Source organism: Coleofasciculus sp. FACHB-542, from assembly GCF_014695825.1.
GTDB lineage: Bacteria > Cyanobacteriota > Cyanobacteriia > Cyanobacteriales > FACHB-T130 > FACHB-T130.
This window is the reverse complement of record NZ_JACJPB010000044.1, coordinates 1-57,544: the sequence shown is the minus strand read 5'-3', so window position 1 is coordinate 57,544 and position 57,544 is coordinate 1. Positions and strand designations below refer to the sequence as shown.

51 protein-coding genes, 1 tRNA gene and 1 pseudogene (1 of these 53 cut by a window edge) are annotated in these 57,544 nt (G+C 46.7%); 26 read left to right on the top strand and 27 right to left on the bottom strand.

Annotated features, from left to right (window positions below):
* The 3 genes from H6F52_RS17105 to H6F52_RS17095 form a co-directional block, all read left to right on the top strand.
* Positions 1 to 967: the 3' portion of a cytochrome P450 gene (locus H6F52_RS17105; protein WP_190536196.1), read on the top strand. Its footprint begins 365 nt before the window's first position; 967 of the gene's 1,332 nt are visible here — the last part of the coding sequence; its start codon lies off the left edge, out of view; its stop codon occupies positions 965 to 967.
* Entirely contained in the window at positions 957 to 1,556 is a 600-nt protein-coding gene (locus tag H6F52_RS17100) for a hypothetical protein (RefSeq protein ID WP_190536195.1), read from the top strand. The genes H6F52_RS17105 and H6F52_RS17100 overlap by 11 nt, the downstream gene beginning before the upstream one ends.
* A 128-nt stretch (positions 1,557 to 1,684) precedes the next feature.
* The gene (locus H6F52_RS17095) at positions 1,685 to 2,257 is read left to right on the top strand and encodes a transposase (RefSeq protein ID WP_190536194.1); all 573 of its coding nucleotides are present in this window, start codon (positions 1,685 to 1,687) and stop codon (positions 2,255 to 2,257) included.
* Positions 2,258 to 2,364: 107 nt separating this feature from the next.
* Here H6F52_RS17095 and H6F52_RS17090 read toward each other — a convergent pair whose 3' ends face one another.
* The 3 genes from H6F52_RS17090 to groES form a co-directional block, all read right to left on the bottom strand.
* Positions 2,365 to 2,718 carry a DUF1877 family protein gene (locus tag H6F52_RS17090; RefSeq protein WP_190536193.1) on the bottom strand — a complete coding sequence of 118 codons (354 nt, stop codon included), beginning with the start codon at positions 2,716 to 2,718 and terminating at the stop codon, positions 2,365 to 2,367.
* Positions 2,719 to 3,165: 447 nt separating this feature from the next.
* Positions 3,166 to 4,803, bottom strand: a complete 1,638-nt coding sequence (gene groL, locus H6F52_RS17085) for a chaperonin GroEL (protein ID WP_190412812.1) — start codon at positions 4,801 to 4,803, stop codon at positions 3,166 to 3,168.
* A 121-nt stretch (positions 4,804 to 4,924) separates the two neighbouring features.
* Positions 4,925 to 5,236 (bottom strand): co-chaperone GroES, encoded by a 312-nt coding sequence (gene groES / locus H6F52_RS17080; protein WP_190412813.1) that lies wholly within the window; start codon positions 5,234 to 5,236, stop codon positions 4,925 to 4,927.
* Positions 5,237 to 5,540: 304 nt separating this feature from the next.
* Between groES and H6F52_RS17075 the strand changes: the two genes are divergently transcribed.
* Both H6F52_RS17075 and H6F52_RS17070 read left to right on the top strand, forming a co-directional pair.
* Entirely contained in the window at positions 5,541 to 5,993 is a 453-nt protein-coding gene (locus H6F52_RS17075) for a ferredoxin (protein WP_190536192.1), read from the top strand.
* Between the two features lie 202 nt (positions 5,994 to 6,195).
* Positions 6,196 to 6,843 carry a response regulator transcription factor gene (locus H6F52_RS17070; protein WP_190412815.1) on the top strand — a complete coding sequence of 216 codons (648 nt, stop codon included), beginning with the start codon at positions 6,196 to 6,198 and terminating at the stop codon, positions 6,841 to 6,843.
* Positions 6,844 to 6,901: 58 nt separating this feature from the next.
* On the opposite strand, the gene H6F52_RS17065 is transcribed toward H6F52_RS17070, so the two are convergent.
* The 4 genes from H6F52_RS17065 to H6F52_RS17050 all read right to left on the bottom strand — a co-directional run bounded on the left by H6F52_RS17065 (position 6,902) and on the right by H6F52_RS17050 (position 10,250).
* The gene (locus tag H6F52_RS17065) at positions 6,902 to 7,147 is read right to left on the bottom strand and encodes an NIL domain-containing protein (RefSeq protein ID WP_347275919.1); all 246 of its coding nucleotides are present in this window, start codon (positions 7,145 to 7,147) and stop codon (positions 6,902 to 6,904) included.
* Between the two features lie 99 nt (positions 7,148 to 7,246).
* On the bottom strand, positions 7,247 to 8,128 hold the full coding sequence (gene cysW, locus H6F52_RS17060) for a sulfate ABC transporter permease subunit CysW (RefSeq protein WP_190536191.1): 882 nt from the start codon (positions 8,126 to 8,128) through the stop codon (positions 7,247 to 7,249).
* A complete protein-coding gene (gene cysT / locus H6F52_RS17055; protein ID WP_190536190.1) occupies positions 8,118 to 8,975 on the bottom strand; it encodes a sulfate ABC transporter permease subunit CysT in 858 nt (285 codons plus the stop codon). The genes cysW and cysT overlap by 11 nt, the downstream gene beginning before the upstream one ends.
* 135 nt (positions 8,976 to 9,110) lie before the next feature.
* The gene (locus H6F52_RS17050) at positions 9,111 to 10,250 is read right to left on the bottom strand and encodes a sulfate ABC transporter substrate-binding protein (protein ID WP_190536189.1); all 1,140 of its coding nucleotides are present in this window, start codon (positions 10,248 to 10,250) and stop codon (positions 9,111 to 9,113) included.
* A gap of 270 nt (positions 10,251 to 10,520) precedes the next feature.
* On the opposite strand from H6F52_RS17050, the gene H6F52_RS17045 reads away from it, so the two are divergent.
* Positions 10,521 to 10,592 (top strand) — tRNA-Thr (locus tag H6F52_RS17045).
* A gap of 373 nt (positions 10,593 to 10,965) precedes the next feature.
* The gene (locus H6F52_RS17040) at positions 10,966 to 11,433 is read left to right on the top strand and encodes a GNAT family N-acetyltransferase (RefSeq protein ID WP_190439858.1); all 468 of its coding nucleotides are present in this window, start codon (positions 10,966 to 10,968) and stop codon (positions 11,431 to 11,433) included.
* A gap of 375 nt (positions 11,434 to 11,808) precedes the next feature.
* Here H6F52_RS17040 and H6F52_RS17035 read toward each other — a convergent pair whose 3' ends face one another.
* On the bottom strand, positions 11,809 to 12,015 hold the full coding sequence (locus H6F52_RS17035) for a hypothetical protein (RefSeq protein ID WP_190536310.1): 207 nt from the start codon (positions 12,013 to 12,015) through the stop codon (positions 11,809 to 11,811).
* Between the two features lie 107 nt (positions 12,016 to 12,122).
* Here H6F52_RS17035 and H6F52_RS17030 point away from each other — a divergent pair, with 107 nt between their 5' ends.
* On the top strand, positions 12,123 to 12,602 hold the full coding sequence (locus H6F52_RS17030; protein WP_242033976.1) for a MerR family transcriptional regulator: 480 nt from the start codon (positions 12,123 to 12,125) through the stop codon (positions 12,600 to 12,602).
* A 157-nt stretch (positions 12,603 to 12,759) separates the two neighbouring features.
* Here the strand turns inward: H6F52_RS17030 and H6F52_RS17025 are convergent, their stop codons facing one another.
* Positions 12,760 to 13,035, bottom strand: coding sequence for a hypothetical protein (locus tag H6F52_RS17025; RefSeq protein WP_199300602.1), 276 nt, complete (start codon positions 13,033 to 13,035; stop codon positions 12,760 to 12,762).
* Positions 13,036 to 13,408: 373 nt separating this feature from the next.
* On the opposite strand from H6F52_RS17025, the gene H6F52_RS17020 reads away from it, so the two are divergent.
* Positions 13,409 to 14,317 (top strand): DUF4394 domain-containing protein, encoded by a 909-nt coding sequence (locus H6F52_RS17020; RefSeq protein ID WP_242033975.1) that lies wholly within the window; start codon positions 13,409 to 13,411, stop codon positions 14,315 to 14,317.
* A 79-nt stretch (positions 14,318 to 14,396) separates the two neighbouring features.
* Here H6F52_RS17020 and asnS read toward each other — a convergent pair whose 3' ends face one another.
* Entirely contained in the window at positions 14,397 to 15,788 is a 1,392-nt protein-coding gene (gene asnS, locus H6F52_RS17015; RefSeq protein ID WP_190536187.1) for an asparagine--tRNA ligase, read from the bottom strand.
* Positions 15,789 to 15,897: 109 nt separating this feature from the next.
* Positions 15,898 to 16,272, bottom strand: a complete 375-nt coding sequence (locus tag H6F52_RS17010) for a DUF2203 domain-containing protein (protein ID WP_190536296.1) — start codon at positions 16,270 to 16,272, stop codon at positions 15,898 to 15,900.
* A gap of 38 nt (positions 16,273 to 16,310) precedes the next feature.
* Between H6F52_RS17010 and H6F52_RS17005 the strand changes: the two genes are divergently transcribed.
* Positions 16,311 to 16,592 carry a DUF6439 family protein gene (locus tag H6F52_RS17005; RefSeq protein ID WP_190536186.1) on the top strand — a complete coding sequence of 94 codons (282 nt, stop codon included), beginning with the start codon at positions 16,311 to 16,313 and terminating at the stop codon, positions 16,590 to 16,592.
* 12 nt (positions 16,593 to 16,604) lie between these two features.
* On the opposite strand, the gene H6F52_RS17000 is transcribed toward H6F52_RS17005, so the two are convergent.
* Positions 16,605 to 17,054, bottom strand: a complete 450-nt coding sequence (locus tag H6F52_RS17000) for an ATP-binding protein (RefSeq protein ID WP_190412826.1) — start codon at positions 17,052 to 17,054, stop codon at positions 16,605 to 16,607.
* Positions 17,055 to 17,502: 448 nt separating this feature from the next.
* Positions 17,503 to 18,930, bottom strand: a complete 1,428-nt coding sequence (rlmD, locus tag H6F52_RS16995) for a 23S rRNA (uracil(1939)-C(5))-methyltransferase RlmD (protein WP_190536185.1) — start codon at positions 18,928 to 18,930, stop codon at positions 17,503 to 17,505.
* Between the two features lie 75 nt (positions 18,931 to 19,005).
* Between rlmD and apcD the strand changes: the two genes are divergently transcribed.
* From apcD to H6F52_RS25285, 4 genes are all read left to right on the top strand, one after another.
* The gene (gene apcD, locus H6F52_RS16990) at positions 19,006 to 19,491 is read left to right on the top strand and encodes an allophycocyanin subunit alpha-B (RefSeq protein ID WP_190429046.1); all 486 of its coding nucleotides are present in this window, start codon (positions 19,006 to 19,008) and stop codon (positions 19,489 to 19,491) included.
* 428 nt (positions 19,492 to 19,919) lie between these two features.
* Positions 19,920 to 20,357, top strand: a complete 438-nt coding sequence (locus H6F52_RS16985; protein ID WP_190429045.1) for a hypothetical protein — start codon at positions 19,920 to 19,922, stop codon at positions 20,355 to 20,357.
* Between the two features lie 158 nt (positions 20,358 to 20,515).
* Positions 20,516 to 21,088, top strand: coding sequence for a hypothetical protein (locus H6F52_RS16980; RefSeq protein WP_190527792.1), 573 nt, complete (start codon positions 20,516 to 20,518; stop codon positions 21,086 to 21,088).
* Positions 21,039 to 21,689 (top strand): transposase, encoded by a 651-nt coding sequence (locus H6F52_RS25285; protein WP_199300601.1) that lies wholly within the window; start codon positions 21,039 to 21,041, stop codon positions 21,687 to 21,689. The genes H6F52_RS16980 and H6F52_RS25285 overlap by 50 nt, the downstream gene beginning before the upstream one ends.
* Before the next feature lie 243 nt (positions 21,690 to 21,932).
* Here H6F52_RS25285 and H6F52_RS16970 read toward each other — a convergent pair whose 3' ends face one another.
* Positions 21,933 to 22,736 carry a hypothetical protein gene (locus H6F52_RS16970; protein ID WP_190527790.1) on the bottom strand — a complete coding sequence of 268 codons (804 nt, stop codon included), beginning with the start codon at positions 22,734 to 22,736 and terminating at the stop codon, positions 21,933 to 21,935.
* A 204-nt stretch (positions 22,737 to 22,940) separates the two neighbouring features.
* Between H6F52_RS16970 and H6F52_RS16965 the strand changes: the two genes are divergently transcribed.
* Positions 22,941 to 24,533 carry an FkbM family methyltransferase gene (locus tag H6F52_RS16965; protein WP_190536184.1) on the top strand — a complete coding sequence of 531 codons (1,593 nt, stop codon included), beginning with the start codon at positions 22,941 to 22,943 and terminating at the stop codon, positions 24,531 to 24,533.
* Between the two features lie 49 nt (positions 24,534 to 24,582).
* Entirely contained in the window at positions 24,583 to 25,575 is a 993-nt protein-coding gene (locus tag H6F52_RS16960; RefSeq protein ID WP_190527786.1) for an FkbM family methyltransferase, read from the top strand.
* Here the strand turns inward: H6F52_RS16960 and H6F52_RS16955 are convergent.
* The 3 genes from H6F52_RS16955 to H6F52_RS16945 all read right to left on the bottom strand — a co-directional run bounded on the left by H6F52_RS16955 (position 25,572) and on the right by H6F52_RS16945 (position 29,992).
* Positions 25,572 to 27,809, bottom strand: a complete 2,238-nt coding sequence (locus H6F52_RS16955) for an O-linked N-acetylglucosamine transferase, SPINDLY family protein (RefSeq protein WP_190536183.1) — start codon at positions 27,807 to 27,809, stop codon at positions 25,572 to 25,574. The genes H6F52_RS16960 and H6F52_RS16955 overlap by 4 nt on opposite strands.
* A gap of 148 nt (positions 27,810 to 27,957) precedes the next feature.
* Positions 27,958 to 28,542, bottom strand: a complete 585-nt coding sequence (locus H6F52_RS16950; RefSeq protein WP_190527781.1) for a type IV pilin-like G/H family protein — start codon at positions 28,540 to 28,542, stop codon at positions 27,958 to 27,960.
* Positions 28,543 to 28,660: 118 nt separating this feature from the next.
* Entirely contained in the window at positions 28,661 to 29,992 is a 1,332-nt protein-coding gene (locus H6F52_RS16945; protein ID WP_190527779.1) for a class I SAM-dependent methyltransferase, read from the bottom strand.
* Positions 29,993 to 30,194: 202 nt separating this feature from the next.
* On the opposite strand from H6F52_RS16945, the gene trxB reads away from it, so the two are divergent.
* The 4 genes from trxB (at position 30,195) to H6F52_RS16925 (ending at position 34,378) form a co-directional block, all read left to right on the top strand.
* Entirely contained in the window at positions 30,195 to 31,577 is a 1,383-nt protein-coding gene (gene trxB, locus H6F52_RS16940) for a thioredoxin-disulfide reductase (RefSeq protein ID WP_190536182.1), read from the top strand.
* A 183-nt stretch (positions 31,578 to 31,760) separates the two neighbouring features.
* Positions 31,761 to 32,666 (top strand): ABC transporter permease, encoded by a 906-nt coding sequence (locus H6F52_RS16935; protein WP_190536181.1) that lies wholly within the window; start codon positions 31,761 to 31,763, stop codon positions 32,664 to 32,666.
* 89 nt (positions 32,667 to 32,755) lie between these two features.
* Positions 32,756 to 33,301: a hypothetical protein gene (locus tag H6F52_RS16930; protein WP_190527776.1), complete on the top strand. Its 546-nt coding sequence runs from the start codon at positions 32,756 to 32,758 to the stop codon at positions 33,299 to 33,301.
* Between the two features lie 177 nt (positions 33,302 to 33,478).
* Positions 33,479 to 34,378, top strand: coding sequence for an ROK family protein (locus H6F52_RS16925; protein WP_190536295.1), 900 nt, complete (start codon positions 33,479 to 33,481; stop codon positions 34,376 to 34,378).
* Positions 34,379 to 34,451: 73 nt separating this feature from the next.
* Here the strand turns inward: H6F52_RS16925 and H6F52_RS16920 are convergent, their stop codons facing one another.
* Both H6F52_RS16920 and H6F52_RS16915 read right to left on the bottom strand, forming a co-directional pair.
* The gene (locus H6F52_RS16920; protein WP_190412837.1) at positions 34,452 to 34,868 is read right to left on the bottom strand and encodes a hypothetical protein; all 417 of its coding nucleotides are present in this window, start codon (positions 34,866 to 34,868) and stop codon (positions 34,452 to 34,454) included.
* Positions 34,869 to 34,986: 118 nt separating this feature from the next.
* Entirely contained in the window at positions 34,987 to 36,660 is a 1,674-nt protein-coding gene (locus tag H6F52_RS16915; RefSeq protein WP_190412838.1) for a CTP synthase, read from the bottom strand.
* A 535-nt stretch (positions 36,661 to 37,195) separates the two neighbouring features.
* On the opposite strand from H6F52_RS16915, the gene H6F52_RS16910 reads away from it, so the two are divergent.
* Positions 37,196 to 37,747 carry a pyridoxamine 5'-phosphate oxidase family protein gene (locus H6F52_RS16910; protein ID WP_190536180.1) on the top strand — a complete coding sequence of 184 codons (552 nt, stop codon included), beginning with the start codon at positions 37,196 to 37,198 and terminating at the stop codon, positions 37,745 to 37,747.
* A gap of 56 nt (positions 37,748 to 37,803) precedes the next feature.
* Complete coding sequence (locus H6F52_RS16905) at positions 37,804 to 39,579, top strand: N-acetylmuramoyl-L-alanine amidase (RefSeq protein ID WP_190536179.1); 1,776 nt, start codon at positions 37,804 to 37,806, stop codon at positions 39,577 to 39,579.
* Positions 39,580 to 39,669: 90 nt separating this feature from the next.
* Here H6F52_RS16905 and H6F52_RS16900 read toward each other — a convergent pair whose 3' ends face one another.
* The 5 genes from H6F52_RS16900 to H6F52_RS16885 all read right to left on the bottom strand — a co-directional run bounded on the left by H6F52_RS16900 (position 39,670) and on the right by H6F52_RS16885 (position 44,022).
* On the bottom strand, positions 39,670 to 40,419 hold the full coding sequence (locus tag H6F52_RS16900; RefSeq protein WP_347276225.1) for an Rpn family recombination-promoting nuclease/putative transposase: 750 nt from the start codon (positions 40,417 to 40,419) through the stop codon (positions 39,670 to 39,672).
* The gene (locus H6F52_RS26470; protein ID WP_347276224.1) at positions 40,373 to 40,486 is read right to left on the bottom strand and encodes a DUF2887 domain-containing protein; all 114 of its coding nucleotides are present in this window, start codon (positions 40,484 to 40,486) and stop codon (positions 40,373 to 40,375) included. Before H6F52_RS26470 ends, H6F52_RS16900 begins: the two co-directional genes overlap by 47 nt.
* A 68-nt stretch (positions 40,487 to 40,554) precedes the next feature.
* The gene (locus H6F52_RS16895) at positions 40,555 to 42,669 is read right to left on the bottom strand and encodes a TIGR00300 family protein (protein WP_190536178.1); all 2,115 of its coding nucleotides are present in this window, start codon (positions 42,667 to 42,669) and stop codon (positions 40,555 to 40,557) included.
* A gap of 218 nt (positions 42,670 to 42,887) precedes the next feature.
* Positions 42,888 to 43,571 (bottom strand): GDSL-type esterase/lipase family protein, encoded by a 684-nt coding sequence (locus H6F52_RS16890; protein WP_190536177.1) that lies wholly within the window; start codon positions 43,569 to 43,571, stop codon positions 42,888 to 42,890.
* A 229-nt stretch (positions 43,572 to 43,800) separates the two neighbouring features.
* Entirely contained in the window at positions 43,801 to 44,022 is a 222-nt protein-coding gene (locus H6F52_RS16885) for a hypothetical protein (protein ID WP_190536176.1), read from the bottom strand.
* A 316-nt stretch (positions 44,023 to 44,338) separates the two neighbouring features.
* On the opposite strand from H6F52_RS16885, the gene H6F52_RS16880 reads away from it, so the two are divergent.
* Positions 44,339 to 47,320 (top strand): HEAT repeat domain-containing protein, encoded by a 2,982-nt coding sequence (locus H6F52_RS16880; protein WP_190536175.1) that lies wholly within the window; start codon positions 44,339 to 44,341, stop codon positions 47,318 to 47,320.
* 51 nt (positions 47,321 to 47,371) lie between these two features.
* On the opposite strand, the gene H6F52_RS16875 is transcribed toward H6F52_RS16880, so the two are convergent.
* The 3 genes from H6F52_RS16875 to H6F52_RS16865 form a co-directional block, all read right to left on the bottom strand.
* Entirely contained in the window at positions 47,372 to 47,647 is a 276-nt protein-coding gene (locus tag H6F52_RS16875; protein WP_190536174.1) for a hypothetical protein, read from the bottom strand.
* 159 nt (positions 47,648 to 47,806) lie between these two features.
* Positions 47,807 to 50,923: a phosphoenolpyruvate carboxylase gene (gene ppc, locus H6F52_RS16870; RefSeq protein ID WP_190412848.1), complete on the bottom strand. Its 3,117-nt coding sequence runs from the start codon at positions 50,921 to 50,923 to the stop codon at positions 47,807 to 47,809.
* Between the two features lie 206 nt (positions 50,924 to 51,129).
* Positions 51,130 to 51,378 (bottom strand): hypothetical protein, encoded by a 249-nt coding sequence (locus H6F52_RS16865; protein ID WP_190536309.1) that lies wholly within the window; start codon positions 51,376 to 51,378, stop codon positions 51,130 to 51,132.
* Positions 51,379 to 51,824: 446 nt separating this feature from the next.
* Between H6F52_RS16865 and H6F52_RS16860 the strand changes: the two genes are divergently transcribed.
* From H6F52_RS16860 to H6F52_RS16850, 3 genes and pseudogenes are all read left to right on the top strand, one after another.
* Positions 51,825 to 55,088, top strand: coding sequence for a DUF1574 domain-containing protein (locus H6F52_RS16860; RefSeq protein ID WP_347276223.1), 3,264 nt, complete (start codon positions 51,825 to 51,827; stop codon positions 55,086 to 55,088).
* A 479-nt stretch (positions 55,089 to 55,567) separates the two neighbouring features.
* Complete coding sequence (locus tag H6F52_RS16855) at positions 55,568 to 57,145, top strand: MBOAT family protein (protein ID WP_190536293.1); 1,578 nt, start codon at positions 55,568 to 55,570, stop codon at positions 57,143 to 57,145.
* Between the two features lie 232 nt (positions 57,146 to 57,377).
* Positions 57,378 to 57,544 (top strand): annotated as a pseudogene (locus H6F52_RS16850) (photosystem II q(b) protein); the annotation flags it as partial.

The following is a 57,544-nucleotide window of genomic DNA, read 5'->3' as shown; positions in this document are numbered from 1 at the left end:
GCAAAGCTATCTCGAAAAATGGCAGCAGAAACAGGAATTTACCTGGTTTGATGAGTTCAAACTGCTAACGTTTGATATTGCTAGTCAATTATTGCTGGGTACGAATCCGGGGCCAGAAGCGGTACGGTTGAGCCAGTTGTTTACAAGACTAACGAATGGGCTGTTTGCCATCAATCCGCTGCCTTTACCGTTTACGCAGTTTGGGAAAGCGATCGCGGCCCGTAACGAAATCTTAGAGCATTTGGGCAACGTGGTACGCGATCGCCAGCAACATCCGACTAAAGACGTTCTCAGCCTTTTATTACAAGCTAAGGATGAAGACGGTAACGGCATGAGCGAAAAGGAAATCCGCGCCCAAGCAATGCTGTTACTCTTCGCTGGGCATGAAACGACCACTTCGATGCTGACTTGGTTGTGCCTGGAGTTAGCCCATCACCCAGAGGTGCTGCAACGCGCCAGGGAAGAACAGCAGCAGCTTGCGGCTAGGGGAGGGGTGAATTTAGAACAATTGGGGCAAATGCCCTATCTAGAGCAAATTCTCTGCGAAATTGAACGACTGCATCAGCCCGTCGGGGGTGGTTTTCGCGGTGTCGTCAAACCATTTGAGTTTAATGGCTTTCAAGTTCCATCTGGGTGGCAGGCGGTGTATTCGATTATCGGGACTCATCGACTATCAACGGTTTACCCCGAACCAGAACGTTTCGATCCAGACCGCTTCAGCCCCCAACGGCAAGAACACAAGCAGCGTCCCTTTAGTTTAATTGGTTTCGGTGGTGGGCCACGAATTTGTATTGGGATAGCATTTGCGAAAATGGAGATGAAAATTGTAGCCGCCCACTTACTACGCAGTTATCAATGGGAACTATTACCGAATCAACGCCTTGATTCAGTAGAGATTCCCACCAGCCACCCAAGAGATAGGCTGCGGGTTCGGTTTCAACCGTTGCAAGTGCTATGTGAAAAATAGGAGTGACGCGATCGCACTTGTTCGGGAAAACGATAACATCACAATTGAGGAACCAAAGGCTCTATACGAACAAACGCAGCAAAAAGCGTTTACCTCTGGTGGTGTTATGTCTAATCCAATTCAAACAGCGATCGCTTCTTCTATCAATGAGTGGCTGCAAGCTCACCCCTCCGTCTTGCGGCTACTTCAGATATTCATCTGGGCGACGAATCACCCAATTGTCAGCTTAGTTATTTTGTTGTTTGCGATAGCGATCGCAGGGAGCTTAATCAAAGCTGTCGGTCGCTTAATTGAAACAACTAGCTTATCAATATTGAAAGCTCCTTTTAAGCTAATTCAGCTCTTATTTGGAGTTAGTTTTCAATCAATCTCCAAGTTTGGAGGCTTAGCTTTCAAACAGTTAACGGGTGCTAAGAACGCTGAAATCCCAGCTTTACCGGATTCAAATTCTCCACCAACTCAGCAAGAGCAACAGCAACGACTAGCAGAGATTGCCTCTAGACTAGAAGCAATTCAACAAGAGCAGAACGAGCTGTTACAAGAAGTAGCAGCTCTCCTCGCTTCAGACAAAGTTGATATAGAAGTTTGAAAGGAGGATTGAAAAATCGTGAAGTCATTTATGAAGGCTTTACAAACGAAAATACAAAATTATTATGAGTGTAACCCTGGTTGAGACAAGATTAATCCCATCTCTACAAATATGTTTTTAACAGTTATATGACTTTATTTGAAAACAAATACCGGATTAAATCTACTCGTTTGAAAGGTTGGGATTATGCAAGTGATGGATGGTATTTCGTCACCATCTGTACTGGCGATCGCAGATGTTTTTTTAGTGATGTAGTAGCTGGGGAAATGCAACTATCAGCAGAAGGAAGAGTTGCAAAAAATAATTGGTGTGAAATTACTAATTATTTCCAGAATTTCCAACTAGACGAATTTATTATAATGCCAAATCACATTCATGGCATTCTGGTTATTCATCAAAGTGGAGACGCGATTAATCGCGTCTCTACAGACAAGATAGGCGGCAGAGGTGGAGTTACCAAACAACATAATCCAATGTTGTCTAAAGATTCTCTTTCTAGAGTTATTCGTTGGTATAAAGGACGATGCAAATACGAAATTGGAAAAATCAACCCGGATTTTTCTTGGCAACCGCGATTTGATGACCGCATTATCCGTGATGAAAATTCTCTGACTCAGGTGAGACATTATATCGTCGGCAACCCTCTGAAATGGCAAGATGACTCTGAAAATCCAGCAAATTTACTGTCCAAAGAATCCTAAGAACCGATTTTAAACCATGTCATAACTGTCTGTAGTAGAGACGCGATTAATCGCGTCTCTACACAGAATTGGCGATTGCGCATATTCTTTGAAGGTAATATTTGAAACTATGTCATGTAAAACAAGATTGCGTTTTTCCTCATTACTGCATCTCCAAGATAATTCAATAATTTGTTAAAAAAATTTATAAAATCATTTTTACCTGAATCTGGAAGCTCAGAAGCTGCTGGATAAAGCGTATTCCAAATTTTTATAGCATTTTTAGATTTCAGCTCTGATAAAGCTTGTGTTGCTTCTATAACTTCACCAGCCGTCAAGTATCTTACCTTTTCATAATATCTTTCATTGCCAATTTCAATCCCTTGAAATTTGAGATAAAACCAGTCTAACGAGCCTCTACCTCCGAGCCAGAAGGGTTCATTTCTACCTTCAGTAAGAACAAGAGGAATATCTACTTTCACTTGTTCAAATACTTCTAGAGTTATTCGTTCAAACACTGTAGATAAAAAGCATTCTTCTTCTTGCTCCCAATCATCTTTAAGTTCCTCAATAGCCTGCCAGTAATCATCAGGGGATTCAGGCAGGCTATGCGCTTCAAGAAATAAATCTACAAGACCCGGATAACTTTTCAGCTTTTCGAGTAGGTGAGGCGATATCTGATGAATCCAGCAGTCTACAGACGTAATTCGCTTTCCTATCTACTAGAATTAAGACAATTTTGATGGTTTGTTCCGAACCCGATTAATCGCGTCTCTTATGATAAATGAACCCACTAGCTCAACCCTGACAGAGTATTACAAACAACCCTCTTATCTAAAGCCAGAATAGTAAAGCTGTGCTAGTCCTAAAAAAAATGGGAGCAGTTTGCAAGCTGCTCCCAAAGTTTAGTCAATAACTAACTATGTCGATTAGTAGTCGAAGTCGCCGCCCATGCCAGCGCCAGCACCCGCAGGAGCGCCATCCTTAGGCTCAGGCTTGTCAACCACGATACACTCGGTTGTCAGCACCATGCCAGCGATAGAAGCGGCATTTTGCAGAGCGGAACGAGTTACCTTGGCGGGGTCAACGATACCAGCTTCAAACATATCGACGAACTCATTCGTTGCAGCGTTGTAGCCGACGTTGAAGTCCTTCTCTTTGACGCGCTCAGCGATGACAGCGCCATTCTGACCGGCGTTTTCAGCAATCCGCTTCAGAGGAGCAGCCAAAGCACGAGAAACAATCATCGCACCTGTCAACTCTTCATTCTTCAGGTTGGCAGTTGCCCACTCTTCCAACTGAGGAGTCAGGTGAGCTAGGGTTGTGCCACCGCCAGGAACGATCCCTTCTTCCACAGCAGCTTTAGTCGCGTTGATGGCATCTTCCAGACGCAGCTTCTTATCCTTCATTTCGGTTTCGGTCGCAGCGCCCACTTTGACGACAGCGACGCCACCAGCCAGCTTAGCTAGACGCTCTTGCAGCTTCTCGCGGTCGTAGGAAGAATCGGTTTCGTCCATTTGACGGCGGATTTGCTCACAACGAGACTTCACAGCAGCTTCGTTGCCTTCGGCGACAATTGTGGTGTTGTCCTTGGTGATGTTGATGCGGCGAGCTTTACCCAGCATTTCTAACCGGGTGCTTTCCAGCTTCAGACCAGCATCTTCGGTGATCAGCTGACCACCAGTGAGAACGGCAATGTCTTCCAGCATTGCTTTGCGGCGATCGCCAAAACCAGGAGCCTTGACAGCAGCCACATTCAGCACACCCCGCAGGCGGTTAACCACTAGGGTTGCCAGTGCTTCTTTCTCGATGTCCTCAGCGATAATGATCAGAGGACGACCAGCACGAGCGACTTGCTCCAGAACGGGCACTAAGTCTTGGACAAGCGTGATTTTCTTGTCGGTCAGCAGGATGAAAGGCTCTTCCAGAACCGCTTCCATCCGCTCCATGTCGGTAGCGAAGTAGGGAGAGATGTAGCCTTTGTCAAAGCGCATCCCTTCGGTGATTTCCAGTTCGGTGGTCATGGACTTCCCTTCTTCCAGGGAGATGACGCCTTCTTTGCCCACCTTATCCATCGCTTCAGCGATCATCCGACCAACTTCTTCGTCGTTACCAGCAGAGATGGTACCAACTTGAGCGATCGCTTTGGAATCTTCTACTTGTTTGGCGTGTTCGGCAATTCTTTCCACCAGGAAGCCAGTGGCTTTGTCAATCCCGCGCTTCAGAGAAATTGCATTTGCACCCGCAGCAACGTTTCTCAAGCCCTCTTTTACAATTGCATGAGCGAGAACGGTTGCAGTCGTAGTGCCATCACCAGCAGCATCATTGGTCTTAGAAGCGGCTTGACGAATTAAGGAGACACCCGTGTTTTCAACGTGATCTTCTAATTCAATTTCTTTGGCAATGGTGACACCATCATTCACGATTTGTGGTGCGCCGAACTTCTTCTCTAGTACCACGTTGCGGCCTTTAGGGCCGAGAGTGACAGCCACAGCTTCAGCTAGGATGTCCATCCCTTTTTCCAGGGCGCGACGAGCGTTTTCGTTGTAAATAATGCGCTTAGCCATAGTTCCTCAGTTGTTTTGAGTTTTGAGTTTTGAGTTTTGAAGGAGTGTTGAGCGTTGAGTTTTGAGTGTTGAGTTAAGCAGATGTTTTTAACTCGGAACTCTCAACTCAGAACTCATAACTTTATGAAACGACTGCTAAAATGTCCTTCTCTGAGAGCAGAACGTACTCTTCTGTGCCGAGTTTGATGTCTGTGCCAGCGTACTTGGAGTAGAGAACCTTGTCGCCCACAGAGACTTCCAACTCAACACGAGTGCCTTTGTCATCGCGCTTGCCAGGTCCCACAGCGACGACTTCCCCTACTTGAGGCTTTTCTTTGGCATTATCAGGAAGAAGAATTCCACCAGCGGTTTTCTCTTCAGCAGCGCTCACTTTCACAAAAACGCGATCGCCCAGCGGCTTAACAGTGGATACGCTTAGAGATACAGCTGCCATACAAACTTCGCTCCTATTACAGGTTTGACTCAAGACACACGATTCGTTCGTTGAGAATTAGCACTCTCAACCTCTGAGTGCTAATTTAGCCCAACCAGTGTGCGATCGCAACAAAATTCTTTGTACGGGTTCCCGAACTTATCCGGTTGTCGGAAGACTTTAGTAGAAATGCTTAAGACACAAAGAGGGCTTTAGTCATTGGGATGGCATAGCGCGATCGCACTCAATCTGCTAAAAAAATTGGAACCGCTAAAATCTCCTAAAAAACGGATATCTCGCTTCTTCCAAGGAAATCAAATAAATAATGACTGAAAACACAGTGGCTGAATCTAGCCCTGAAATTCCAGAAACTTGTCAGGCACCAGACCCAAATGCTCTCGCCGCTTGTGTGCAAACCTTGGGACTGAATCAAATTCAGCGCCATGTCTTCATCTGTGCCGAGCCAACCTTACCCCAGTGTTGCTCCAAGGAAACCAGTTTAGAATCTTGGAATTACTTGAAAAAGCGACTTAAAGAGCTAAAACTAGACAAGCCTTCCGACAAAAGCCCTCTTTGCATTTTCCGCACCAAAGCAAACTGTCTGCGAGTTTGCTCCCAAGGCCCAATTCTAGTCGTTTACCCAGATGGTGTTTGGTATCGTGGAGCGACTCCTGAAGTCATTGAGCGGATTATCCAAGAACATCTGATTGGTAACAAAATTGTGCAAGAATACGCTTTCTTAGTTCATCCACTACCAAAACCCTATACAGTAACATAGTAGCTACGTTATATTCTTCCGTGTACCTACTAGATTTTCGTCGTTGTGACCCATGTCAGTGACTATAATTTTCTAAAAAGAGATTATTAGGAATTGCCTAGACTTAGTAGGAGTCGGTGCAGCAGGGTGCTGAAAAAAACGTAAACTATACGTACAAAACGGTTTAAATTTTCACAATTCCAGGCTTGGCGAGTGGCACAGCATGAAAGACACCAGTATAAGAGATAACAAACGACTGTTGCTGATTGATGACGACCCCAACCTGATTTTGCTGGTCAAGGACTACCTGGAATTTCGGGGGTACGAAGTCATCACCGCTGAAAATGGTCGGGAAGCACTGGAAGTTCTAGAGCATGATATTCCTGACATGATTATCTGTGATGTCATGATGCCAGAGATGGACGGAATTGCCCTTGTGCAACACGTCAGAGAAGATCCCCGCATCAGCTGGATTCCAGTTCTATTCCTCTCAGCGAAAGGTCAAAGTCAAGACCGAGTCAAGGGTCTCAATACTGGGGCAGATGTCTACATGGTCAAGCCCTTTGAGCCAGAAGAATTGGTGGCGCAAGTGGAATCTTCTCTTAAGCAGGCCACTCGCCTAATTCATCATCCAGCTAGAGGAACCGAAGGAGGGTCGAAACTCCAGGTACCTGACACTGTAGAATTAACCCCGACCGAGCTGAAAGTAGTTCAGTTTGTGGCAAGAGGTATGGCAAATCGAGAAATTGCTGAGCAGATGAACGTCTCTCAGCGCACGATTGAGAGCCACGTATCCAATATGTTAGGTAAAACGAATCTCCATAACCGCACGGAGTTAGCTCGTTGGGCGATTGAGAGTAATATGGCTTAACAAATAAAAAGGCAAAATTAATAATTTCAATTATTAATTTTGCCTTTTTAAATTTTCGTTACCACCCATCTTGTTCGCTGTCAGATTTGCCCCACAGTTCTAGATCCAGTTCATTCAAATAAGTTAAGGCGCTTTGAAGTTGGCGAGTCGATCCTGAGAGTTCTAGGTCAAACCAGCCATCATCTCTAGCGTTGGCTCCTAAAAGGGCAGCAGCAATATTAACTGTGACACCGTGGTGAGAGACTAGTCGCGAGATGATGGGATCTTCCTGATATTCCTTGGGAATGCGGATTCTGACACGCATTTTAGTAGGTCTGTTATCTTCGTGCCCAGTCGTAGATTGAGCAGGTTTTGATGTATTTACAGGCAAGTCATTTGTACTATACATAGTCCTCAATTCCTCCTATTCAACATCTTTAATACTGGTTTTACGCTCTAGAATTTCTTTCAAGACCAGGGTAACTAACGCAAGTGCCCCAAGTAGAACGGCGGCTGAGAAAGATGCTTGAGTCTGGTATTGCTTATAAGCTTCCTCCACAAACAACGGCAAAGTTTGAGTTTTGCCCGCAATATTGCCAGATACAACCGAGACGGCACCAAACTCGCCCATGACTCTGGCGTTGGTCAAAATGACGCCGTAGAGGAGGCCCCAGCGAATATTCGGCAGAGTGACGCGCCAGAAGATTTGCCAGTCAGTTGCACCCAACGTTTTAGCCGCTTCTTCTTGATCTGAACCAGCTTCTTCCAAAACGGGAATCACTTCACGGGCGACGAAGGGCATCGTAATAAAAGCACTCGCCAATATCATTGCAGGCGCGGCGAAAATAATTTTTATGTTTGCCGCCGCTAGCAGTGGACCAAACCAACCGTTGCGTCCATAGAGCAGCACGATCATCAGTCCAGCGACGACTGGGGATACGGCAAAGGGGATGTCTAGAAGGCTGATCAGAAAGGTTCGACCCCGGAATCGATGTCGTGCGACCACCCACGCTGCACAGAGTCCAAACACGACATTCATCGGTACGACAACCAGGGCGATCAAGATAGTCAGCTTTACGGCATGGAGAAAATGGGGTTCCGTCATATTGTGGATAAACGGGCCAAACCCTCCCTTAAATGCTTGCATAAAGACGTTGATAGCTGGAATGAACAAAATCACAGCCAAGTAAGCGATCGCTACCCCGATCAAAACAACTTTTACCCAGCTTTTTTCCTTCTGGGTTGGGGAGACTTGAGGAGTTTTTAATTCTGGATTAAAAGACTTCCCTGCTACATTAGAGTTCATACTTTCGTCCCCACGCTTGCAAAACATTAATTACGATTAGAACTAACAGCGAAATTACTAATAAAACAGTCCCAATCACTGTTGCTCCAGAATAGTCATACTGTTCCAATCGCTGAATAATCAACACGGATGCGATTAAGTCCTTAAAGGGTACATTTGCCGCCACAATTACGACCGAACCGTATTCTCCAACAGCACGGGCAAACCCCAACGCTACACCTGTTAAGATTGCTGGCATTAAAGGTGGCAAAACAACTCGCCAAAAGGTTTGAAATTTAGAGGCTCCCAAAGACCAAGCGGCTTCTTCGACTTCATGCTCCATTTCTTGCAATACAGGCTGTAAGGTTCGCACGACAAATGGCAAGGAGATAAACACCATCGCAACCCCCACTCCCAAGCGCGTGAATGCCACCTTAATTCCCAAAGGTGCTAGCAGGGAACCAATCCAACCGTTCTCGCTGTAGACCGTTGCCAGTGTCAAACCCGCGACTGAAGTAGGCAGCGCAAAAGGCAAATCAATGGCTGCATCAATGAACCGTTTGAATGGAAACTCATAGCGAACCAAAACCCAAGCAATCAAAACGCCAAACACCCCATTCAGCAGTGCCGCAATCAAGGCTGTGATGAAGGTGACATCGTAGGTCGCAAGAGCGACGGGACTGGTAGCAATCCTCCAAAAATCAATCGGTTTCTCTGTACTTGCTTTCAACAGAAGGGCGGACACGGGCAGGATGAGCATGAAGGTGAGATACCCCAAAGTAATCCGCCAAGGCCAGGACATACTGGTTATCTGGTGAAATGGGTTTTTCGACACAGAAGTTTGTTGAGGAGGAGCCGATACAGCCATAGGAAAGTATCCAGGATTATAAGGATGATGAAATTTGGTACTTGTTCTTGGTTTTACTGGTGGCTAATTGCTAACGAATCTTAATCTTTTGTTGGTTGATCGTGATGCAATTAGCAATTAGCTCCTAGTCAGTCTTTATCTGCCACCAGCTTGAATTTTGTCAAAAATTGTTCCGTCATCAAAAAACTTCTTCTGGATCTCGTCCCAGCCCCCTAAATCTTGAGCGGTGAAGAGAGTTTTAACTGGGGTATACTGCTTCGCGACTTCTTCCCCTACTGTCGGATCAACGGGTCGGAATCCCACCTTGGCAAATTCTCGTTGGGCTTCTGGGGTATACAGAAACTTGACAAACGCTTCTGCAATTTCTCTTGTACCGTGTTTGTCAACGTTTTTGTCCACAACGGCGACAGGGCTATCGATGGAGATATTCGTATCGGGCACGACATAAGGCAGTTTCTGACCGTTTTGTCCAGCCAATATTACTTCGTTTTCATAGTTGATTAAAACATCTCCCTGCCCTTGCTTGAAAAAGACATCGCTGGCTTCGCGGGCGTCTCTCGGTAGCACGGGGACATTCTTGTAAACTTTAGTGACCAATTCTTGGGCTTTAGCATCATCACCGCCCGTTCTGGTCACAGAACCCCATAAACCTAAGAAGTTCCAGCGAGCGCCACCAGAAGTTTTGGGGTTAGCTGTAATGACTTGCACGCCATCTTTGGCTAAGTCTGCCCAGGTTTTAATTCCTTTAGGATTGCCCTCGCGAGTAACCAGTGCTGCAACAGATCTGGTGACAATTGCACCATTCGGTGCTTCTTTCTCCCAACCAGCTTCAATCAACCCGGCTTTCTCAATCTTCTCGGTATCAAGAGCGAGAGCCAAGTTTACAACGTCCGCCGCTAAACCATCGATTACAGCACGGGTTTGGGAGCCAGATCCACCATAGCTTTGGTTGAAGGTAACGTTTTGGTTGTGTTCCTGCTTCCACTTAGCGGTGAACTGGGGAATAATTTTTTCGTACGCGGCGCGAGTCACTGCGTAGGAGACGAGGGTTACTTGTGCATCGCCGGTTTTTGCCGCGGGACTAGCACTACCTGTAGCAGTAGTTGTCGGGGAATTAGAGTTACTGGGGGCGCAAGATGCGATCGCTACGCTTAAACTCATCCCCAATAGGAACAGAGACACAAAACCCTTCCGGGAAGTGACCTTCAGCCATCTGGCTGTCTGTTGTTTCCACGGTTGAAGTGCCTTAAGCCGAGTAATTTGCCACAAACGCATGAACGCTCTCCTTTAATCCCCGGTACATCGGTCGGGATACCGTAATTTATGGTTACGAACATACATCCTACAGCAACTGAGAACGTTTGTGTCTAGTTACGCAAGGAAATTTCAGCCAGAGGTTTGGCAAAGATGAAGGCGAGGGCGATCGCTGCTCTAGCCCAAATCAGCCGAGTAATTTATGAGACTCGTTTTTCTAAAATCGAATTGGGTATTAATACTGAAAGGACTGGATATTTAATTCAAAAATTGCTATTGTATACATTGGTTGCTGGTGTAGCTCAGGGGTAGAGCAGCTGATTTGTAATCAGCCGGTCGCAAGTTCAAATCTTGTCACCAGCTTTTTTGTGACGTTTGTGCCTTCTAGCTTCCTTGTGACTTTACCCATAACTTTGCCGCAACGGCAGGCTTATGCTTCCATCTAACAGTGGCAATATTATGGTTCCAGCTTTCACTAAAATTACTTCATTGGTGTAGATAGAGCTTGCTTCTCAGTTAGCGATTGACCTGCCCTAAAGCTAGAATTTGGTGGAATAATCTATGGGCTGCCCAAGCTATATAAACGCCTAATGCACCATAAGCAATAACTTTCAAAAAGTAATTTATAGATAATCGCGCGATCGCTACAAGTACACCTATAACAGCGACTTGGGTTTTGGAATCAAGCGGAATCCATCATACCTTGGCACTTTAGAAAGTCTACGAGAACGGCTGGATGACTCAGGAGATAGAGCAATTAGTTAAAGATAAGCAAGGTCGCCAGTACCAAATGAAAGGCGATTATGACGATGAATCTGGGCTTCTTGTCGTCAAGCTGCAATATCAAAATCAGGAAGTTGGCCGGCTTCAATGCCTCCTAGAATATCCGCCAGGAGAAATGAAAATAGGCGACTTGATTATCTCCGATGATGATGATGTCGTGGAGATCCCAAGGTGGCGGAAAGTATTTAAACTCAAGCCCAGAAACTACCGCAACAAAGGACTCGGCACTCACCTTCTAAAGTTTGCGCTTAATTTCGCTCGCCAGAAGGGGATGAGACGCATCTACGGTTGCTTAACTCATAAAGATATCGCCACCACTCCAGGTCTTATCAACTGGTACAAAAAGCACGGGTTTGAGCTAGAGTCGCCTGCGCCAAAAGACCCTTCTACGACAGCGCATAGAATATCTCAACAGCTTTGAGCGAGTGGGGCGATGGTTCCAGCAAAAGCGAACGGACTTCTTCGGCGCAACGCGATCGCGCTCTTCTCTACTACGAAAATTTCGTAGCACCGCCCCTCGGCGCGAAAGAAAAAGGCGAAGTAAAATACAGTTACAGTTACTTCGCCTTCAGAAAAACCTCAACTAGGATTTATCTAGTTGGGAGTAGAGCGATAATGAGTCGGTACGGTGACTGTCTTGCCGTTCACTATCTTTTTGTGAGCCTGGACATAGACAATCTTCTTGCCTTCATTTGTCTTCGCCATTTATTTATTTCACCTCCTTCCTTTCGACAGTTTTACTTAAGTTTTCCGCCCCCCCTAGATCAAGTGAAGGCGGAAAAGCAGTAGGATGTACTTAGCCCTTATGTTTTGTCCGGTCAACCAGCTTGTATGCGTAGCCAGAAAGGATTCCAGGTGGAAACTTATTTCCTCGAATACAAGTGATTTCATCGCCCGTGGGTTTTCGGTTAACGCCAAAGAAAACCGCGTACTGACCACTGGAAGGAACAATCTCTCCAGGAAGATAAAACATTGGCAGATCCTCGTGAATAACGATAAGCATGAGTAGTTGCACCTAACTCATGCTTTTAAAAGCATAACAAATGTATTCAGTTTTGTGTTTTGAATAGTTTTATGGCAGTAGTCGATCGATTCAGCAGAAGAGAGATTATGGAGTTGACTGGAGCTACATCCAACCAACTACAGTCACTCGATCGCGCTGGACTGGTTGTGCCAGAGCGGATTTGGAACCACAAGAAGAAGCCAGAGGTTTACTACAACTGGCAACAACTTTTAGAAATTAAAGCTATACGCAATTTGCGAGAAAGCACGTCCCTTCAGACAATCCGCAAAGTTTTAGACTTCTTTGAGAAAGTTGAAGTGGATAAGACGCTGAAGGACAAAAGAATATTAGTTTTAGAAGATCAGGTCTTCTGGATAGAAAAAGACCTATCAGATATAGGAAAACAAATATCTGCCTTAAAAGTGGCAGATAAAAGGAACAGAGGCATCGGACAGTACACTCTACTTGTATTACCAGCCTTTCAGGAAATCATTGACCAAATTTGGGAAGCGGCTAGTAAATCTGAAGTTATTGACTTAGAAAGCTTTAGACAACGAGCTAAAACTCAATCCAGAAAAGCCAGCTAAAAAAAATACTCGTTAAACAATACTGATTTACTAAGTAGCTTTGAGGAGTGTGAAGGGGCTACGCTCTCTCCGCACTCCTCCAGGCCAATCGTTCGCTCGCCTCAAGAAGCGCGAACTGACGCGGAGAGCGCAACGCCCTGACGCAATCAATTACATTTCATGACGAGCGCCCCGAAGGATATAAAGCTTTCACCTCTTCCCGGTTATATTGCAAGACTTCTTCTAGTTCCTGATACGTCCACTGGCTGTAATGAACTATCTTCTCTAGAAGAAAATCGATGGAGCGACCTGCGAAAGCTTCTTCTAAAATACGCTCTAAACCCGTTTCAGCAAAAGCTGCCAAAAGAACAATAGCTTTAGTGTTCCGGTTAGCGATCACCTCATAAGTCACAAGCTTCACAAAATCTCGCAAGACGCTTGTGACTTTACCCATAACTTTGCCGTTGCGGCAAAGTTATGGGTAAAGTCACAGTGTTCTGAGTATTGGTTTTGAACAGCTTTGTACCTAATCCCACACTGCCTTAAAACACAAACTGAAAGTTTCTGCTTTCCGTAGTTTTCCCATACGTAGTTTAAACAAGCATTTCATCAAAACTTCATCAAAACTTCATCTTTTGAGCGAAAAGAGGCTGCTAATTAAAGAATTTGTAAAGATAGACTCTGACTGAAAACCGTAGTGATAGTTCCTCCGTACAGTACACAGTCATTGTCAATCACCCTTAAAACTAAGCATATTTGCGTAGTTTTAGTTACTTGTTGAGCTTGACTGACAAAACTAGAAAAAATTAGCAGTCGGAGAACTACCCATGAAACTAATTAAGCTTGGTACAGCGATCGCTGCATTAACTGTAGCCACGATGTTCGATCTGCTCGGCGTTGCCAAACCCGCAGAGGCAGCGACCATGAAGCTGATTGGTCTAAACGACGATAACGGTCTAGTTTTCTTCAACCGCAAACTTTCCAAGGTTAGTAAAACTGTTGAGGTCACGGGGCTTAAGGGCGAAAATTTGCTAGGTATCGACTTTCGACCAGCCGATGGTCTTCTCTACGGTGTCACAGACAAGAACGGTATTTATACGATTGATACCACCACAGGTGCTGCGACTTTGGTAAGTAACCTCAGCGCTCCCTTCTCTGGAGGAGTCACGTCAGGATTTGACTTCAATCCAGTACCTGACCGCCTGCGGCTTGTCGGTAGCAATGACCAAAACCTTCGCATTAACGTAGATAGCGGTGCCGTGATTACCGATGGAACCTTAGCCTATGCGGCTGGCGATCCCAACTTTGGCACTAACCCCAATATTACCGCTGCGGCCTACACTAATTCGTTTGCTGGGACAACCACAACCGCACTGTACGGAATTGACTTTGCTCTCGACACATTGGTTCAGCAGAACCCGCCCAATGCTGGCATTCTGAACACGATTGGCTCCCTAGGTGTTGATTTCGGCGAAACTGGAGGATTTGACATTGTAACGACCAAGAAGGGAGGTAGCATTGTCAATAATGCCTTCGCAGCTTCTGGCTCGAACATTTACAGCATTAACTTGACCACAGGTGCTGCTACAACACTGGGTACTTTTAATGGCGGCGGCAATATTGTTGGTCTTGCTGCCACCTCCGTTCCGGAGCCTGGTACTGTTGGCTCTTTGCTCGGTTTCGGTGCGCTTGCCTTACTAAGTCGCAGCCGCCGTCGTGTCAAGTCAGCTAATTAAATATAGTTTCAAGATTTCATACTTTGCCTTTGTGCTTTTTGGGCTTTCAGTAGGGCGGGCATTGCCCACCCTACTGAACTTAAAAATCTACAGTTAATGGCGCACGAGGGAAGGGGATCACATCCCGAATATTGCCCATTCCGGTCATAAATTGTACTAAGCGCTCAAACCCCAAACCAAAGCCAGCGTGAGGAACCGTGCCATAGCGACGTAAATCGAGATACCACCAATAATCTGCTGGATTTAGCCCTTGAGCCTGAATTCGTCGTTCTAGCACATCCAGACGTTCTTCCCGCTGCGATCCCCCAATAATTTCGCCAATTTTAGGAGCCAATATATCCATTGCGCGGACGGTTTTTTCATCGTCGCTCAAGCGCATATAGAAGGCTTTGATTTCTGTTGGGTAGTCAGTAAGGATAACAGGTTTTTTGAAGACTTCTTCAGCTAAATAGCGTTCGTGTTCTGACTGCAAATCCAAGCTCCATTTGACGGGATACTCGAATTTTTTATCGGCTTTTTCCAAAAGCGCGATCGCATCCGTGTAAGTCAACCGTTCAAACTCGTTGTTAATGATATTGTCCGCTGTAGCGAGAACGGAGTTATCAATTCGCTGGTTAAAAAACTCCATGTCTTCAGGACACGTATCCAGCACATACTTAAAAACGTGCTTCAGGAAGGCTTCGGCTAAGTCCATATTGCCTTCTAAATCGCAGAAAGCCATTTCTGGTTCTACCATCCAAAACTCTGCCAAATGGCGAGAAGTATTGGAATTTTCTGCTCGGAAAGTGGGGCCAAAAGTATAAACATTGCTGAATGCCATTGCCATGACTTCAGCTTCCAGTTGTCCGCTAACGGTGAGATAGGCAGGGCGTCCAAAAAAGTCTTTGCTGTAATCAATCTCCTGGGCGTTTGTGCGGGGGATGTCCTTTAGATTGAGGTTGGTGACGGTAAACATCTCTCCCGCCCCTTCACAGTCGCTAGCGCTGATAATCGGGGTATGAACCCAGAGGAATCCTCGCTCTTGAAAGAACTGGTGGATCGCATAGGAACAGGCGTTGCGGACGCGGAAGACGGCACCAAAGGAATTAGTGCGCGATCGCAAATGTCCAATTGTTCGCAAAAACTCAAATGAGTGACGTTTCTTTTGCAACGGATAGGTTTCGGGATCGGCTTCCCCATAGACTTTCACGGTTTCTGCCTTCAGCTCAATCCGCTGTCCTTTTGCCGGAGACTCTACCAGCACACCCGCAACTTCTACAGAAGCACCCGTGTTCAGCTGCTTGATGATGTTTCCATAATCTGACAAATCCGGATTGAGTACAACTTGGAGATTAGCCATTGATGAGCCATCGTTGACTTCAACAAAGGCACATTCTTTCAATTCCCGCTTCGTTCGTACCCAGCCTTTGATCGTCAGCGGCTCATCTGGCTGACCATTTCGCAATATGTCTGCAATCCGTCGAGTCACCATGTTGTTATCTGTTGTTATCTGCTAAGTGAAGGTTTCGATAGTTAAAGGGTTGAAAATTGAGGGTTGAAGCTTTAACTTTCAACTTGCCACCTTTTCAACCTGCTAACCCCTACCCAGCACAGGACTTCAAGATCCAGCCTACAACAATGCCAAGTCCTGCAAAGCGGACAGCTTGCCAAAAAGGTTCTTTTAAACTGTCCCAAGAAAATAGACGACTTTCTAAGTTAAGTTCTATAGTATCCAGCTCTTCTCGGATGCGCCGCAGCTCGACTTGAAGTTGTCGCTGCTGGGAAAGCTTTTGTTCCTTTTTTATCTCGTCTAATCGTTCCTGGAGTTCTGCTTGCCGTTGCTTGTCTTGCTGCACTTGGGCGTAGCGTTCTTTGAGATCGGCAAGCGAAGTCTCAACTTCCAACAGCGATCGCTCAAATTGCTCTTGATCCCCAAGTGGGGGCGATGTATCTGATCCTTTGGGACGGCGCGGCATACAGTAGAGTAGGGATAAATGCGAGTCTATCTTCAAGTATGTCTCAACCGACCCAGCTTTCTAAAACCTCTGACTTGAACGAACTAAGTACCCTGGAACTCGCTCAAGCTCTGGCGGAACGTTTGAGTATTCACCCGAATGATTGGCATCGGCTCAAATCTAACCGCAAAGTTCGCGCTGGCGAACAAGCCATCGCCGCACTGGTATTCCTCCTGAAAGATCAACCGGAAGAAGCGTTGGTGCGCTTTCAGCAGGCTTCAGGCTGGCTGGACAAATCTATCTCAGCACCGCCTTGCCCGACTCATGGACACAGCCGTTAGAAAAGTCGGGTGTTAGAAAAGCAGGGGTTGCCGGAAGCGATTTTTGACTTGCTTGCAGAGTCTAAGTTCCGTTCCCTGGTGGTTCCAGTGGACTTGATCGAAGATTTGGTGGAGGATACACATTCCTCTACCGCTTTCTGCTTCGTCGTCAGGGAGATGTTGTTCGGGGTCAGAATGGCAATCACAGGGGGGAGAAAAGCCCGTTCCTTCGTCTGAAATTACCCACCAGTATTGTCCTTCTACCATCGAAAAGCGGACGGACACGGTCTTACTGGGATCGAGCTTATTGCCGTGTTTGGCCGCATTGACTAGCGCCTCTTGCAGCCCTAACCGAATTTCTGCTTGCCACCGAGATGGAATCTGAGCTAAGAGAAGATCCAGGACGGGACAAAGGTAGAGGGTAGAAGCGAAGCTTATCGTGCCCCAAGTTCGCCTTACCGGACGCTGTGAGATAGCAATCACTCAAAAAACCTCTAGACTTTCATTCAATAGAATTAACAGTCAGATGCCGAAGGGTATGCGCGTAGCGCTATACAGCTTTGATACGAGTAGTTTTAGACCCATCTTATGCGTACAACATCCTTTACGTACAACATCTCTTGCGTACAATCAGGGGAATCACGTAGATTCGAGATGATGTCCAGGCTTAAGTACACCTATCGCCAAGCATTAATCATTGCGTATTTGTCCGGTACTCTCTTTTTTTAATCGAGGATACCAACTACATTTTTCCGTTAGATTACTTGGCAAATTGCTAGCTTTCTGACGGATACGAATAACTTGCTAACTTCTGACCTCTAGAGGAGTGCTTTCTATCCTAAAAGTTGTAGGATAAACCACTTTCTCTATTGTAACAAAATCTTCTAAAAAAGCCACCCCGAACCTCAGTCAAGTACACTACAGAGGGCCGTCATTGGCGTACAAGAACGGCGGCACATTCAACGTGAGACGTTTGGGGAAAGAAGTCAGCAGGTTGTACGCGGGTTAGCTTATAGGCACCCGATTGACACAATAATTTAAGATCGCGAGCTAGGGTAGCGGGTTTACAACTAACGTAGACAATCCGACTCGGCTGAATTTCTAAAAGGGTTTCTAAGACATCGCGACCGTCCTTCGGATGTCCTGAGCTAAAGCATCCTTGACGCGGGGGATCGAGCAATACAATATCTGGCTTCACGTCCAGCGTGGGCAACAACGTCTCTACGGTTCCCGTATAAAACTTTACATTCGTGATGTTATTCAATTGGGCATTGAGAGTCGCTTGCTCGACTGCTTCTGGCTGCATCTCCAAGCCAATTGCCTGCTTTACCTTCTGCGCCAACGGCAAGGTTAACGTGCCAATGCCGCAGTAGGCATCTACTAGCACCTCATTGCCTTGCAGATTCAGTTCATCAGCGATCGCCTGTAACAGCGCTTCAGCTTGCTCTGTATAAACTTGAAAAAAGGTGTCGGGACGCACTTGGAACTGTAAACCCGCGAATTCCTCAAGCAAGTAAGGTTGTCCGGCGATACAGCGGGTTTCCGTGCCAAAAATTGCATTGGTGCGATCGGGATTGCAGTTCAGCGAGACGCCCACTAGCTGGGGGTACCGAGTTAACCACTCCTGAGCTTGAGCATCGATCCCGGCGAGATTCCAATCTTTGACGACCAAGGTTAGCAATATTTCGCCCGTGCGTCGCCCAATCCGCAGCCCCAAATGACGGATTTTCCCTCGGTGAAGTTTTTCGTCATAAATTCCCCAACCCCGGTCCTGGATGTCTTGCTTGACTTCTGCCAGCAAGGGATTCAAACGCGAGTCTTGAACCGGGCATTGATTCAAGTTAATCAGGTGGTGGCTGCCTTTTTGGTAATAACCTGCTTGGACTTGACCCGTAGATGACCGTTTTACCGGATAGGTCGCTTTGTTGCGATAGCCCAACGGATCGGCAACTGCCAGGACGGGATCGACCGTTGGCTGGGCGATCCCGCCAATGCGTTCTAGGGCTTGGATCACCTGATTTCTCTTGGCTTCTAGCTGGTGTTGGTAGTCAATATGCTGCCACTGACAGCCCCCGCACTTATCTGCCACAATGCAGGATGGACGGATGCGATCGCTAGATGCTTCCAAAATCTCGTCCAATTTGCCGTGGGCATATTGAGGTTTGACTCGCACTAAGCGCACAAGAACGCGATCGCCCGGAACCGTATCCGGGACAAAAACTACCCGACCTCCCAAACGACCCACTCCGTCACCGCTGTCACTAAGATCGCTGATGATTATTTCCACCAGTTGACCTTGTTGCCAAAGGTCTTCACCCGCCTCGCTAGAACCTGTATTTAGTGATTTTGTTAGTGACATATTATCTCTGTCTCTTTATTTGTGTCCCACGGACTCGTTAAACTACGAATGATATTCTGAATCATCCCGATAATCATGAGTGTAGTTAGCCAAGTTATTCTCAAAGCAGACGACGAACTTCGTTACCCCAGTAGTGGCGAACTCAACAGCATCAAAGACTTTTTGCAAACTGGCGCACAGCGGGTGCGTATCGCCAACACGCTGGCTGAAAATGAGAAAAAAATTGTTCAAGAAGCCAGTAAGCAGCTCTGGCAAAAACGCCCGGACTTCATTGCGCCAGGGGGAAATGCCTACGGGGAGAGGCAACGGGCGCTGTGCCTGCGGGATTACGGCTGGTACTTGCGTCTAATTACCTACGGAGTTCTGTCCGGTGACAAGGAACCGATTGAAAAAATTGGTTTGATTGGCGTGCGGGAAATGTACAATTCCCTCGGCGTTCCTGTCCCAGGCATGGCTGAATCTATCCGTTGCTTGAAAAAAGCCTCCCTCGACTTACTTAGCGAGGACGATGCAATAGCCGCGGCTCCTTATTTCGACTACATTATTCAAGCCATGTCCTGATTCTATCGCTATCAAACAGAACATGCGAGCGCGGGTGAAGAAGAATCTTTCTTCTTCACTTCTTGTCTTTATGCTTGTAGCGACATGCTTGTAACGACAAAAAACCGACAGTCTCTCTACAGAATCTGTCGGCTGGTCGTGTGTTCCCTATTGATGACTCGGCTAGAGTTCAGTCGTCTCTTAGTATGACCACTCAGCCATACAGGGAGAGCGATATCAATCATCTTCTTCTGTGATTGCGATCGCACAAGAAGATCGCTTACGAATGCGTAGGACAAAGTTGCAGGCGCAGTAGTATCTTGCGCGATCGCCCAAAAGACAAAAATCTCCCCAGCCTAAAAAAAGCCTAAAAAGGAGACCATAGTTTGCTAGCTCAGTGTAGACTCTTGGTACAAGATTGATACGCCAAAAGGAGCGCAACGAATGGAATGTCTTTCCTGAAAAGATTGCCTAGGGCAACCCTGGCGTTGCTTCTGGGTACTTATTGCGTATACGGCTGGTTGTTTTCCTTTACATATACCTGGGAGATTTTGCTGTTAGAGATAGGAGTAGCCTTGTTGATAGCTTTGGTTTTAACGGCTCCTATCAGGCTCTTAAGAATCTTTTTTGCCCGTTGGATGAATTCCGATACTAGAGCCTTCCTTTCAGTCATAACCGGAGCTTTGGCTGGGGTCTTTATCCTCACCTGGATTAATATTTTTGCCAATATTTTTGTTCTACTCTCAGCAGGTGCCCTAGCTAGACTAGACCTTCAAACTGCTAAATTCAATGCACTGCAAGCTTTTTGGATTCTCGTTGCCGTATCTTGGAGCGGGTTTGGTTTAGGCTTGATACTAAATCGTTTGTTGCTACATCCATCTTTTTAGCCAACGCCTCCATCAGCTTCTGTCTTGCCTTTAGTAGGCACAAACCATAGATTGCAGCGCTGATTGACTGACAAAAGGGCATGGGACTGGAACAAAAGCTAGGAGGGAAGCAGAGCTTGATTTAAGCTGATGAGTTACCACACTAATCGGTCAAATCAATGTCACCTACTTCCCGTCTTTATGATGCGTTGTGTCCTTATCTGGGTCAATGTGAGATTCCGTGGCAAGATGTGCGCCATCTGCAAACGCTCTGTTGGATGATGATTGGCATAATTCAAAGCCAAAATGTTCATCTCAATAGATTTGAGGTGTATGTCATCAGTCGGGCTAAAGTTGCTCAGTCGCACCAACCACGGTTTCGGCGTTGGTTATCGAATCGACGAATTGATGTTGTTTCAGCCCATCATGCCCTCATCAAGCAAGCTCTCTGCCAGTGGAAGAGCCAACGACTGTATCTGAGCTTGGACACAACCGTAGTGTGGAATTGTTTCTGCATCGTCTGGATTGGGGTGGTGTATCGGGGCAGAACGGTTCCGGTAGCTTGGCGAGTGGTGGCGCAATCGAGCAGTACGGTACGGTTGTGGACGCTTCAACGGGTGCTGCGGCAAGCGGCACGAGTGATGCCCCCTGGCGTAGCCGTTGTCCTGTTAGCAGACCGGGGCTTTGAGCAATGGCAAGTTGATGAAGTACCTCAAAGAAACCCTGGGTTGGCATTTTCGGATTCGCATTAAGCGCTCATTCCAGTTTCAACTTAAGGGGCAGTGGCGCAAAGTATCGTCGGTGGCGTTGCAACCGGGGCAAGCCTACTTCACTCCTGGGGTTGCAGTCGGCAAAACCAAGCCCTATTCGAGCGTCTATCTTGCATTTGCCCATGATAAGCAAAGTAATGAAACCTGGGTGATTGTGAGTGACGAACCAACCACCCTGCAAACTTTTGCCCAATATCGCTTGAGGTTTCAGGTGGAAGAATCGTTTTTGGACATTAAGTCGAACGGGTTAAAACTGGAAGCGTCAAGGCTGCGGGACAAGTTTGCCCTGTCTCAGTTGTGCGCTGTCATTGCCTTAACAATGTTATTTCTGGTATTACAAGGAGTGCAAGTCGTTGTATCAGGCAAGCGTCGTCAAGTCGATGCTCACTGGCAACGAGGGATGAGTTACCTCAAACTGGGTTGGAACTGGATTCGCCTTGCCATTACACAGCAATGGAAAATTCAGGTTGCTCCGTTTCTCCCTGGTGCACCTGACCCGCAACCTGCCCTTGCTTCCAAGCGACAATACGATGAATCCTGCAAGCGTGAATTTACGGTCCTCACCCGCATTCCTGCTTCTTAATTTTGTCAGTCAAGCAGGATTGCAGCCTATCGCGCCTTTAATTTCTCTCAATGGACACTGTAAATACCGTCACACAGGGCAAGTCAATGGGTGCTAGATTTCTGGAAACTAGAGTAAGCGTTTAACTGTCCTCTTGCTCTACAGCAGTCTTGCTGTGGGGCAGTTTTGTTTTTAACACCTACGAAGGAAAGTTAAAGAGAGCGATCTCATCTCTTCTGGTAAAGTCTACCTGCGCGGTATCCCTTAATCTTGCTCCGGTAGCTGAACCTGCACTCCGCCTTCCGGCGTAATAATGACTTTACCACCCAGCGCCTCAATCCGACTGATAGCAATCTTGCGCGTGCGATCGTCAATAACTGGATTTGTTAACACCAAAATCCAGCCAGACACTTGAGCCTTTCTGCTATTAGGGTTGCGAACTAAAAACTCAGATGTTTGGCGAGAAATTTCTGCTACTGATTTGCTTTCTGGATCGGAATAAACCTTCGCCCATTCCACTGCCTTCTCAAAGGATTGCCTTGCCGCTTGAGCATTTCCTAAAAACAACAATTCGTCCATCCCTTTGTAACGCCAAATAAAATAAGACTTGGGTGGAACTTGAGGAGTAAGTGACTTTAGCCCTTTTTCCATCAAAGCAACAGATCGTTCTGGCAGCGCTGCGTATAAAGAACTACTAGCTGAAAGAAAAAGATACGCTTCCCGAAATCTGGGATCGCGGTTTACTATTATTTCAAAATATTCTGGGCTGAGGGTATAGCCAGTAACTTTACGAACTTCATCATCACCAAAATACTGTGCAAATCCAAGAAATACCCAGTCGGCCAAAAGATTATCAAATCCAAAGTCCGGAAATTTCTGGAGCAAATTGAGACGGATGTTTTCTGCTTCTACTTCTTTTTCTAGTTCTTCTGCTGAGGCAATTTTTGCTTTTGAACTTAGTTTATTTAATTGAGGTATCTGTAATACTCCAATTGCCAAAACACACAGCAGGGCTAAGAAGGACGCACCTACTAGTTGACTGAAGCTTTGACGAAATCGAGAAAGCATTTATATCACCTGCTTAAAAGTAAAAAAGTATAACTAGTCTTTTAAAAGTTTAAAGTTTTTTCTTTATCGTTTGTAGCTGTATAAATAATATAATAAGATTGATTAAGTTTTTATAATAAATATGATATTTTCTTCTAGAAGTATATTAGTTTAAGATGATGATAGTCTAACTTTGATAAGAAATGATAAAAACTGAGTTGGAGTATGGCAACTTCTTTGGCTTCTGCTGATGCATATTGGAAATATCTCGAAAAGGCTTGTATTTGCCTCGATTCAAATGTGCGATCGCGTATAAACACCATTCTTGATGGTACTTCTTGGGATGACCCCACATCCGCCTTAGATTTAAATAATATTGCAGTAGTGGCACTCATTGAGGCAGAACAGTCTCACGAGCCATCTGTGCGTTCGCTTTATGTTGAGATGGCTTTAGAGGCCTTAAATAGGGGGGCAGAGTTGGATGGTAATCCCCTCTGCACAGCTCATCTGGCTCTAGTCCTAGCCATGATTGGAGAAAGCGAACAAGCGATGCAGACAGCTTTTTCTACCTTTGTTGCTACCCTCCAGCCTGCTTATATCAATGATAAACCAATTGCTCTAGGTATAGTATATCTACCTCCTACTCCCACTAGCTTAATAGATTTCCAGTATGAGAAACTAGCTCAAATTCTGCAAATTGAAGATGGCTATTCTCAAGCACTGTTGTTATTCAGTGAAATTTTGTGTTGGGCAACTCTCGTCTTTTACAATAAAACAGGACTACGATTATTAAATTTAGCTGCTCAACTATCACCCGATTCCCTTGCAGTTAATCTAAAACTGGGAATTTCTAGTTTGATGAATAATCAATGGGAAGGACTCTTGTATTTAAACCGCGCTAGGCAAAAAGCAGCAAATTCGGCAATTATTCTGCAAGCGCTACATTTAGCTTATCGAGATATACAACAGATAGAACCTGCTGGTTTATGGCTAGAAATTGGGCGAAATATCAGCAAGAAAATGCCAGGTTCTGTAGAGTGGAAATGGACTAATAAAGAAGCTGACAGTTTACTAACTTATGTACCTTTCGAGGGCAAATTATTATTAGCGGTTGAACCAAGTTTACGCAGTATTGTAACCAGCGTACTGATTGCTGAAGGAGACTGGTTCGAGAAAGAAATGGAGTTTTGGCGAAACTGGATAAAACCCGGTATGACGGTTATCGATGTGGGTGCGAATGTAGGAGTATATACTTTCAGCGCTGCTTTAAAGGTGGGAGCGGAAGGATGCGTACTAGCTGTTGAACCTTTTTCAGGCTGCGTTCGTTGTTTGCAAGAAACCTGTAAAGTTAATGACTTAAGTTGGGTTAAAGTTTGTGCAGGAGCAGCAAGCGATCGCAATGGCACAGCCCGATTGTCTCTCCATGCTGCTAGTGAACTTAACGAAATAGTTTCTAGTGATGCAGAAGCAACAAACCAGCATGGTAATTTTGAGGAAATTGACTGCTTTTCTCTTGACAGTCTAATTGAACGCGAACATGTCAAGCAGGTTGATTTATTGAAAATTGATGCTGAAGGACATGAAATGAAAGTGTTAGAGGGAAGCAGCCAGATTCTCAGCGAATTTACTCCTGCTATACTTTACGAAAATATTGCAGGTAGTAAAAGCAGTAATCTAGCTGTTGCCGATTTTCTGACATCCAGAGGCTATCAACTATTTCGATATCAGCCTTACCTACAGCAGCTTATTCCAGTTAATTCTGCTGAAGATTTGCAAGGTAAATTGAATATAATTGCTTTGCACACCCAGGAATTATAAAACCTCAGTCGTTAATAATTATTAAACACTCAAAAGCGAGGAATATAAAATGTCAGTTTTTCTTTCCAGTTTAAAGAAAAGCGGTCACTTGAATCAGCTCCACCTAACTATATGTAATGTTGGTTCTCGTAAATTAGGAAGTCACGATGACTACACCAGCCTTGGCTGGGATATCTTTGCACCTCGGCTCACTATATACGGATTCGATGCAGATGTAGATGCTTGTGATGAAGCGAACGCTGAGCTTGAAGCTAGACAAATAAATTGGACAGAAAAACACATTCCCTTAGCACTGGGAAATTCTGTAGGAGAGTCTACACTCTATGTAACCAAACATCCCATGTGTAGTTCCTTATATCCACCCAATGAACCATACTTAGCTAGGTTTGGCGGACTTCCAGAGTTAGTAAATTTAGATTTTACTCTAGAAATTGAAACCACAACTTTAGATGCTTTTTGTCAAACAGAGGGAATCCAAGAGATTGATTTTCTTCAGGTTGATGTTCAGGGTGCGGATCTGCAAGTTTTGGAAGGAGCTTCTGAGATATTAAAACGCAGTACTCTGGCTGTTCAAGTTGAAGTTGAATTTTCTCATTTATACGATAAACAGCCTTTGTTTGCGGATGTAGACACTTATCTCCGAAAAAAAGGCTTTACATTATTTGACTTAGCTACTTCTTATCGTACTCGTGCGCGATCACCTATTCATTCAAGAGTTCGTGCTGGACAATTACTTTGGGCAGATGCGTTTTACTTCCGAGATTTGATTAGAGAGGATATCAGTATCCCTTTAAAAACACCAAAGCAAATTTTTAAGTTAGCTTGCATGGCCGATATAATGAATTTTCCAGATTATGCTCTGGAACTATTGGAGTATTTGACTCTGCAATATGGAACTGATGCAAATTATAATTTTGCTAACAATATCATTGAGAGTTTGGCTCAATTTCCTGGGCTGATACAGCAAGGATTAGGTTCCTTGCCTATTGTGGAAAAAATTCGCGATCGCGTTAGTGGCGATGTTCAAGGTTTGCTTGCTTAAGTACGATTGCCTTGAGTATACTTTTCCCACATCTGCTCGTAAGCCTTTTCCATTTCGCGGGTGAACTGCTTAGCATTCCACAAAGGAGCTGTTTGCCGCGATTGTTTCAGTTTCCAAGCAACTTGTTGCCGCAAAACTGCATCTTTCCCTAAACGAACTCCCCATTCTACATATTCTTCATCCGTCCAAGCGATACCTTCTGTTATACCTGCATTTATCATCATGCCGTAGCTGTTACGTGCAGAAAATTGCTCACCCACTCGCGTTACCAAAGGAATACCCATCCAGAGTGTTTCTAGAGTAGTTGTAGCTCCGTTGTAGGGATAAGTATCCAGTACCACATCAGCAACACCCAGGTTAGCTCGATGAACTTCTTCTGAAATGTCAATTGGCATAAATTTCAGGCGAGCGCAATTCACACCCTCCTCTACAGCAATCTTTTCAAAAAAAGTTCGTGAAGATTTTTCATCAGATGGGCCTTTGATCAGAAAATAGCTATTCGGTACTTCTTTGAGAATCCTCATCTGTAGTCGTACATTATCGGGGTTCCGTTTATACCCCTTCTGTGCAACAAAGTACACAACAGCATCATTGGGAATATCTAGCTGATCGCGCCGCAGAGTAGGCGCAGCTACTTCAAACCCATCAACTGCGACATAGGTATTGGGCAGCCGCCAAATAGTTTCTGTATAGTGTTCCTGAGCATAATCAGGCAGAACATAAGGATCTGCAATAAAGTAGTCAATGGATGGTAACCCTGAAGCATCCCATCCTAACCAACTTACTTGAATTGGAGCAAGCTTTCTGTTAAAAATTTGACACGTATGCCCAGATGTAATACTATCGAGATCGACTAGAATATCAAGTTCATCCTCCTCCATTTGCTTAAGAATTTCTAAGCCGAGAACATCAGCACGGTAAGCACGATCGCTGTTACCAACAAACCAATTTTGAGTAAAATCATCAATCGATAAATAGCCTACCAGATAAGTGTGAATTTGGAACCGTTCCCGATCGTGATGCTTAAATAGCCAGCGAGATATCCAGCCTACCGAGTGTCTTCTTAGGCATTGAGAAACATAGCCAATTTTGAGAACTTTTTTCTTTTTAGTTAATATTTGAGTAGAAGGCACCTTTTGATTTTCTTCTACTCTTGCTGCTTCTTTTATTGATTTTTGATGATTTTCATAGCAAATCTGAGCAATCTTATTTTGAATCAAGCGATTATTAGGAAGGTCATCTTTGAAGTATGGGGCAAAAAATGGTGTGACCAAAAGAGATGGTAAATAGTCTACGTTTATATTTAGTGGCCATTCTTTTATAAGTGAAAGCAGCAGTTCTTTATGTAATGCAAATGTCAAACACGATTCTTCCCAATACCCCGATGCAGACATCAATGCTCTAATTATTAGGTAATTGCTGTAAACCTTTTCTAGTAAAGATGTAGATGACTCATAGCAGTGCTTTGCTGTTTCTATACCTTTATCGTATTCATAACAGTTTTGATAAAAAACTGTTAGCTGCGACTGAATCTGAGGAAGGTTATTACATCTATCTAGACACAATTCAGCATAGCGCGATGCTATTTTAGGTTGGTTTCCAGAGTAAGCAATTTTTATACAAGTAAGTATCACAATATCAATTATTGTTTGAGGCTCATTACCATAGTTTATGCAAGCCTCAGTAAATGCGAGAACTGCCGGGTCAGCATAGGCATAAGTCATAAGGCTTACTAAAACTTGTTGCAATAAATTAAACTCTACATTGCATTCCTTTTCCTGCAACAACTCAATGATTCCTGATTCTGTTATATCTTTACCTGTAAAGTTTTCCAGTTGAATAGAAAGTAAAATAATATGTAAGATATTGTTAGCATCTGTTGGAGCAATTTCCCGGATATGTTGGCGGATAGCCCAGGCAATTTGATAATCTTCAATAACTTCTCGTCGCTCTGCTTCTGTTAGCAGAACTTGAACCAATTCCGCTGTCCACAGCTCTATTTCTTCTAGTTCTCCCTCTGCAATTCCCAGCATCCAAGTTGTCTGAGCCTCAGCTTCCTGCCCCTGCAACAGAAGCATTAATCCCAAAAGCCAGTAATAAGCCTTTACTTCAGGTTCAACTGAAATTGCTGTCTCGTAAAGGTCTGCTGCTTTGCTATAAAATCCTTGAAGTAGGTATTGATTTGCTTGTTTTTGCCAATCCGTAGCAGTTGTTACAACTTGTGAAGAAGTCATAAAATTTTAAATTTTAGTATTAACTAACGTATATTTATTTTAAGTCCGAATTCTTAAAAAATAAGTGGGTGGGTAAATCTATACCACCCACTTATTTTGTCAAGTTCAACCTACTGTTTCCGTCATGCAGGTATTTGTTGGATAGTAATTACTGTGTACCACCAACTTGAACTTGGTTAGTATTGCATCCGGCACCAGCAGCAGTACCAGTACCAACGAGGGGAGTTGTACCAAAACCGCCAGCTGTTTTGCTCTCACACAAAACGGCAACGCTTGTGTACTCACCAGCACCAGCAGCAGTGCCAGTACCAGCCAGAATCAGGGATACATAGCCAGTATAGTTTTTCAGAGGTGCAGTAATGTTGGAAGGTATACTAGAATAGCTTGACGCGTATGAACCAGTGCCTGCACCAGCGGTAGATGCACCGTATATATAGTTGACAGTTTGGGTTTTGATGCCAATGCCCGAAGCCGGGATAGCTGCCGAACCACCACCGATGAAAACGCTTTTTTCCGTGAAGTTTGCCTGCTGAGCTTTATTCAGGGAACCGACGTAAGTCTTGGCTTCAGACTGCTTGCCCTTGTTGGCTTGGCTAAGGAAGGACGGCAGAGCAATGGCAGCCAGAATACCGATAATGATGATAACGACGAGTAGTTCAATCAGGGTGAAACCTTCGTCCTGCTTTTTCTGGTTGAGGTGTTGCAGAAATTTGGCTTTCAGTTCGGTCTTCATGAGCGTTTCTCCTTGGGGTGGGGGATGCTTGAATTGTACTCCTAGATGTAACTTACCCACATCCGATCAATTTCATATCATCCTCCGCAAAAAATTTTGGTTACCGTTTCCAAAGCTCTTACGCAGATAGTTCTAAAAGTACATAGCGAAAGAAATCTAGCTTGCTGAGAAGTTCTTTCACTTCGTTGAGGGCTTCCATGAAGGTCACAGGTTCCAAGGTTACAGGGTTCAGCGGTTTTACCTTAAGCCAGCGTTCCGTCAGAAATTTAACAGGCTTTGGCTCTTCCCACAGGGGTAGCAAGCAAATTAGTATACTACTGTCTATCTGGACAGGAGCCATAGCTGGGTGGGTGACATAACCGCTAATTTCAAAAGCTTTCTGCTCCACAAGGCACTTTAGAAGGTCTTCCTTGACCTGAGAAGTCCTTAGTTGAGGATGTAGATGTACCTTAGCGGCTTGCCAATCCGATAATTCCCACTGTTCAACTGGCGTGAACGAGTCTGCGTGACTCGAATGACCGCACCAAAAATCCAACAACCGATGAACTGGGTGCATAAGTTCAAAAAGATGCAGCCGTTCCTCTGTAGAAACTTCTGGTAAACTCATCCCCCAAAAAGCTGGCAAATTTTCTGGCTCATTAAATAAGTCAGTGACATCCCAGTGTCGCCAGTTCACCATGCTGATAAATTCTAGGTCTGCTGCTCTCAGAGCAGCGAACAAATCAGGAATCGTGTAACCTTTATCACCTTGGAACAGATAGTTCATCAACACCCCCTCTTTGCCATCTTCTTTTTCATAGCTGGGATTCCAAGTTTTAGCTTTTATGTCAACACCGTCTTTTAAAGCCTTCATGGTTTCTACAGCAATTTCTATTTCCATCTCCTCTGGGTTACTATCCATTAGCCCCATCATCTTGAAAACTTCTTGGGTACGATAATGGGTAAATCTTTGCAAGGAACTATGCAAATTACTGCGAATAATACCTTTTGGCTTTAGTATAGATTTCAGGGCGGCTAAGCCAACAGATATATCTGGGAACAAATAAAGAAGCTCATCACAATTAATATAGTCAAATTTTAAACGTAGTTTTGGTAAGTCATAAAGAGAGAGAATGTGAAACTCTGTATTTTCAAAACCATGATATGTTAGGCGTTGTTGTGCTAATTTGATTGACTCTTCTGATATGTCTATGCCAACTATTTTTGCGCCTGGATTTGCTTCTGCTAATATTAAGGTTTTGTAGCCAGTACCACAACCTGCATCTAAAATTAATTTTTCTTTAGTATCTATAATTTTTTGATTTCTTAAGTAGTAAGGTGTTACTAAATTATGAATAAAAAGATAGTTAGGATTATCCTTAGGAGATTTATCTATTGGAATTCTGGGATAGGGTCCAAAGTCAAATTGCTGACGAATTCTTTCTAGTAACTCTGATGCTTGGTCGTTCATGCGGAATACTTCCTGATACTGGAATTTTAAACATTTGGGAAGCGGGTCAAAATATAGTTAATGCCAGCACTCCCCCTTCAAGGGTTCCCATTTATGGGCAAAAATATACAGCTAGCGAAAGTTTCTTACGCTCATCGCCTCCCCATCCTCCCAAACCGCTATACTAAACTAAGCGTAGTCGTTATGAGTTTGTATAATTACCATGACCAACCCAACCGTAGAGAACTTGGTGATTATTGGTTCTGGCCCCGCGGGGTATACCGCTGCTATCTATGCGGCGCGGGCGAATCTGAAACCCTTTGTGTTTGAAGGCTTTCAATCTGGGGGGCTACCTGGGGGGCAGCTGATGACCACGACGGAAGTGGAGAACTTTCCGGGGTTTCCAGAAGGGATTACCGGGCCAGAATTGATGGATCGGATGAAGGCGCAGGCTGAGAGATGGGGGGCTGAGTTAGTTACCGAGGATGTAATATCGGTGGATTTGAGTCAGCGTCCTTTTATTGTCCGCGCTGAGGAACGGGAAGTTAGAACTCATAGTATTGTAATTGCTACGGGGGCGACAGCGAAAAGGTTAGGGCTGCCCAGCGAGCATGAATTTTGGAGTCGCGGGATCTCGGCTTGTGCGATTTGTGATGGTGCGACGCCTATCTTCCACGGTGCGGAACTGGCTGTGGTTGGTGGGGGTGACTCGGCGGCTGAGGAATCAGTTTACCTGACTAAGTATGGCGATCGCGTCCATATGCTGATTCGCGGCGATAAGATGCGGGCAAGTAAAGCCATGCAGGATCGGGTTCTGAATAACCCTAGAATTACCGTTCACTGGAACTCTCAGCCAGTGGATGTTGTCGGTGAAGATGGTCGGATGACCGGGATTAAGCTCAAGCATACTCAAACGGATGAAGAGAGTGTTCTCCCTGTTAAAGGATTGTTCTACGCGGTTGGTCATCAGCCCAACACCTCCCTATTTAAGGGACAGATGGAATTGGATGAGGTTGGTTATATCGTCACGAAGCCTGGTTCGGTGGAGACGAGTGTAGAGGGCGTCTTTGCTGCGGGTGATGTCCAGGATCGTGAATATCGTCAGGCGATTACTGCGGCGGGTACTGGGTGTATGGCAGCAATGTTGGCGGAACGATGGCTATCCGTTAATGGTTTGCTCCAAGAGTATCGTCAGCAGATACATACGTCTGAAGAGCCAGATACACCGGCAGATGAACCGGGTGATAAGATAGCTGAGCTGAATCCAGAAGCGGCGTTTAACCCGCAAGCGACGCGGCATGAGGGTAGCTATGCGCTGCGGAAGCTATTCCATGATAGCGATCGCCTGCTGATGGTCAAATATGTCTCGCCCAATTGCGGGCCTTGCCATACGCTAAAGCCGATCTTAAATAAGGTGGTGGATGAGTTCGATGGCAAAATCCACTTTGTAGAAATTGACATTGCGGAAGATAGAGACATTGCCGAGAATGCTGGTGTTACCGGAACGCCTACAGTGCAGTTCTTCAAAAACAAAGAATTAGTGGGTGAGATGAAAGGCGTTAAGCAAAAGAGCCAGTTCCGCCAAATGATTGAGCAATATGTCTAGCAAGGGTTTTAGGAATCAGGCGCATAGAATTCGCAGCTATACCAACAAAACCTGCTAGGCAAGGGTTTAAAATGAAGTCCGCGTAGCATCCGGACTTCGCTTGATAAAAGCGAAACAACTTCTGTTCCCTTCTTCTGAAGGGGGGTTGGCGTAGCCGCGATTTATCATCGCCAGGATATATTGATGACCCCGACAAAACTTCCTTTACCTCGACTTTTACGTTTATCTGGGCGTCCCAGTCTCTCCATGCAGATGATGCGGGTGGGAATTGTTATCACCTTGATGTTCGTGTTGATAGCCTTCCTCACTCCCGCATTTCAGGCTTGGGGATGGGTGCAAAATCCTTTGGAGTCCTTGGCTAACCCGATTCACGAGCCACCCTCGTGGCGTCATTGGTTTGGTACCAGTCGCCAAGGGTACGATGTTTTCTCGCGGACGCTATTTGGGACTCAAGCGGCGCTGCAAGTGGTTATCTTGGCAACCGTGTTGAGCCTTGTCATTGGGGTTCCGCTGGGTTTAGTCAGCGGTTATTTGGGTGGTAGGTTGGATCGGGTGCTGCTATTTTTGATGGATACCATTTATACGTTACCGGGGCTGTTGCTGTCGGTGACGCTGGCATTTGTGGTGGGACGAGGCGTGTTAAATGCCGCGATCGCCCTCAGCATTTCCTACATTCCCCAATATTATCGAGTCGTCCGCAACCATACGGTTAGTGTTAAAACAGAACTGTTCATCGAAGCCGCTCAAGCAATGGGGGCAGACACTTGGAGGGTTCTCTCTCGCTACCTGTTTCTTAATGTGATTCAGAGCGTGCCTGTATTATTCACTCTGAATGCTGCCGATGCAATTTTGATTTTGGGCAGTTTGGGTTTTCTAGGGTTAGGGCTTGCCGATCAGGTTCCTGAATGGGGCTACGATCTCCGTCAGGCGCTGGATGCTCTGCCTACTGGCATTTGGTGGACAGCGCTTTTCCCAGGCTTAGCGATGACGCTGATGGTGGTAGGGTTGTCTCTGGTGGGAGAAGGATTAAGCGAGTTTGTGAATCCCCGGTTGCGGAGAGAAAATTGGAACCAAAAATCCCCTGAATAGAGTCAAATATTTTATCGGTAATGGGTAATCGAATTTATACAATGACCCATTACCAACGATCCATTACCAATAAGCACTGCTGCTGAGATATGAAAGACAATATTTCTTTAATTGCTGCCGCTACAGGTGGTTTTATGTTATCTATTGCGATCGCTGGGATACTTAGGGCGGCACCTGTCACAGGTTTGAAGGTGCAAGCCAGTCCCAACACGGCCCAAGTAGCGGATTTGCAGCTTAAACCTGTTTATCCCGATGAAACTGTTAGTTATACCCTGAATGAAAGGTTTTCTGTAAAAAATTCAATGCGCGTTCTTCCACAAATTAAGGGGGCGTTGAATAGTTTTCACACTTTGACGGAAAAAAGTAAATCTGCTTTGGGAGAAAAAGCTATCTCTGAGGTAGGGAATACTGATTGGGAAGTTCAAAACTTGGGCTTTACTAACTGGGTTGCTTCCGTTGAAGGGACAATTAAAAAGCAAGATTATCAGATGAAAAAGCTGGAGTTTGAATTAGCGAAAAAGCAGTATGAAGACAAAGAAATTGTAAAATCAGTATTAGACCAGAAAGCGGTAAGTTATCAGCAGGCTAAGCAAGAATTTCAAAAGTTCTGGAATTCCTTTAAAATTTCAGACTGATATTAAGGGTCGTGGATTAAATAACTGACGAACTTCACCTTCTGTAGGGGCATTGCATTGCAATGCCCCTACAGAAGGAATTGGGACTTTATAAATCAGCTCTAAAGGTTGGGAAAAGTGACAAATGGCATGAATATAGATAAGTGGTATTAGTTTTTGGAAATTAGAAGAACGGTTGTGGTGAATCGGGAAGTAATTGGCATTGATCTGGGAGGAACGGCAATTAAGCTGGGGAGGTTCCGCGAGGATGGGACTTGCTTGGAGTCGTTGAGTGTGGCGACACCGCAACCGGCAACACCGACAGCGGTTTTGGATGCGATGATAGAAGCGATCGCGCATCTCGATCCGGAAAGACACGCGATCGCGCTCGGTATCGGTACCCCTGGTCCCGCCGATGCATCCGGTCGAATTGCTAGAGTCGCGATTAACCTGGCAGGCTGGCATGATGTACCCCTCGCAGATTGGTTAGAAGCCAAAACAGGTTTACCCACAGTTCTGGCTAATGATGCTAACTGTGCTGGGATGGGAGAAACTTGGTTAGGAGCTGGACGCCATTACCGGAATTTGATTCTGCTAACACTCGGTACAGGTGTGGGGGGTGCGATTATCCTCGATGGGAACCTGTTTGTGGGTCATCAAGGTGCCGCCGCTGAGCTAGGATTAATTACCTTAAATCCAGAGGGTCCGCCCTGTAATAGCGGCAATCAAGGCTCTTTAGAGCAATATGCCTCAGTAGCCGCCATTCGCCGCCGCACAGGGTTAGAACCAGAGGAACTGGGCAAGCTGGCAAGGGCAGGCGACCCGCAAGTATTAGAATTTTGGCAAAGCTACGGACGCGATCTCGGTGTTGGATTATCAAGTCTTATCTATGTTTTAACGCCGGAAGCGATTGTCATTGGCGGCGGCGTTAGTGCAAGTGCAGAATTTTTCTTTCCGGCTGCACTTGCAGAAATTGAGCGGCGGGTGCTGAAGAGTTCCCGTGAGGGTTTGCACCTAATAAAAGCTGAGTTAGGCAACCAAGCTGGAATGGTTGGGGCGGCAAAATTGGCTTGGCAAATTTTGAAGACTGAAAGTTGAGGGTTGAGGGCTGGGTACTGAGGGTTGAGGATTGAGGAGTGTTAGCCTCAGCACTTGTCGTTCTCCCTACTGCTTAAAATGAGTGCCCGGTTTTCTGTTTGATATATTCCAAAATTTTCTGATAGCAATCCGGGTCATTCTGCTTGTTGATAATGATGGGAATAGCACTATTCGGCAACCAGAACGTGAGCCTACCGTTAGAAGAATAGGAAAAGCTACTAATACGGTTGAGATCGACTACATATTCATTCCGTTCATAACTAACTTTGATCCAAGATGCTGCCAGTGAATGGAAGCTAACTTGTTGAATATAGTCCATTACTTGCTGATAGCCATCCGGGTTACTTTGACGGTTGATAATAATTGGGATGGCACTATCAGGCAACCAAAAAGTTACCTTACCGTTCGGGGTGCAAGCGAAGGCACTGATGCGGTCAAGATCGATTACATATTCATTTCGCTCATAACTCACTTTAATCCAATACGCCACATGACCTCCTCACATTAAGGTGAGTTCTGGCACTGACAACGCTCCCCCGCGCAAGTGGTTGGTGGAAAGCAGGACGTGTAGCGATCGCTTTCCGTCCTGCTGTAATTGCCAGCAACTGTTAAGATACCTCAGCTGCTTGGAGCGTCGCATCTTCTTGGGTAGGCTGTGAGGAGTCAGAACGGGCGAGTCCGGGGTCAAGCTGGGCTAGTGCTGCTTGAATCAATCCCTGGAACATCGGGTGGGGATTGCTGGGTCGAGAGCTAAACTCCGGGTGGAATTGGGTGGCAATAAAGAAAGGATGGTTAGGTAGTTCAATAATTTCCACTAATCGCCCATCCGGCGAGGTACCGCTGATCGCATAGCCAGTTTCTAAAAACAGGTTGCGATAAGCATTATTAAACTCATACCGATGCCGATGCCGTTCGTAAACCACTTCTTCTTGATAGAGCCGGAAGGCTAGAGTATTGGGCGCTAAACGACAAGCATATAGCCCCAAGCGCATCGTGCCGCCCAAATCCACCACATCTTGCTGTTCCGGCAACAGGTTGATCACCGGATTCGATCCATTTGGGGCAAATTCAGCACTATTGGCATCTTCTAATCCTGCGACGTGTCGCGCCCATTCAATCACCGAACATTGCATTCCCAGGCACAAACCGAGGAAGGGGATCTGGTTTTTACGGGCGTATTCAATCGCCGCAATTTTGCCATCGACACCCCGAACGCCGAACCCTCCAGGTACTACAATGCCGTTCACTCCAGCCAGGTAAGTTTCGGCGCTGCCCGATTCGATGCTTTCCGAGCTAACCCAACGGAGGTTAAGGTCACAATTCATGGCGATCGCTGCATGGCGCAAAGCTTCCAACACTGATAGATAGGCATCTGTTAACCTTACATATTTACCAACGATGGCAATCTCTATCCGGTGAGTTGGATGATATAGGCGATCTACTAAGATTTTCCACTGGCTCAAGTTGGGTTGGCGTTGCTCTAGTTGCAGCAATTCTAGGGTTTGCTGCGCTAGTCCTTCCCGTTCTAAAATCAGCGGCACTTCGTAGATACTTTTGGCATCTTGGGCTGTAATCACGCACTCGACGGGAACATCGCAGAACTCTGAGATTTTTTCTTTGAGTCCTGGGTGTAGAGGGCGATCGCATCTACAAACTAAAATATCTGGTTGAATCCCGATCGACCGCAATTCCTTCACCGAATGCTGCGTCGGCTTGGTTTTCATCTCCCCTGCTGAGGGAATCCACGGCATCAGGGTTACGTGCATATACAGCACGTTATGACGCCCCACATCTTTGCGGAACTGACGAATTGCTTCCAAAAATGGCAGGGATTCAATATCGCCCACCGTGCCGCCAATTTCCGTAATCACCACATCCGGGTTGGTATTTTTGGCAACCCGCTGAATGCGATCTTTGATTTCATTCGTAATATGGGGAATTACCTGCACGGTGCCCCCCATATAATCGCCACGACGCTCTTTATTGAGTACCGCTTGGTAAATCGAGCCAGTTGTGACGCTATTGAGCCGAGACATGGACGTATCGGTGAAGCGTTCGTAGTGCCCCAAGTCCAAATCCGTCTCGGCACCATCTGCCGTTACGAACACTTCTCCGTGCTGAAAAGGACTCATCGTCCCCGGATCGACGTTAATATACGGATCTAATTTCAGGATAGAAACCGAATAGTCACGCGACTTCAGCAAGCGTCCTAAACTTGCTGCTACAATTCCCTTGCCGATACTGGAAACCACCCCGCCGGTGACAAAGACAAACTTAGTCATAAAATGCTTAAAAGAAGAGCCATGTCGGCAACCCACCCCGTTAATTGTGCCACAGTCTTAACGAGTTGTTCGTTGCTTGTTGTTTGCAGTCTGCGATCGGTGGTCATTGGTTTGTAAAACCTTGGCAGAGTGGCTTTGTTGGCTGCCTTATCACCTATCCTATAGGAACGATAACAAGGCTAACAGTTGCTTTGCGATCGCTTATAGACCTTCAAACCCCTCAAAGGACTGACGACGGACAATTCCCACGCTTGGGCGATCGCGCTTTTGGTACGGTTTAACCCCTGAGTGACACTATTTTTGGCTTTGACTGAGTACCTCCCGACTTCGCTTCTAGCATCTGGTATTAGAACTTTGCCTTTACCGGAAGTTAGACGAAATCGATAGCTTCGTTCCTTTCAATGCCATCAATCCCACTCGTTTTCCTGCCAATTAGATTCTAAACTATTGATACCTGGTAATGCTTCGACCTCTGTAAATTGCTTGACAATTAAAATACTATTAACTGGATAATCGGTGGGCTAAAACACTAGACATGGCTAAAGTTTACGATGAATTAAATCAGAATCTCCGAGACTTTATTCAGGAGCAGAAAATCTTCTTTACCGCGACTGCGCCGAAAGAAGGTCGGATTAATTTGTCGCCTAAAGGAGTAGATACTTTCCGCTGTATTGATAATAATACAGTGGCTTACCTTGATTTAACTGGGAGTGGCAACGAGACCTCCGCTCATTTACATGAACCAGGAAATGGGCGGATGACGATCATGTTTTGCAGCTTTTCTGAAAAGCCTTTAATTCTTCGTTTATACGGTCAGGGAAAAGTAATTTTTCCAAGACATGAAGCTTGGGACAAATTTTATTCCTTGTTTACGCCAATCTTAGGAGAACGTCAGATCGTGGTACTTGAGATAAAATCAGTACAAACTTCATGCGGATATGGCGTGCCCATTTATGAACTGAAAGAAGAAAGAAAAACTATCAGAGAATGGGGTGAAAAAAAAGGGGAACAAGGAATCTTTGACTATTGGTGCGAAAAGAATCAAAAGAGTATCGATGGACTCCCCACAAAACTTTTACAAGATTAAAGAAACTTTTTTACTAATTTTATCCTCTAATTGATGTAAGGAACTTAGGATTTAACATGAGAAACATCCTGGGATTGGCTGTATTAGGGGTGGTTATGGCAGCACCAGTATCGGCAAAACAATCTCTTTACGTTTCCTATCCTCCTGCTAGCCATAAAACCACAGCTGACCGAATTTTCTTAATTGGCACAGCTCCACCGCCCGGAAAAGTGTTGGTAAATGGGAAGGCGATCGCGCGGAGCAAACAGGGGCATTTTGCTCCCAGTTTTCCGTTAAAGCCGGGAGAGAACCTCTTTACGGTGAGCTATCAAGGTCAAGCCGTCAAACTTAAAGTTACGCGGGCTGCCGCCCACCCTGAGCCACCAAAGGGGTTGGCATTTGCCAAAGATTCCCTGACTCCATCGCAGGATCTCGCCAGACTACCGGGTGAATTGCTATGTTTCGGCGCGGTTGCTCCTGTTGAGGCCAATGTTTCCGTCAATTTGGCGAATCAAACGATTCCGCTGACTAACCAACAGCAGGTTGTACAGCTACCAGCGAATTCTGCTGCCTTAACCGCACAAAATCAGCCCTATGCTGTCGCTGGGGCAGGACACTACCTGGGTTGTGCGGCAGCGGCGGCGGCGGCGGATTTGGGTCGTCCCCAGTTCAAAGTAGAAAAAAATGGGCAGATTGTGAGTCAGGAGGGACCGGCGAAGATTCAGATTCTCTCTCCAGCACAGCTAGAGGTGGCTGAGGTGATTGTTGATGCCGGGGTCGCCCGAACCGGGCCAAGTACAGATTATTCTCGCCTGACACCGCTGCCGAAAACTACGCGAGCTACAATTACAGGTCGAGACGGGGAATGGGTGCGCTTGGACTATGGCGGCTGGATTAACAGTAAAGAAGTTCAAATTGTCAAAGGTTCGGTGCCACCGCGATCGCTGATTCGCAGTATTCGCGCTCGGAAGATTCCCGGTGCCACAGAAGTCATTTTTCCCTTACAAGTGCCGGTACCGCTCGTTGTGCAGCAGGGCGATCGCACGTTGACATTAACGCTGTATAACACGACGGCGCAAACGGATATCATTCGCCTCGACCCCGATCCCGTTATTTCTCGCCTGGATTGGCAACAGGTCGCCCCAGAAACCGTTCAATATACCTTTAATCTCAAATCCGCCCAGCAATGGGGTTATACGGTGAGATATGAAGGCACGAGCCTGATTTTATCTCTGCGCCATCCCCCTCGTCTCACCTCTGGCCCCTCCCCTCTCCGTTCTCAGTCTTCCAACAAGCCTTTATCTGGAATCAAAATTGTTCTCGATCCCGGACATGGCGGTGAAGACAGTGGCGCAGGAGGGCCAACCGGCTATCCCGAAAAAGAGGTGACGCTCACCATGTCAAAGCTGATCGCCACTCAGCTGATTGCACGGGGTGCCACAGTGTACCTGACGCGGGAGGTTGATAAGGCGGTGTCGTTGCCAGAACGGGTAGCAATCATTGACGCAGTGAAACCGGCAATTTCGCTTTCAATTCACTACAATTCCCTCCCCGATGAAGGAGATGCCCAGAATACGCAGGGTTTTGGGACTTTTTGGTATCATCCCCAAGCCCACAGCTTAGCGATGTTTCTGCATAACTACATCGTGACTCAGGCGGGGCGTCCTTCCTACGGCGTTTTTTGGGATAACTTAGCCCTCGCGCGTCCTGCCTCTGCACCCTCTGTATTGCTGGAATTAGGTTTTATGAGCAATCCGGAAGAATTTGAATGGGTGGTCAATCCGCAAGCGCAGCAGAAGATGGCGGCAGCGATCGCAGAAGGCGTCACCCAATGGTTCAAAGTCGCTCGGTAAATACTCTTGTCGGCAGTAGGCTGGGTATGGGCATTCCCTTTGCAATGATTTGGGCAATGAATTCCCATCCCAGCAATACTAATTAAGTGCCTAATCGGAAGTCTTCGCTTCTGCGGCTTGTCTGACTTGCTCAATTGTCAAACTTAAAGCCTCTGCGACCTGTTCCACAGTCAACCCTAATGCCAATAATCGAGGCACTGCTTCTAACTTAGCTTTCAGTTCACCTTCTTGCAGTCCTTCTTCTTTAGCTTCCTGCATGACATCTTGAAAGTATCTAGTCTGCTTTAACTCACTGAATCCAAACATTGCTTCCATCTCCTGGCGAGTCATTTGTGGAAACTTGTACAAGACTATTGTCTCAATCAACTCTATAAGTTGCCGCCTGACCCCTTCATCAGCAATTTCTTGGCTGGCTTTATTAAGTAACTGCCTTGCCAAGTCAGCAGCTTTCTTTTTAGTCTCTACAACTAATTTCACCACGCCCACGCCAAGAGATCGATCTGCCGCTTCTCCTAATTCATCTAAATATATCCGTCGAATTCGCGGGCTTGTCAGTAATTCTCGATACTGGGGCTTCACACCTGGATCTAGGCTTTTGCTTCTAAAAATTACCACTCCTCTCCAATCGTTAGCTCGTTCGTATTGAGATAGGTAAAGGAAGATTTCTCCAAAAAAGCGCTGATAAAATCTTTCGTCGCGTTGAAATTGTACTTCTACAAAATAAATGGGTTGGTCAGCAGAATCGTCAAAGGGTAGAAATAAACCATGGAGGCGAAAGGCGGTTCGTTTGACTTCAACTGAGGTGAATTGATAGGTGTTGCCAGTTGATTCTGGCAACACCTATCAATTCAAAGAAGATGCTGGGAAAAGTTTGAAATAGTTGATAGAAAATACTGTCAGTTTTCACGCCTTCAGAGCCACTATTGGAAAAAAAATAGGGTGGGCACTGCCCACCCTATCGTGTTTACACAATAATTAAGCTGATTGAGCAATGTGATAAGGACTGGTTAATTTATCCAGCTGTTGCACTAACAGACTGAGGAATAAACCGACATCGGTGACGACGCCGACAGATTCGACAGAACCGCGATCGCTCAATTTGGTTACAACGGCTGGGTTAATATCCACGCAGACCATTTTCACCCCGGCTGGCGTCATATTTCCCACCCCAATTGAGTGCAGCATGGAAGAGAGCATCAAAATCATGTCTGCACCTTGCAGCAGTTGAGAATACTCTTCCTGAGCTTTAATTAAGTCCATCTGAGTATCTGGCAAGGGGCCATCATCGCGGATGGAACCGGCAAGGCAGAAGGGAACGCCATTGCGGACGCACTCATACATGACACCGCTGTTGATCGCACCATTCTCAACAGCTTTGGCAATACTGCCATAACGGCGAATCGTGTTAATTACTTTCAGGTGATGGCGGTGTCCCCCCCGAACAGCGACGCCTCGTTTCATATCCACACCCAGCGAGGTTCCCAACATGGACTGCTCAATGTCGTGAACAGCGATCGCATTTCCTCCTAGCAACGCCTGCACATAACCTTGCCGAATCAGATGCGTCAGGTGTTCGGCACCGCCAGTATGAATCACCACTGGCCCTGCTGTTACCACAACTTTACCGCCAGCATCGCGGATTTTGCGAAGTTCCCAGGCAACTTGTTCCACCACCAATTCCACGCGGCGTTCGCTGGAAACTCCGGCAGACATAAAACTGAATTCTTGGGTGTTGCGCTGTTCGCGGGATTCCGTCTTCCGCACCGTGCGGATACCGACGACATCAACCACCACCTGTTCGCCAAGTTCTAAATCCCGCAGCAGTTTACACCGTGCTACCCGTCCGTTGGGAGTTTGGGTAATAGCGATCGCGCCATCCATGCGCTGATCTTGCACCCGCACCCACTCCCCATTGATTCTGACTTCTGTGGGATAAATGGTGGACACATAGAAATCATCTGGCGCTACCCCAGCTTGGATGACATCTTCCAGCTTGGCATCACGCTCATCTTGGGGCAAATTCACCGCACCTAAATCGATGAGCTGCGACAATATCGCTTCCATCACATCGTGGGAAGGAGCCGACACTTTCACCTCCGCAGAGGAGGTACTTTGCCGTTGCTCTCCCAGGCTGAAGTTGAGAACCTGGAAGCTGCCCCCATTTTCTACGACTAAATCTAAAGCACGGTTGATTAAGCCGGAGTCCAGCAAATGCCCTTCTAGGCGAATTGTGCGACTTTCCACCGAGACATTGGCATGGACTTCTTCTCGGACGGGTTCTGTCACCCGTAGCGTCAGGCACTTGGCAGCACCACCGGCTTTCAAAAATTCCGTCAGCGGCGTTTCGATGACTTGGAATCCAACATCGGAAAGGCGTTTTTTGAGCGCCTCACTCGCCTTATTCATCACTACAACGTGGTCAATATTCACCGCGTTGCAGGCGAAATTCACTGCATCTGCTTCCTCGATGGCAATACGCTTCTCCGGCGCAACTCGCATTTCAATCAAGCGGTTGGTGTAAGAATCAAATGCGGGGGGGTAATACAGCAAATAGCCGCCACTCAGGGGACAGAAGCAGGTATCCAGATGATAGAACCGCTCATCCATCAATCGCAACGATAGCACTTCGATGTCGAGCCACTTTGCTAGCAACGGGTGCGAATCGAGTTCTGAGCGGAAGCCGTATCCCGCCCACAACCAGCGCCCCTCTCGATCCAGCAGCGCATCGCCCGCGCCTTCAAACGGCAAGTCTTTGGGCAGTTCATGCACCTTATAGCCTTTTTCCTCAAACCATTGCTTGAAATAAGGCTCCTCACCCTGCCGTTCTTTGTGGAAGAAGCGGCTCAGGACGACGGTATCTCCCAGCACCAGCCCAGCATTGGCTGTAAACACCATATCAGGCACACCGCGTTGGGGTGCAACCAAATCGACAATGGCATGGTCTTTGAGGACGTAGTGAAGCTTTTGCCATTGCTCGACGGCGCGATCGCGCGAGGATTTGTGAATATTGCCCTCCATCCAGGGATTAATCACATAATCCACGTCGTAATGGTCGGGAGCGCACATGAGGAAGCGGATCGAGGAGGTCATAAAAGAATCTCTAGTGAAATAGACAAGGGCAAACTCTTATTGGATACAGACTTTCTACGATCCAATTCTGTAGGACTTGTTACGAAATCTTTACCTCTTATTCGTAACAGCGAAAGTCAGCTCTAGAGGCTAATGTCTATTTTATTCCTTTACAACCCAAGGGACTTGACAAAAAGCGATTTATGGGAAATTTTTAACAGTTTCAGTGCAAATCGCTCCTATGTTTGATTAGCACTCCGTCGATATTGCAACAAGGTTGGAGGCCAAGTAGCTTGGGCTAATAAGGGCTGTAAATTTTTAGCAACGCGGGAAGCTAAAAGCTGGTGTCCGGCGGCATTTGGATGAATGATATCTTCCTGGCGATTTTTTGGATTATCGACAATTCCAGTTAAAACCTGCGGAATTAAATAAGCCTGTGTATCTTTAGCAACACGCTGATAAAGTTCATCATATTCATCTTCTATGTAGCCGAGATTGATTCCTAGCAGCACAACAATTGCTTTTTGTTGTTGAATCGAAGTTACGATTTGCCGCAAGTTTTGTTCTGTCTCAGTTTTGGGAATTTTTCGCAGAAAATCATTTCCGCCTAATTCAACAATTACCAGCCAAGGTTCTGCCGCGATCGCATCTTTTTGTAAGCGACTCAACCCCATTGCGGTTGTATCGCCGCTAACACCGCGATTCAGTATTGGCAAACCGAGTTGACGACTCAAGACACTAGGAAAAGCTTCTGTCTTGTCCACGCCATATCCAGAGGCGATGCTATCGCCTAAGACGATAACTTGCTTACCAGCACCCGCTTTGAGGTTTTTGACATCATCGAAATTGTTGCCGCAACTGGTAACAACCAGCAGGGAAGCGAACAGCAAACTAAAGAACCACACCCATCGGCGTTTTTTCATACACTTTTCCAATTCAACTCAACGATATTGCAGATGGTTGGCGGTAGGGGCAAAGAAGAAAGCGCGATCGCCTATGCCACTTAATCCAATATTATTAATGCGAATGCTTCACGCTTCTCTGCGATAGGCGAAGCATTCGGGGACAAAACTTGTCGTCAACTCTGAAATATCTTGACCCGAATGCTTCGCCCGTACTACTACTTTGTGGATGCGATCGCGCTTTGTCTACTTACTTTTTTCGGCGCGAAGCATCGATAATTAAGCAACCACCTTTAATCGCCATTTCACAGGGCACCCAGAGCAAGGGATTAGTTCCAAATAAGAGCAAACCAAGTCCGGATAAAACAATCAATCCAGCTTCAATCACAAATAAAGTAGCGACTACTTTGTCCAAAGACTCTTGATTTGGAACGTTGTCAGGAGGTTGATGCTGTTGCTGTTGTGATAGCATATCGATAGTAGCCCTAGCGCAAGGCATAGGGTGATAAACAAAAAAAACAAGAAAGTGAGTCAGCTCTGGCTCCTGAGTGGCATTAGGTTTCCAGAGTTGTTACAAGCATTGCAAACCCCTGATGAGGTGCTAACTCGTTGGGGGTTTGTTGATCTTTCTTAGATTCTACTCGAAATTTCCCGCATGGCAAGAGATATTGAAGAATAAAATAAAGAATGTCAAGGACATTTAGGGACACTTAAGGGACATTTAAGGGACATTTAGGGAAAGATAATAAGTAACCCTTGAGGACCCTCATAGAGAAAATGATCATTTTATGGCTGAAATCCGCAATCGCAACAGCGTTCAGGTAAATGAGGCTGGAAAGCAGAAACTCATAGAGGCTAAAGCTAGTAAACGCAATTATGAGGGCAAGCTTTGGACTTATTTGGACATTGCAGAATTCTCTGGAGTGAGTGAAAAGACGCTTAAGCGGTTTTTTGCGGGGCGATCTGTAGATTTGGATACTGCCAGCGCGATCGCCAAATCCCTAAATTTAGAACTAGCAGAGTTAATCGATCCGAAAGAGTCGAATCCTCCAGATGCAACGCCAGAAAACCGGATTGACTGGCGCGATATCTGCCACAAAATGCTGGAGGAACAGCTGAGGCGTTACCAATTCCGGCGACAAGCGACGGGTACGGGGTTGGGGCATGAAGTGAGTATCTATGTACCGCTGGGATTGGTGAAACCGACAACTCAGCCGCGACGCGGTGAGGAGTTTTGCCCATCCCCAGATGAGGGGCGGTTGCAATATCAGCTGAATGAGAAGGAAATTGAGAAGCGGTTTGAGGCGGATGCTTTTCTCCGGGAGGTGATTGAGGCGGGAGAGGGCAAGACGATTGCCATTATTGGGGAACCGGGGGCGGGGAAAAGTACGTGGTTAGAGCAAATTGCCCGTTATCTCAAGGATTCAGAAAATGTTTCCCGGTTGCCGATTTGCATTCAGCTGAGGAGTTTGGATGGGAAAACCTTGGAAGAGTATTTACTCCAGGTTTGGCTGAAGGAGGCGCTGTCTCTTCAAGGAATGGTGTTATCAGCCCAGATGCAAACTGAGTTGATGCAGTTGTTTAATTCTCATCAGGTGTGGTTGCTGTTGGATGGGGTGGATGAAATACGGGGGGATACATCCACGGGGGCAAATTCGCCTCTACAAGGAATTGCAAATCAGCTGAGGGGTTGGGTAGCGCAGGCGCAAACCCTGTTAACCTGTCGGCTGAATGTTTGGCAGGCGAACGATCGGGTAGTGCCGAATTGTGATGTCTATCGCACCCTGGATTTTGACGATTCGCAGGTGGGGGAGTTTATTGAGGAGTGGTTTGCCAAGGCGGGGAAACTCCAGTTAGGGAAGCAGTTACGGGAGAAGATAGACGAGTCGGGGCGGGAACGGATTCAGGATTTGATTAGAAATCCTTTGCGGTTGGCGCTGTTGTGTCAAACCTGGGGGGTGAAGCAAGGAGAGTTACCGAAGACGAAGGCGACGCTTTACCAGCGATTTCGAGAGGATTTCTATGAGTGGAAAAAGAACGAGTTTCCTATCAGCTGGCAGCAACGGCAGGAGTTGAATGTAGCGTTGGGAAGGTTGGCAGTTGCGGCGATTGAGAAGCAGACACCGCTGAGGGAGTCGCTGGTATATCAGGTGATGGGGGAATCTCTGTTTGAGTTAGCGCAGCAGATTGGTTGGCTAAATTTGGTGTACCGAGACGGGGAAACGGATGAACCCATCTATGCTTTTTTCCATTTAGCATTTCAAGAATATTTTGCAGCGCTGGCGATTGACGATTGGCACTTTTTCTTGACTCATAACAATGGCAATCCTCAACCGTTACCGGGCAATATTTACCGCATTTTTGAGCCGCAGTGGAAGGAGGTGATTTTGCTTTGGCTTGGGCGAGAGGATGTGGAAAGGGAGCAGAAAGAGCAGTTTATGCAGGCATTAGTAGAGTTTGAAGATGGGTGCGCGGAAGTCTTTCATAGACATCGATTTAGAGGATTTTATGAGTTTCGAGCCTATTTCCTAGCCTCAGCCGGGATTGCTGAGTTTCACGATTGTATCAAAATAGATGAAATAGTAGCGCAAATCGTTAAGTGGGGCTTTGGTTATTTCAACATTAACAAACAAGAGTGGCGGACATTTCTCGATCCGATTGCAGAGGCAGCGAGAGCATCGCTGTTGCAGACTAACCAGGGTATAGCCATTAATCAACTCATTGACTTATTGAAAACCGCAGAAGATGAGTCTACCTCTTGGATAGCTGCCGAAAGTTTAAGGAAATTTGGCACGGGAAACGAAGTGGCAATTGCTAGGTTACTCCGCCTTCTGGAAACCACAGAATCTGAGGATACCCGTAGGAGTGCTGCCGAAAGTTTGGGGGAAATTGGCATGGGAAATGAAGTGGCAATTGCTGGGTTACTCCGGATTCTAGAAACCATAGAATCTGAGGATACCCGTAGGAGGGCTGCCGAGAGTTTGGGAAAAATTGACCCTGGAAACGAAGTAGCAATTGCTGGGTTACTCCGGATTCTGGAAACCACAGAATCTGAGGATACCCGTAGGAGGGCTGCCGAGAGTTTGGGGAAAGTCTTGCAAAACCACCAGATGCCCTCAGCTGTCTCAGCTTTGCAGCACTGCTTAACACATGAGGTCTATGAAAGCAATTTTAACCTCTACGAAAACTGCTACAAAATTATCTGGCAGTGCGCTCAAACTTTACCTTACCCAACCTTTTATCAGACTTGGCATCATCCACCTATCACTCCTCCTCCAGAAGTTGCAGAAACTACCGAAGTTGGTTTCACTCCCTTTACCCAACCCCATAACTTGGCATTATTACCAGACCTTCTTCACACCGTCATCAACAACGATCCTCAGCTGAGGGACAAAGTACAATCCATTTGCATCGACAGCAGCAAATTCGAGAACCCAGATAATCCCGCCTCAGAAATTTACGCCGAGATGGTAATGCAAGGCTGTCCCGAACGTCAGAATGGGGAACCAGAAACCATGCAAGCTCTCAAAGTTTATTGTCAGCTAAAATGCCAGAAAGTTTTCTTAATTTTTTACGAAGACACAAGTAGCGAAACACCCCAAGGCTTTAGCCAAACTTTCCTCACATCTCTGAGCAAATTTAATAACGCAAGGAGAATTTGTGTAGTGAGCGAACAACCTTGTAATCTCCAAACATTCTCTCCAACTCAACCGAATTTAGTTGCAGATATTCTGAGTTGGATTAGAAACGAAGAGATGATGGAAGAATAAAGCGCGCTTCCTCCTCCTCAACCCCCTATTAAACTTCCTCTTTATATCAATTCACTCAGGCTGCTTGTGGTGAGTTGCCAAACCTGCGATAAAAGCTCCCATAACCATTCCCGCCCACAAGCCGCTGCTGCTGCCTTGCATATAAGCTCCCGGCATCATCCAAGCTTGACACGCTGTTTTGAATACTGCGAATTCCAAAGTATTTTTTGTCATATTTTCGCAGCGTTGATTATCAGCCAGTAACTTAATTTGTACACCCATGTAAGCACCGAAACAACCCGATGCTAACGCCATAAAAGTACAAATTAACATCCGTTTTTTATTCATGGCTAATGGCTAATTATTTGTAATGGCTAATGATATCAAATCCCGCTTATTCCCCAGTCGCCGGAACCCCACCCCGCCACAGCCTGCGGCTCCGGCTCCCCTCCCCGCTTGCGGGGAGGGGCTGGGGGTGGGGTTCTTTTACGGATTAGCTATCAACCATCAACCTGTGTTCCGCATCCCGGCAGCAATGCCGTTAATCGTTAACAGCGCCCCGCGTAGCAATTCGCCTTTACTGTAACGAGAATGGACGACACCAGACGCGGCTTGCTTACCATGTTGGCGCAGGCGTTTTAGCAGAGAGACTTGCAAGAAGCCCAGAGGGACAATCGTGCCGTTGCGTAACTGCACAGACCTTTGCAGGACTGGATCGCCATCCAACAGCCGTTTGTGACCCGCAATCGTCAGGACTAAATCGCAAGTGAGGTGAAACTCGCTCTTGATTTGCTCAAACAAGGCTTCAAAGCGATCGCGATCTTCCGGGTGGGATAACTCCCGCACGTAGTGGTGAGCAATCTGCAAATCGACTTTCGACAAGGTCATTTCTGCTTTAGAAATCGCCATCTTGAAGAAAGGCCACTTGAAGTAGAAATAACGCAGCAGCTTCAGATTTTCTTCGGGTTCTTCGTTCAAAAACTCCTGTAATGCTGTCCCGACGCCGTACCAACTCGGCAGCAGGAAGCGCGTTTGCGTCCAGCTAAACACCCAAGGAATTGCCCGCAGACTCGCCAAATCCTTTTTACCGCCGCGACGGGCAGGACGAGAGCTGATTTGCAATTGGCTGATTTCTTCGATGGGCGTCACTTGGTGGAAGAAATCGACTAAATCTGGTTGCTCGTAAATCAAGGCGCGATAGTGGGCACGCGATCGCGTCGCCAACTCTTCCATGATTTCGTTCCACGGCTCAATATCATCAAACCCGGTTCGCAGCAAGCTTGCCTGAATCACAGCAGTTGTCACCGCTTCCAGGTTGTACAGAGCTAATTCTGGCAACGAGTATTTAGAAGCCAGCACTTCCCCCTGTTCGGTAATTTTGATCCGCCCATTGATACTATGACCGGGTTGAGCCAGGATCGCTTCGTAGGCGGGACCGCCGCCGCGACCGACCGAACCGCCGCGCCCGTGGAAAATCCGTAAAGCGATGCCGTACTGTTCGGCGATTTTTTGTAGCACTTTCTGAGCTTTATGAATTTCCCAGTTACTGCTCAAGAAGCCGGAATCCTTGTTGCTGTCTGAGTATCCCAGCATCACCTCTTGCAGGTTATAGGTTGGAGATTCCAAGTTGGCAGGTTGGTTTGAATCCTCAACCTTTAACGCTTGCGAATCTTTAACGTTTTCGTATCCTCCCGCAAGACAAGCGCGATACAAAGGCAGTTCAAACAAATCTTGCATGACTGCGGGTGCCCGCTTCAGGTCTTCCACCGTTTCAAACAGCGGCACCACCATGATGCTGCTCTTTCCGGTAGAGGGGTCATACAGACCCGCTTCTTTTGCCAGCAGCAGCACTTCCAGAACGTCGCTGGCTTCCCGGTTCATGCTGATGATATAAGTTTGGCAAATTTGAGAACCAAACTCTAGCTGGAGCTGCCGCAGCATTCGGAAGGTTTCAACGGTTTCGCAAATTTTTTCAGAAAATGGCAATTCTGCTGGGATTAGCGGGCGCTTGGTTTGCAGTTCCGTTGCCAGCCACAGCGCGCGCTCGGCTTCCGATAGATCGTTGTATGCTTTGGGCAGAATTTGCAGGTATTGGGTTATTTCGTTGAAGGTGTCGGAATGACGGGTGCTTTCTTGGCGAATATCTAAGTGCGCCAAGTTGAAGCCATAGATTTCCACCTGGCAAATTAAATTTTCCAGATCCCGGCACGATAAACCCGTCTCAATCAGGTTCCGGTGAATCAGCCGCAGTTCTGCTAGAAATTCTTCTCCAGAGCGGTAAACGACGTGAGACTGGCTATCTGAGATTTGCCGATGCAAGTTTTCGCCATCCGAAAGCCGCCGGTTGCGATCGCTGGTATTTTGCAGACGCTGCTGAATGTATGCCAGCTTGAGGCGGTAAGGCTCTTGTCGGTATCGAATTGCCAGATGCTCGTATACTTCTGGCATTTGCGACCGATCCTGCTCTAAGGAGTCCAGCAAATCTGGCAAGACATCGCTCCAGTGCAACGACAAGCTGAGCTGATTTGTCAGTTGCCGCAACGATTGGATATACTTCTCCAGCACTAAACCGCGCTGATAGCAAGCGGTTTGCCAAGTGACTTTCGGTGTAACTGAGGGGTTTCCATCCCGGTCTGCCCCCACCCAAGAACCAAACTGGCAGAAGTTGTTTACAGGGGGAGTAAGTCCCGGAAAAGAAGCTTTTAAGGCGCGTTTTAGGCGTTGATGAAGCTGGGGAATCGTATCAAACAACACTTCCTGGAAGTAGTGGAGGGTGTAATCCACTTCATCCAACACCGTTGGTTTAAATTGATGCAGTTCGTCGGTGCGCCACCAGAGGCGAATTTCTTCGGTTAATTGTTCGATGCAAGCCTCTGCTTCCCAAGAAGTCGTCAAACCTAAGGCTCTAAATTCTTCTTCTGCCTGGTCTAGCTGTTGCAGAATCTTAGCAATCCGCTGCTGTTTGCCGCGAATCGTATGGCGAACAATTTCCGTCGGGTGAGCGGTAAAAACTAGCCGCACGTCCAGATTATCAATCAACCGCTGGATTTGCTGCGGAGGCACATTCATCTGGCGTAAATGGGGAAACAACCCGTGGAATGTCCCGGCATTTCGTTTAGCTGTACCATCGTGGTGCCAGCTCTTTTCAAGCAAATCCGCGCCCGGTCCGCCGTTTTGGTTTTCTTCCTCCATGTCCTCTGGCGACAACACAATGGCGGAGTCCCCATCTCCTTGCAGGCTAGGAAGTTTACGCGGTGCTGCCTCACCAGCAGGAGCATTGTATGTAGCACGTCGGGAAAGCTGCTGATCGCGCTGTTCGTAGTGCTGCTCGACGATGTTAATGAGCTGGAAGTAGAGAGCAAAGGCGCGTGAGGCTCGAATCGCTGCATTGAGATCAAGCTTTTCGATCAGCTGAGGCACTGATTCAGGCAATTCTGTTGCCTGTCCTTCTGGCGAACACCTCGATCGAAGTTGATTAAGCAGATCGACCAGTTCCTGACCGCATTCCTGTTGGAGAACAGACTCCCATAAGTCCTCCACCACTTTGAGGCGATGACGTAAAAATAAAGCAGAAGTAGATGTTACCGTCAATGGCTGATCCGTCGATTGCAGTAGGGAACTCATAGAGTCTATTCTCTCTAAAGAAGAATAATCACCTAATTTTAGGGTTTCTAGTCCCAGCAAGTGGTTTACAGCGAACACCAACTGGGTTTTTCCAGAAAAAGGGAGGGGTTGCGAACTGACTCTTTCAGCGCTAGGCTAACGCCTCGCTTCAAAGACACGCGATCGCGTCCTAGTTTGTCGGCGAGCGTATTTTTATCTACTCCCGGCTACTCTCCTTCATTTTCCCCTTCCTGTGATGTGTTTCCTGAGTTGGGTACGTGGAGAACCGGCAAGCGATCGCCCCGAAATACTTCCTCACTATTTTGTCCAATGGCGCATAGCAATTCGCTGACTGCTTTGATGCCTAAAACTCCGAGTAGCATCGGCACCGTGGCTAAACTCAACAAAATTTCGGGAGTTGCAGACGTTGCATTCTCGGCGGTTGACGGTTGCTTTTTGTTAGGAAGAGTTTGCATGGGAGAAGGTCTAGATGAAAACTAATTTTTTTTTAGACAAACAAATAAAAGAGGTCAGAATTTAAACAGCACAAGGGGCACTTATCCTTCTAGTTTATGCATCTGAATAATACAGCGATAGCTTCCTAGGGCATAGTAGGAAGGGAACACGCTCCTCAGCGCTACTGTCCTAAGCGCGGGGCGTTCGGCAAATAGCTATGGCAGAAGGGCAATAATTCGGTAGCACCAATGGCAGTCTTGTGTAAGACTACTGAGAATCTAGAAGCAATTGTACAAAGCTTGGGGACGTTCGGAGCGGTTAACGCTTGCTGAAGTATTAAGTATGAAGTATTAAGTATGAAGTATGAAGTGTGAAGTATGAAGTGTGAAGTATATCCTGAAATTTTGGTGTTCAACCAATTTTTCATCCTTTGTGACAACCTTTAAGCGCGACTTCCAATCGCAGGGTGCGCCCTCCGGGCTACAGCGTTCATGCTTCATCGTCTTTTCATCTGTTGCAAGTCCAGGGTACTTTCTTTGTGATGTTGGATGCCGATCCGATCGCCTATTTAGAGGGTCAATCCTCCCTCGCCCAGTGGGTTTCCCGCGCTATCGGTCTTCCGGAAGTGCGCCTACGATTTCGCTTACGAGGGAATAACCTGCATATTCTTTGTGAAGGCTCCGAATGTCCGCCTGCTGGACCCGTTGTGAGCCGATTTGTCGAGGCACTGAAGGGGAAGGAAGGGGGAGCTGGGTTCCCCCCGCAAGAAGCTCCCATTGACCAGGTGATTCTTTATGGTCGGAAACTGGGCATCCAGCGCCCAGACTGGATCAAGCAAATTCACCTAGAGCGGCTGCAACTGCATCAGGCGTCAGATGCCGCAGGCGTGGCTGCTGCTGCGACGCCGACGGATGGGCAGGAAATGACCGCCGAGCAAGGAGCAACTAGCGATGCTGACGGGCTGAGAGTCTCCAACCGCAGCCTCGCTCGCTCCGGTCAACCAGAAGCGATCGCGCGTTATCTGAGCGAAACGCTCAGCCCAATGGGAGTCGGCGTCAAGGTCGTGATTCAGACACTTGGGAGGGAGCCAGGAAGCCGGGGAACCGGACAACATCAAGAATTGTCCCCTGCTTCACCAGCGGTTTCCCGTCGTCTGTGGGTACTTTGCGATTCTAACTACAGCACCGATGAGTCGTTGATGGCGGAGCCGGTGGCGGCTCAGTTACGAAATTTGAAGCTAGAAGGGTTTCGGGATGCTGTGATTTGCAGCCAGGTTCGAGGAGAAGCGGCTCCCGATTGGCGGTTGCGGGTGGATCTGACCCCTCCAGAAGAAATGCTCAAGGATTGGGCGCGTTGGGGAGATATCCAAGCGATCGCCCGCTTGCTCAATCAAGTGTTAAACGCGCAGGAGATGCAAATCTCCGCAGTTCTGAAAGATTCAACGCTGCATTTATTTTGTAGCCAGAAGCTCTTCAAGCAGCTAAAAGCAGCGGGCGACACCGCATCTGCCACGAGCGATGCGGCTGAGATTGCGATCGCTGCACCCGATCGAAAAACCGCAACGAGTGCGATCGCTCCCGTTTTAGAGTCTCTGACAACGCAAGGCATTCACGCCGCCACCATTTACGGCGTCGAGACTCACGGTGTAACACCAGTCCCGGAACAAGAAACGCCAATCTGGATTGAATGGCTGAATTTACCTGCGTCCAGAGATCCCGCGTTAGCAGAATCTACTTTGGAATTGGCGCAACGGGGCGATCTGAACGCAATTCAGTTTTTATTGCAGCGCTTACTCAATCCCGACCTAGACGAGCGATTAACAACGGGTGGCATTCGTTTATCTCTGCGCCGCAAACAAGATTTGTTGCACATCATGAGCGAGGCACTCTCTAGTCCGCAGCAATCTGCCGTCGGGCCACCTGTTGCCAAGTTTCTGCGCGGGTTGGCGATTCCTGGCATTAAAGGGGTGCGAATTTATGGGCGTCGCGCCGGTCACTCCACCCCCTTGTGGCAGATGGGCGTTGATTTCACCCCTCGCAAACGCCTGGTACCGGAAGCAACCCCAGAATTTGCTGCCAGCGATGTTTATCTAGGAGATATCCTCTCTGGCAGTAACGAACCCGTTCTGCGTTCTGATGTCACCAAGGAAGACCTCAAAGCAGCCGCTAACGCTGTCTCTTTCAAAGTGACTCGAACCATCCAGCAATGGCTATGCGCTTCCCAATTGTTTATTCCCACAGTGGAGATTAAAGACCTGGCACCCGTCGCCTCAGGTAAACTTAGCAATTCCACCTACACTTATTACCAAGGTTTCGTCGTGGCTTTGGTCTGGGGGATGCTGGGATTCTTGCTCACGGTGCAAACGGATTGGTTTCTGTCTGCGATCCTGAAGTCAAAACCACCCATCAATCAAGCGTCAGCGGTCAGCGGCAAATCAACCCTTGACCCGCGAGAACCGATCGAGGATACGTCAGTTCCCTTGCCCCAGATGTCTTTGCAAAAATCTCGTGGTTCAGAGGCTCCTGTCTTCAACTCTGAAGGATTCACTCGCCAAGGAGATATCACGGTAAGGAACGAGGGTGAAAAGTCCCAGCGGAATGCCGCATCAGCAGCAATTTTGGCAGCCGCGCGAAGTTCTAATCCCTCTTTTAATAACCGCCTGTTAGACGAAAAAGTGGCTCTCTACCAACAGATGCTGTTACAAAGACGGGGAGTTCCCCCGGATGTTTGGATAGTCGGCAGTTCTAGGGCAATGCGAGGGGTCGATCCTCAAGCGCTGGAAGAAGCACTGGCAGCGCAGGGATATCCGGGTGTTCAGGTGTTTAACTTTGGCATCAACGGGGCGACGGCTCAAGTAGTAGATTTGATGGTTCGCCAAGTTTTGACGCCAGAGCAACTGCCAAAACTGATTATTTGGGCGGATGGTGCCAGAGCGTTTAATAGCGGGCGGATAGATGCTACCTATAATGCGATCGCTAACTCGCAAGGCTACCAACATCTGCTTGCCGGTACTTTCCCCAAGCAGAATTCAACCCCAGGAAGTCCCAGCCGAACGACGGCGGCACCACCGGCAAAAACTCCGGCGACGGCGGATAAAGGAGCCAGCGGTTCCTTAACGCAAAGCTATCAAATGGTTAATAATTGGCTCAATGAGACGCTAGGAACATTCTCAGCGACTTATCCCCAGCGCGACCAAATGAAAACGCGGTTGCGGGATCTGTATGTTGTTTGGGCAAAACCAGCGAAAACAACTTCTGAGGGAGCTACCGATACTCCCCAAGCATTGACAGCCAGCCAATTTGCCATCGATTTTGATGGCTTCCTTCCCCTCACCGTTCGTTACAATCCTGCCACCTACTACAAGCAATATGCCAGAGTCAGCGGCGACTATGACAGCGATTACTACGCTTTCAAGATGGAAGGCAAGCAAACCCAAGCACTAGAATCGCTGCTGCAATTTACCCAAGCGCGTCAAATTCCGATTGTTTTTATAAACCTGCCTTTGACCCAGGATTACTTAGATCCAGTACGCATAGAATATGAGCAAGAATTTCAGCGGTATATGCGATCGCAAGCAATCCAAAAAGGGCTGATTTTCCGAGACTTAAATCAGCTTTATCCTACTCAACACGATTATTTTTCCGACCCCAGCCACCTCAACCGCTACGGTGCTTATGAAGTTTCTAACCAGCTAGCCGAAGATCCCATGATTCCCTGGCCTGCTAAATAGGACTGAGTTAAGAGGACTGAGGACTGAGTGAACCAGGAGTGGAATGAGTGCCCAATACCCAAGCTGAATTTATCCCGTTCTTTTACTTAGTTCAATTCTTCTTGTTTACCCTTAGTTTCCTGCTAAATAGGATTGAATCATGTTAGCGCGGCACGAAGTGCGGACTGAGGGCTGAGTGAGTCAGGAGTGGAATGATTACCGAATACCTAAGATGAATCTCTCTCATTCTTTTACTCAGTTCAATCCTTGTTGTTTACCCTTATTTTCCTGCTAAATAGGACTGAGTCATATTAACGAAGCGGCACGAAGTGCGGACTGAGGACTGAGTCAATCAGGAGTAAAATGAGTGCCCAATATCCAAGATAAACTTCTCTCATTCTTTGACTCAGTTCAATTCTTCTTATTTACCCTCAGTCCTCAGCCTTCAGCCCTCAGTCCTCAGCCCTCAGCCCTCAGTCCTTACTCCTCAGTCTTCAAAAATGACTTTTATCTCTCTTATCTACGGAGTTTTTCTGCTCAGCGTTTTGGGAATTTACTGGTCGTTCCAAAAACAGTCTTTGCAGATGTGGACGTTGCTTGTTGTCAGTCTGGTTTTCTATACCTCACTGCAAGCGCCAACTTTGGTGAATGAGCATTGGCTGCAAATTTTAGCTTCGCCGCAAGTCGCCTATATTCCTTTGCTGATTGCTATTACTTTGATGAACTTCAGCTTAGGTAAGGCAATTGGAGAAAATACAGCATTAGGGATGTACGCGACCGATCTCCATGAAGATTGGCAATTCGATCAAGCGTTTTGGAATCGTCAGCGACTAAAGTTTTTATGGTTGGGGATTGTTCTGAATGTCTTATTGTTGGTGAGCTTTAAGTATGTACCTTTCTTCTTAAATTCGGTGGCGGGCTTCTACGAACAATTCACCGGAACATCGCTACCCGTTGCCGAAAATAGCGCCAGTTGGGTCAGCACTCACTTAATTGCGCCTTTAGGTTTGAGTTTCTTTTCTTTTGAGTGCATTGCTTATTTAATTGATGTATATCGTGGTGCCCCAGCGACGGAGCGATTTCTCGATTTTGCAGCTTATAAGTTATTTTTTCCCAAGCTAATTGCAGGGCCAATTACTCGTTATCATCAATTCTCAACTCAGCTCAAAACGCTGCAATTTCCAACGCTTAATCAGATTACGGAAGGATTGTGGCTGATTGCCTGCGGTGCAGTTAAAAAAGCGCTTTTGGCAGATCGGCTGGGAATTTTTGTCGATTTGTGTTTTGGTAACTTAGAGCGAGCGAGCAGCGGCGATTTGTGGTTAGCGATCGCTGCCTACGGACTGCAACTCTATCTGGATTTTAGTGGGTACGTAGATATCGCCCGTGGTAGTGCCATCCTCTTAGGCTTCAATCTCCCGGAGAATTTTAATTTTCCTTACTTCAGTACCAGCATTGCTGATTTTTGGCGGCGCTGGCATATTACGCTAGGCGATTGGTTGCGAAACTACCTCTATTTTCCCTTGGGGGGTTCGCGCCAAGGGCTGCGCCGTACCTGCCTGAATTTGCTAATTATCATGTTAATTGCTGGGATTTGGCATGGAGCGGCTTGGGGCTATGTCGTCTGGGGTGCCTATCACGGTCTTGCTTTAGTGGCTCACCGCCTCACAGAAGCCCACTCCCGCCAGTCTGAGAAAGCTAGAAATTGGTGGAAAAGCCTTCCGGGTGTACTGCTTGCGTGGTTGCTAACCCAGTTTATGGTGTTCACATCCTGGATTTTCTTCCGCCTACCGAATCTGAAACAATCCAGTTGGGTGATTCAGCACCTTTGGGGTCAGTCTGCTGATGCCCAGTTTGCCGAAAAAGTCTACGGGGAGGCGCTGGGTGTGAATGCATCTCAGTTAGGTTTACTGCTTTGGCTGCTAGCAGCGTCGATGCTCCTCGTTTATGCCGTCCATCGGGGTCTCAAGTTACAGCTTAATTGGCCTCTGAAGCTGCTGCTGGTGCCATTGTGTTTCTACATTGTCTGGATATTTGCGCCCCAAGGTGGTCTTCCCTACATTTACTTTGATTTTTAGGGCATTACATTAAGCGATCTCCCGCTACTCCTGGCTGACACGTCTCGCTTGCGATCGCTAACCCTACCGCATTCTCAGCCACTCATAAGTAAATGAAATGACAGTGATTCGGATTTATGAACAAAAAAAGACTGGACAAATACGAATAAATGTAAATATTATTAAATACAAGGCGAGACAAACTTCGCCTCATTCATACCGAACCTAGAAAATTCAAAGCACTCATAAAAACATGACCACAACCTTACAAAGACGCGAAAGCGCCAACGTATGGCAACGGTTCTGTGATTGGGTCACATCAACCGACAACCGCCTGTATGTAGGCTGGTTCGGCGTTCTGATGATCCCAACCCTACTGTCTGCCACCATCTGTTTCATCATCGCCTTCATCGCCGCTCC

Excerpts from the sequence above, each read along its gene's own strand:
- H6F52_RS17095 (WP_190536194.1), top strand. The coding sequence starts at position 1,685 with ATGACTTTATTTGAAAACAAATACCGGATTAAATCTACTCGTTTGAAA.
- groL (WP_190412812.1), bottom strand. The coding sequence starts at position 4,803 with ATGGCTAAGCGCATTATTTACAACGAAAACGCTCGTCGCGCCCTGGAA.
- groES (WP_190412813.1), bottom strand. The coding sequence starts at position 5,236 with ATGGCAGCTGTATCTCTAAGCGTATCCACTGTTAAGCCGCTGGGCGAT.
- H6F52_RS17075 (WP_190536192.1), top strand. The coding sequence starts at position 5,541 with ATGACTGAAAACACAGTGGCTGAATCTAGCCCTGAAATTCCAGAAACT.
- H6F52_RS17070 (WP_190412815.1), top strand. The coding sequence starts at position 6,196 with ATGAAAGACACCAGTATAAGAGATAACAAACGACTGTTGCTGATTGAT.
- H6F52_RS17065 (WP_347275919.1), bottom strand. The coding sequence starts at position 7,147 with ATGCGTGTCAGAATCCGCATTCCCAAGGAATATCAGGAAGATCCCATC.
- cysW (WP_190536191.1), bottom strand. The coding sequence starts at position 8,128 with ATGAACTCTAATGTAGCAGGGAAGTCTTTTAATCCAGAATTAAAAACT.
- cysT (WP_190536190.1), bottom strand. The coding sequence starts at position 8,975 with ATGGCTGTATCGGCTCCTCCTCAACAAACTTCTGTGTCGAAAAACCCA.
- H6F52_RS17050 (WP_190536189.1), bottom strand. The coding sequence starts at position 10,250 with ATGCGTTTGTGGCAAATTACTCGGCTTAAGGCACTTCAACCGTGGAAA.
- H6F52_RS17040 (WP_190439858.1), top strand. The coding sequence starts at position 10,966 with ATGACTCAGGAGATAGAGCAATTAGTTAAAGATAAGCAAGGTCGCCAG.
- H6F52_RS17035 (WP_190536310.1), bottom strand. The coding sequence starts at position 12,015 with ATGCTTATCGTTATTCACGAGGATCTGCCAATGTTTTATCTTCCTGGA.
- H6F52_RS17030 (WP_242033976.1), top strand. The coding sequence starts at position 12,123 with ATGGAGTTGACTGGAGCTACATCCAACCAACTACAGTCACTCGATCGC.
- H6F52_RS17025 (WP_199300602.1), bottom strand. The coding sequence starts at position 13,035 with ATGGGTAAAGTCACAAGCGTCTTGCGAGATTTTGTGAAGCTTGTGACT.
- H6F52_RS17020 (WP_242033975.1), top strand. The coding sequence starts at position 13,409 with ATGAAACTAATTAAGCTTGGTACAGCGATCGCTGCATTAACTGTAGCC.
- asnS (WP_190536187.1), bottom strand. The coding sequence starts at position 15,788 with ATGGTGACTCGACGGATTGCAGACATATTGCGAAATGGTCAGCCAGAT.
- H6F52_RS17010 (WP_190536296.1), bottom strand. The coding sequence starts at position 16,272 with ATGCCGCGCCGTCCCAAAGGATCAGATACATCGCCCCCACTTGGGGAT.
- H6F52_RS17005 (WP_190536186.1), top strand. The coding sequence starts at position 16,311 with ATGTCTCAACCGACCCAGCTTTCTAAAACCTCTGACTTGAACGAACTA.
- rlmD (WP_190536185.1), bottom strand. The coding sequence starts at position 18,930 with ATGTCACTAACAAAATCACTAAATACAGGTTCTAGCGAGGCGGGTGAA.
- apcD (WP_190429046.1), top strand. The coding sequence starts at position 19,006 with ATGAGTGTAGTTAGCCAAGTTATTCTCAAAGCAGACGACGAACTTCGT.
- H6F52_RS16985 (WP_190429045.1), top strand. The coding sequence starts at position 19,920 with ATGTCTTTCCTGAAAAGATTGCCTAGGGCAACCCTGGCGTTGCTTCTG.
- H6F52_RS16980 (WP_190527792.1), top strand. The coding sequence starts at position 20,516 with ATGTCACCTACTTCCCGTCTTTATGATGCGTTGTGTCCTTATCTGGGT.
- H6F52_RS25285 (WP_199300601.1), top strand. The coding sequence starts at position 21,039 with ATGAAGTACCTCAAAGAAACCCTGGGTTGGCATTTTCGGATTCGCATT.
- H6F52_RS16970 (WP_190527790.1), bottom strand. The coding sequence starts at position 22,736 with ATGCTTTCTCGATTTCGTCAAAGCTTCAGTCAACTAGTAGGTGCGTCC.
- H6F52_RS16965 (WP_190536184.1), top strand. The coding sequence starts at position 22,941 with ATGGCAACTTCTTTGGCTTCTGCTGATGCATATTGGAAATATCTCGAA.
- H6F52_RS16960 (WP_190527786.1), top strand. The coding sequence starts at position 24,583 with ATGTCAGTTTTTCTTTCCAGTTTAAAGAAAAGCGGTCACTTGAATCAG.
- H6F52_RS16955 (WP_190536183.1), bottom strand. The coding sequence starts at position 27,809 with ATGACTTCTTCACAAGTTGTAACAACTGCTACGGATTGGCAAAAACAA.
- H6F52_RS16950 (WP_190527781.1), bottom strand. The coding sequence starts at position 28,542 with ATGAAGACCGAACTGAAAGCCAAATTTCTGCAACACCTCAACCAGAAA.
- H6F52_RS16945 (WP_190527779.1), bottom strand. The coding sequence starts at position 29,992 with ATGAACGACCAAGCATCAGAGTTACTAGAAAGAATTCGTCAGCAATTT.
- trxB (WP_190536182.1), top strand. The coding sequence starts at position 30,195 with ATGACCAACCCAACCGTAGAGAACTTGGTGATTATTGGTTCTGGCCCC.
- H6F52_RS16935 (WP_190536181.1), top strand. The coding sequence starts at position 31,761 with ATGACCCCGACAAAACTTCCTTTACCTCGACTTTTACGTTTATCTGGG.
- H6F52_RS16930 (WP_190527776.1), top strand. The coding sequence starts at position 32,756 with ATGAAAGACAATATTTCTTTAATTGCTGCCGCTACAGGTGGTTTTATG.
- H6F52_RS16915 (WP_190412838.1), bottom strand. The coding sequence starts at position 36,660 with ATGACTAAGTTTGTCTTTGTCACCGGCGGGGTGGTTTCCAGTATCGGC.
- H6F52_RS16910 (WP_190536180.1), top strand. The coding sequence starts at position 37,196 with ATGGCTAAAGTTTACGATGAATTAAATCAGAATCTCCGAGACTTTATT.
- H6F52_RS16905 (WP_190536179.1), top strand. The coding sequence starts at position 37,804 with ATGAGAAACATCCTGGGATTGGCTGTATTAGGGGTGGTTATGGCAGCA.
- H6F52_RS16895 (WP_190536178.1), bottom strand. The coding sequence starts at position 42,669 with ATGACCTCCTCGATCCGCTTCCTCATGTGCGCTCCCGACCATTACGAC.
- H6F52_RS16890 (WP_190536177.1), bottom strand. The coding sequence starts at position 43,571 with ATGAAAAAACGCCGATGGGTGTGGTTCTTTAGTTTGCTGTTCGCTTCC.
- H6F52_RS16885 (WP_190536176.1), bottom strand. The coding sequence starts at position 44,022 with ATGCTATCACAACAGCAACAGCATCAACCTCCTGACAACGTTCCAAAT.
- H6F52_RS16880 (WP_190536175.1), top strand. The coding sequence starts at position 44,339 with ATGGCTGAAATCCGCAATCGCAACAGCGTTCAGGTAAATGAGGCTGGA.
- H6F52_RS16875 (WP_190536174.1), bottom strand. The coding sequence starts at position 47,647 with ATGAATAAAAAACGGATGTTAATTTGTACTTTTATGGCGTTAGCATCG.
- ppc (WP_190412848.1), bottom strand. The coding sequence starts at position 50,923 with ATGAGTTCCCTACTGCAATCGACGGATCAGCCATTGACGGTAACATCT.
- H6F52_RS16865 (WP_190536309.1), bottom strand. The coding sequence starts at position 51,378 with ATGCAAACTCTTCCTAACAAAAAGCAACCGTCAACCGCCGAGAATGCA.
- H6F52_RS16855 (WP_190536293.1), top strand. The coding sequence starts at position 55,568 with ATGACTTTTATCTCTCTTATCTACGGAGTTTTTCTGCTCAGCGTTTTG.